General features: G+C 51.9%; 56 protein-coding genes and 9 tRNA genes (1 of these 65 running past the window's edge). 57 read left to right on the top strand and 8 right to left on the bottom strand.

Features of this window, described 5'->3' with window-relative positions; genetic code table 11:
• From I2H39_RS24800 to I2H39_RS24835, 8 genes are all read left to right on the top strand, one after another.
• Nucleotides 1-73, top strand: a tRNA-Asn gene (locus I2H39_RS24800).
• A 37-nt stretch (nt 74-110) separates the two neighbouring features.
• Nucleotides 111-182: transfer RNA gene (locus I2H39_RS24805), tRNA-Glu, on the top strand.
• Between the two features lie 18 nt (nt 183-200).
• Nucleotides 201-273 (top strand) — tRNA-Thr (locus I2H39_RS24810).
• A 42-nt stretch (nt 274-315) separates the two neighbouring features.
• Nucleotides 316-389: transfer RNA gene (locus I2H39_RS24815), tRNA-Ile, on the top strand.
• A 45-nt stretch (nt 390-434) separates the two neighbouring features.
• Nucleotides 435-508 (top strand) — tRNA-Asp (locus I2H39_RS24820).
• Nucleotides 509-545: 37 nt separating this feature from the next.
• Nucleotides 546-618, top strand: a tRNA-Val gene (locus I2H39_RS24825).
• A 41-nt stretch (nt 619-659) separates the two neighbouring features.
• A tRNA-Leu gene (locus I2H39_RS24830) sits at nt 660-743 on the top strand.
• A gap of 12 nt (nt 744-755) precedes the next feature.
• Nucleotides 756-835: transfer RNA gene (locus tag I2H39_RS24835), tRNA-Leu, on the top strand.
• Between the two features lie 186 nt (nt 836-1,021).
• Here I2H39_RS24835 and I2H39_RS24840 read toward each other — a convergent pair.
• A complete protein-coding gene (locus tag I2H39_RS24840) occupies nt 1,022-1,363 on the bottom strand; it encodes a sporulation initiation factor Spo0A C-terminal domain-containing protein (RefSeq protein WP_178332047.1) in 342 nt (113 codons plus the stop codon).
• A gap of 311 nt (nt 1,364-1,674) precedes the next feature.
• Here I2H39_RS24840 and I2H39_RS24845 point away from each other — a divergent pair, with 311 nt between their 5' ends.
• The 10 genes from I2H39_RS24845 to I2H39_RS24890 are packed head-to-tail and all read left to right on the top strand — an operon-like array spanning nt 1,675 to nt 11,161.
• Nucleotides 1,675-2,151 (top strand): Na+/H+ antiporter subunit E, encoded by a 477-nt coding sequence (locus I2H39_RS24845; protein ID WP_138311268.1) that lies wholly within the window; start codon nt 1,675-1,677, stop codon nt 2,149-2,151.
• A complete protein-coding gene (locus I2H39_RS24850) occupies nt 2,142-2,528 on the top strand; it encodes a monovalent cation/H+ antiporter complex subunit F (protein WP_138311269.1) in 387 nt (128 codons plus the stop codon). Before I2H39_RS24845 ends, I2H39_RS24850 begins: the two co-directional genes overlap by 10 nt.
• Nucleotides 2,525-2,887: a monovalent cation/H(+) antiporter subunit G gene (locus tag I2H39_RS24855; RefSeq protein ID WP_138311270.1), complete on the top strand. Its 363-nt coding sequence runs from the start codon at nt 2,525-2,527 to the stop codon at nt 2,885-2,887. Before I2H39_RS24850 ends, I2H39_RS24855 begins: the two co-directional genes overlap by 4 nt.
• Complete coding sequence (locus tag I2H39_RS24860; RefSeq protein ID WP_138311271.1) at nt 2,884-3,150, top strand: hydrogenase subunit MbhD domain-containing protein; 267 nt, start codon at nt 2,884-2,886, stop codon at nt 3,148-3,150. The genes I2H39_RS24855 and I2H39_RS24860 overlap by 4 nt, the downstream gene beginning before the upstream one ends.
• Complete coding sequence (mbhE, locus tag I2H39_RS24865) at nt 3,131-4,117, top strand: hydrogen gas-evolving membrane-bound hydrogenase subunit E (protein WP_138311272.1); 987 nt, start codon at nt 3,131-3,133, stop codon at nt 4,115-4,117. Before I2H39_RS24860 ends, mbhE begins: the two co-directional genes overlap by 20 nt.
• A 1-nt stretch (nt 4,118) precedes the next feature.
• Nucleotides 4,119-4,496, top strand: a complete 378-nt coding sequence (locus I2H39_RS24870; protein WP_138311273.1) for a cation:proton antiporter subunit C — start codon at nt 4,119-4,121, stop codon at nt 4,494-4,496.
• Entirely contained in the window at nt 4,493-5,977 is a 1,485-nt protein-coding gene (locus tag I2H39_RS24875) for a proton-conducting transporter membrane subunit (RefSeq protein ID WP_195627759.1), read from the top strand. Before I2H39_RS24870 ends, I2H39_RS24875 begins: the two co-directional genes overlap by 4 nt.
• 15 nt (nt 5,978-5,992) lie before the next feature.
• A complete protein-coding gene (locus I2H39_RS24880; protein WP_195627760.1) occupies nt 5,993-7,510 on the top strand; it encodes a proton-conducting transporter membrane subunit in 1,518 nt (505 codons plus the stop codon).
• Nucleotides 7,511-7,523: 13 nt separating this feature from the next.
• Nucleotides 7,524-9,089, top strand: a complete 1,566-nt coding sequence (locus I2H39_RS24885) for a proton-conducting transporter membrane subunit (protein WP_195627761.1) — start codon at nt 7,524-7,526, stop codon at nt 9,087-9,089.
• Complete coding sequence (locus I2H39_RS24890; RefSeq protein ID WP_138311277.1) at nt 9,086-11,161, top strand: complex I subunit 5 family protein; 2,076 nt, start codon at nt 9,086-9,088, stop codon at nt 11,159-11,161. Before I2H39_RS24885 ends, I2H39_RS24890 begins: the two co-directional genes overlap by 4 nt.
• Here the strand turns inward: I2H39_RS24890 and I2H39_RS24895 are convergent.
• Entirely contained in the window at nt 11,135-12,043 is a 909-nt protein-coding gene (locus I2H39_RS24895) for an aldose 1-epimerase family protein (RefSeq protein WP_195627762.1), read from the bottom strand. The two genes, I2H39_RS24890 and I2H39_RS24895, sit on opposite strands and share 27 nt — an antisense overlap.
• 86 nt (nt 12,044-12,129) lie before the next feature.
• Nucleotides 12,130-13,167, bottom strand: coding sequence for a LacI family DNA-binding transcriptional regulator (locus I2H39_RS24900; protein WP_138311279.1), 1,038 nt, complete (start codon nt 13,165-13,167; stop codon nt 12,130-12,132).
• 441 nt (nt 13,168-13,608) lie between these two features.
• On the opposite strand from I2H39_RS24900, the gene I2H39_RS24905 reads away from it, so the two are divergent.
• The 25 genes from I2H39_RS24905 (at nt 13,609) to I2H39_RS25025 (ending at nt 39,441) form a co-directional block, all read left to right on the top strand.
• Nucleotides 13,609-14,772 (top strand): ABC transporter substrate-binding protein, encoded by a 1,164-nt coding sequence (locus I2H39_RS24905; RefSeq protein ID WP_138311280.1) that lies wholly within the window; start codon nt 13,609-13,611, stop codon nt 14,770-14,772.
• 20 nt (nt 14,773-14,792) lie between these two features.
• Nucleotides 14,793-15,626, top strand: coding sequence for an ABC transporter permease (locus I2H39_RS24910; protein ID WP_195627763.1), 834 nt, complete (start codon nt 14,793-14,795; stop codon nt 15,624-15,626).
• A 15-nt stretch (nt 15,627-15,641) separates the two neighbouring features.
• Entirely contained in the window at nt 15,642-16,427 is a 786-nt protein-coding gene (locus I2H39_RS24915) for an ABC transporter permease (RefSeq protein ID WP_138311281.1), read from the top strand.
• Nucleotides 16,415-17,176 (top strand): ABC transporter ATP-binding protein, encoded by a 762-nt coding sequence (locus I2H39_RS24920; protein WP_195627764.1) that lies wholly within the window; start codon nt 16,415-16,417, stop codon nt 17,174-17,176. The genes I2H39_RS24915 and I2H39_RS24920 overlap by 13 nt, the downstream gene beginning before the upstream one ends.
• Before the next feature lie 18 nt (nt 17,177-17,194).
• Nucleotides 17,195-17,953 (top strand): ABC transporter ATP-binding protein, encoded by a 759-nt coding sequence (locus I2H39_RS24925; RefSeq protein ID WP_138311283.1) that lies wholly within the window; start codon nt 17,195-17,197, stop codon nt 17,951-17,953.
• Between the two features lie 4 nt (nt 17,954-17,957).
• A complete protein-coding gene (locus tag I2H39_RS24930) occupies nt 17,958-18,755 on the top strand; it encodes an SDR family oxidoreductase (protein WP_138311284.1) in 798 nt (265 codons plus the stop codon).
• Between the two features lie 4 nt (nt 18,756-18,759).
• The gene (locus I2H39_RS24935; protein WP_138311285.1) at nt 18,760-19,776 is read left to right on the top strand and encodes an alcohol dehydrogenase catalytic domain-containing protein; all 1,017 of its coding nucleotides are present in this window, start codon (nt 18,760-18,762) and stop codon (nt 19,774-19,776) included.
• A gap of 13 nt (nt 19,777-19,789) precedes the next feature.
• The gene (locus tag I2H39_RS24940; RefSeq protein ID WP_195627765.1) at nt 19,790-20,644 is read left to right on the top strand and encodes a class II fructose-bisphosphate aldolase; all 855 of its coding nucleotides are present in this window, start codon (nt 19,790-19,792) and stop codon (nt 20,642-20,644) included.
• Nucleotides 20,645-20,683: 39 nt separating this feature from the next.
• Nucleotides 20,684-21,844 (top strand): ketose-bisphosphate aldolase, encoded by a 1,161-nt coding sequence (locus tag I2H39_RS24945; protein ID WP_138311287.1) that lies wholly within the window; start codon nt 20,684-20,686, stop codon nt 21,842-21,844.
• A gap of 21 nt (nt 21,845-21,865) precedes the next feature.
• Nucleotides 21,866-23,059: a diphosphate--fructose-6-phosphate 1-phosphotransferase gene (locus I2H39_RS24950; RefSeq protein ID WP_138311288.1), complete on the top strand. Its 1,194-nt coding sequence runs from the start codon at nt 21,866-21,868 to the stop codon at nt 23,057-23,059.
• Nucleotides 23,056-23,895, top strand: coding sequence for a triose-phosphate isomerase family protein (locus I2H39_RS24955; RefSeq protein ID WP_138311289.1), 840 nt, complete (start codon nt 23,056-23,058; stop codon nt 23,893-23,895). Before I2H39_RS24950 ends, I2H39_RS24955 begins: the two co-directional genes overlap by 4 nt.
• A 21-nt stretch (nt 23,896-23,916) precedes the next feature.
• Nucleotides 23,917-25,410: a lactate racemase domain-containing protein gene (locus tag I2H39_RS24960; protein ID WP_195627766.1), complete on the top strand. Its 1,494-nt coding sequence runs from the start codon at nt 23,917-23,919 to the stop codon at nt 25,408-25,410.
• Between the two features lie 269 nt (nt 25,411-25,679).
• Nucleotides 25,680-26,756 (top strand): ABC transporter permease, encoded by a 1,077-nt coding sequence (locus I2H39_RS24965; protein WP_138311291.1) that lies wholly within the window; start codon nt 25,680-25,682, stop codon nt 26,754-26,756.
• Entirely contained in the window at nt 26,756-27,562 is an 807-nt protein-coding gene (locus tag I2H39_RS24970) for an ABC transporter ATP-binding protein (RefSeq protein WP_138311292.1), read from the top strand. Before I2H39_RS24965 ends, I2H39_RS24970 begins: the two co-directional genes overlap by 1 nt.
• 93 nt (nt 27,563-27,655) lie before the next feature.
• A complete protein-coding gene (locus I2H39_RS24975) occupies nt 27,656-28,885 on the top strand; it encodes an ABC transporter substrate-binding protein (protein ID WP_195627767.1) in 1,230 nt (409 codons plus the stop codon).
• Nucleotides 28,886-29,243: 358 nt separating this feature from the next.
• The gene (locus tag I2H39_RS24980; protein ID WP_330641072.1) at nt 29,244-30,896 is read left to right on the top strand and encodes an ABC transporter substrate-binding protein; all 1,653 of its coding nucleotides are present in this window, start codon (nt 29,244-29,246) and stop codon (nt 30,894-30,896) included.
• 40 nt (nt 30,897-30,936) lie between these two features.
• Nucleotides 30,937-31,917, top strand: coding sequence for an ABC transporter permease (locus I2H39_RS24985; protein WP_138311294.1), 981 nt, complete (start codon nt 30,937-30,939; stop codon nt 31,915-31,917).
• On the top strand, nt 31,914-32,750 hold the full coding sequence (locus tag I2H39_RS24990; protein WP_138311295.1) for an ABC transporter permease: 837 nt from the start codon (nt 31,914-31,916) through the stop codon (nt 32,748-32,750). The genes I2H39_RS24985 and I2H39_RS24990 overlap by 4 nt, the downstream gene beginning before the upstream one ends.
• A 73-nt stretch (nt 32,751-32,823) precedes the next feature.
• Entirely contained in the window at nt 32,824-33,756 is a 933-nt protein-coding gene (locus I2H39_RS24995) for an ABC transporter ATP-binding protein (RefSeq protein ID WP_138311296.1), read from the top strand.
• Nucleotides 33,753-34,376 carry an ATP-binding cassette domain-containing protein gene (locus I2H39_RS25000; protein WP_138311297.1) on the top strand — a complete coding sequence of 208 codons (624 nt, stop codon included), beginning with the start codon at nt 33,753-33,755 and terminating at the stop codon, nt 34,374-34,376. The genes I2H39_RS24995 and I2H39_RS25000 overlap by 4 nt, the downstream gene beginning before the upstream one ends.
• Nucleotides 34,367-35,110: a nickel pincer cofactor biosynthesis protein LarB gene (gene larB / locus I2H39_RS25005; RefSeq protein ID WP_138311298.1), complete on the top strand. Its 744-nt coding sequence runs from the start codon at nt 34,367-34,369 to the stop codon at nt 35,108-35,110. The genes I2H39_RS25000 and larB overlap by 10 nt, the downstream gene beginning before the upstream one ends.
• A 1-nt stretch (nt 35,111) precedes the next feature.
• Nucleotides 35,112-36,449: a nickel pincer cofactor biosynthesis protein LarC gene (larC, locus tag I2H39_RS25010; RefSeq protein ID WP_195627769.1), complete on the top strand. Its 1,338-nt coding sequence runs from the start codon at nt 35,112-35,114 to the stop codon at nt 36,447-36,449.
• Between the two features lie 29 nt (nt 36,450-36,478).
• The gene (larE, locus tag I2H39_RS25015; protein ID WP_195627770.1) at nt 36,479-37,348 is read left to right on the top strand and encodes an ATP-dependent sacrificial sulfur transferase LarE; all 870 of its coding nucleotides are present in this window, start codon (nt 36,479-36,481) and stop codon (nt 37,346-37,348) included.
• Nucleotides 37,349-37,741: 393 nt separating this feature from the next.
• A complete protein-coding gene (locus I2H39_RS25020) occupies nt 37,742-38,800 on the top strand; it encodes an inorganic phosphate transporter (RefSeq protein WP_138311301.1) in 1,059 nt (352 codons plus the stop codon).
• 17 nt (nt 38,801-38,817) lie between these two features.
• Nucleotides 38,818-39,441, top strand: a complete 624-nt coding sequence (locus I2H39_RS25025) for a DUF47 family protein (protein ID WP_138311302.1) — start codon at nt 38,818-38,820, stop codon at nt 39,439-39,441.
• A 116-nt stretch (nt 39,442-39,557) separates the two neighbouring features.
• Here I2H39_RS25025 and I2H39_RS25030 read toward each other — a convergent pair whose 3' ends face one another.
• Nucleotides 39,558-41,081 (bottom strand): serine hydrolase, encoded by a 1,524-nt coding sequence (locus I2H39_RS25030; RefSeq protein ID WP_195627771.1) that lies wholly within the window; start codon nt 41,079-41,081, stop codon nt 39,558-39,560.
• A gap of 257 nt (nt 41,082-41,338) precedes the next feature.
• On the opposite strand from I2H39_RS25030, the gene I2H39_RS25035 reads away from it, so the two are divergent.
• The 3 genes from I2H39_RS25035 to I2H39_RS25045 all read left to right on the top strand — a co-directional run bounded on the left by I2H39_RS25035 (nt 41,339) and on the right by I2H39_RS25045 (nt 43,350).
• The gene (locus tag I2H39_RS25035) at nt 41,339-42,154 is read left to right on the top strand and encodes a glucan-binding protein (RefSeq protein WP_195627772.1); all 816 of its coding nucleotides are present in this window, start codon (nt 41,339-41,341) and stop codon (nt 42,152-42,154) included.
• 378 nt (nt 42,155-42,532) lie between these two features.
• Nucleotides 42,533-42,778, top strand: coding sequence for a helix-turn-helix transcriptional regulator (locus I2H39_RS25040; RefSeq protein ID WP_138311305.1), 246 nt, complete (start codon nt 42,533-42,535; stop codon nt 42,776-42,778).
• An 8-nt stretch (nt 42,779-42,786) separates the two neighbouring features.
• Entirely contained in the window at nt 42,787-43,350 is a 564-nt protein-coding gene (locus I2H39_RS25045) for a hypothetical protein (protein WP_227147456.1), read from the top strand.
• Here I2H39_RS25045 and I2H39_RS25050 read toward each other — a convergent pair.
• From I2H39_RS25050 to I2H39_RS25065, 4 genes are all read right to left on the bottom strand, one after another.
• Nucleotides 43,323-43,721 (bottom strand): hypothetical protein, encoded by a 399-nt coding sequence (locus I2H39_RS25050; RefSeq protein ID WP_195627773.1) that lies wholly within the window; start codon nt 43,719-43,721, stop codon nt 43,323-43,325. The genes I2H39_RS25045 and I2H39_RS25050 overlap by 28 nt on opposite strands.
• Nucleotides 43,722-43,903: 182 nt before the next feature.
• On the bottom strand, nt 43,904-44,716 hold the full coding sequence (locus I2H39_RS25055; RefSeq protein WP_138311307.1) for a family 1 encapsulin nanocompartment shell protein: 813 nt from the start codon (nt 44,714-44,716) through the stop codon (nt 43,904-43,906).
• A 14-nt stretch (nt 44,717-44,730) separates the two neighbouring features.
• The gene (locus I2H39_RS25060; protein WP_138311308.1) at nt 44,731-45,114 is read right to left on the bottom strand and encodes a demethoxyubiquinone hydroxylase family protein; all 384 of its coding nucleotides are present in this window, start codon (nt 45,112-45,114) and stop codon (nt 44,731-44,733) included.
• A gap of 569 nt (nt 45,115-45,683) precedes the next feature.
• Nucleotides 45,684-45,757: transfer RNA gene (locus tag I2H39_RS25065), tRNA-Pro, on the bottom strand.
• Between the two features lie 78 nt (nt 45,758-45,835).
• Between I2H39_RS25065 and I2H39_RS25070 the strand changes: the two genes are divergently transcribed.
• The 11 genes from I2H39_RS25070 to I2H39_RS25115 all read left to right on the top strand — a co-directional run.
• Nucleotides 45,836-46,642, top strand: a complete 807-nt coding sequence (locus tag I2H39_RS25070; protein WP_138311309.1) for an HAD family hydrolase — start codon at nt 45,836-45,838, stop codon at nt 46,640-46,642.
• 54 nt (nt 46,643-46,696) lie between these two features.
• On the top strand, nt 46,697-48,121 hold the full coding sequence (lpdA, locus tag I2H39_RS25075) for a dihydrolipoyl dehydrogenase (RefSeq protein ID WP_138311310.1): 1,425 nt from the start codon (nt 46,697-46,699) through the stop codon (nt 48,119-48,121).
• A gap of 75 nt (nt 48,122-48,196) precedes the next feature.
• Nucleotides 48,197-50,026: an aminopeptidase P family protein gene (locus tag I2H39_RS25080; protein WP_138311311.1), complete on the top strand. Its 1,830-nt coding sequence runs from the start codon at nt 48,197-48,199 to the stop codon at nt 50,024-50,026.
• Between the two features lie 939 nt (nt 50,027-50,965).
• On the top strand, nt 50,966-51,136 hold the full coding sequence (locus I2H39_RS29700) for a hypothetical protein (protein WP_227147476.1): 171 nt from the start codon (nt 50,966-50,968) through the stop codon (nt 51,134-51,136).
• Nucleotides 51,137-51,171: 35 nt separating this feature from the next.
• Nucleotides 51,172-52,581, top strand: a complete 1,410-nt coding sequence (rlmD, locus tag I2H39_RS25085; RefSeq protein WP_347708606.1) for a 23S rRNA (uracil(1939)-C(5))-methyltransferase RlmD — start codon at nt 51,172-51,174, stop codon at nt 52,579-52,581.
• A 302-nt stretch (nt 52,582-52,883) separates the two neighbouring features.
• Entirely contained in the window at nt 52,884-53,597 is a 714-nt protein-coding gene (locus I2H39_RS25090; RefSeq protein WP_240305636.1) for a hypothetical protein, read from the top strand.
• Complete coding sequence (locus I2H39_RS25095) at nt 53,597-54,112, top strand: hypothetical protein (protein WP_195627776.1); 516 nt, start codon at nt 53,597-53,599, stop codon at nt 54,110-54,112. Before I2H39_RS25090 ends, I2H39_RS25095 begins: the two co-directional genes overlap by 1 nt.
• A 15-nt stretch (nt 54,113-54,127) precedes the next feature.
• The gene (locus tag I2H39_RS25100) at nt 54,128-55,813 is read left to right on the top strand and encodes an antirestriction protein ArdA (protein ID WP_227147459.1); all 1,686 of its coding nucleotides are present in this window, start codon (nt 54,128-54,130) and stop codon (nt 55,811-55,813) included.
• A 115-nt stretch (nt 55,814-55,928) separates the two neighbouring features.
• On the top strand, nt 55,929-56,891 hold the full coding sequence (locus I2H39_RS25105; protein WP_227147469.1) for a DNA adenine methylase: 963 nt from the start codon (nt 55,929-55,931) through the stop codon (nt 56,889-56,891).
• 20 nt (nt 56,892-56,911) lie between these two features.
• A complete protein-coding gene (locus I2H39_RS25110; protein WP_195627778.1) occupies nt 56,912-57,172 on the top strand; it encodes a hypothetical protein in 261 nt (86 codons plus the stop codon).
• Nucleotides 57,165-57,191: the 5' portion of an AbrB family transcriptional regulator gene (locus I2H39_RS25115; RefSeq protein ID WP_195627779.1), read on the top strand. 249 nt of this gene lie beyond the right edge of the window; 27 of the gene's 276 nt are visible here — the first part of the coding sequence; its start codon is at nt 57,165-57,167; its stop codon lies off the right edge, out of view. Before I2H39_RS25110 ends, I2H39_RS25115 begins: the two co-directional genes overlap by 8 nt.

Raw genomic sequence — 57,191 nt, forward strand, 5'->3', positions numbered from 1 at the left:
TCCTCGATAGCTCAGTCGGTAGAGCACGCGGCTGTTAACCGCGCTGTCGTAGGTTCAAGTCCTACTCGGGGAGTTTTAGTGGAAGTCCATGGCGACCACTACCTTATTCAGGCCCCATGGTCAAGCGGTTAAGACATCGCCCTTTCACGGCGGTAACACGAGTTCGAATCTCGTTGGGGTCATTTGACCAGTTTAGATACGCCGATGTGGCTCAATTGGCAGAGCAGCTGATTTGTAATCAGCAGGTTATCGGTTCGAGTCCGATCATCGGCTTTTACTGTAAAACAGTAAGCAATGTTAGTGATTATATAGTTCGGACCTTTAGCTCAGTTGGTTAGAGCAACCGGCTCATAACCGGTCGGTCCTGGGTTCGAGTCCCCGAAGGTCCACTCTTCCTAACTAAAGCAGAATGAGAACTATATCATCTAAATAATGGCCCGGTGGCTCAGCTGGTTAGAGCGCCGCCCTGTCACGGCGGAGGTCGACGGTTCGAACCCGTTCCGGGTCGTTTTTCTTTCATATATACGCTGAAAGAGATACCTATTGGGGTCTTAGCTCAGCTGGGAGAGCATCTGCCTTACAAGCAGAGGGTCACAGGTTCGAGCCCTGTAGGCCCCATTTGTTTTATATCTGCATATGGCTTTGTCATATATCAATCTGCGGGTGTGGTGGAATAGGCAGACACAAGGGACTTAAAATCCCTCGGTAGCGATACCGTGCCGGTTCAAGTCCGGCCACCCGCATTTTTTATATTTGCGGCTGTGGTGGAATTGGCAGACACGATGGGTTTAGGTCCCATTGGGAAACCGTGCAGGTTCGAGTCCTGTTAGCCGCATACGTAAGAGTCCTGTGTTTACAGGGCTTTTTTTGTTTCCGGAGGAGCTGCGCGGTTCCAGGGAAACTTATGAGTGCAGCAAACAGACCCGATGGTATCGGGCCCGGCCACTCTTCGCTTTCTGTGATTTTGTAAATTATGTCCTGGCAATAAGCAGACGTACACCCTAAACACATTTTACAAAAATCAGTCGTAGTAGTGTTCCACAACATAGTGAGAGAGCGCATCTATGAAGGCGCCATTTCGCGGCTTCTGTTCCAAATTGAAGCCAAAGACCTGATTTAAGAGGTTCCGGTCTCCATGGGCCCATATGGTGCTGATAATGGTGCGGATATTCCGTTCCACACAGCCAGTGGATGTATGGTATTCCGCAGAAATTTCCACATAAAGTCCTTTGGATATGTAGATTAGCAGTTCCGGATTGGCAATTGCGCGGATGATACCATAAACTGTATAGCGGAACCCCACATAGGAGTTGTTGACGCCGAGGCGCCGGAGCAGGTTACAGGTTTCTCTTTCGTATTTCATGATGATTCCTCCCGATATCAGTTGACTCCTGTAAAGTTAAACCGGGGATGGGGGTTTTATCAAGTAAGACAAGACGACAAAAAACGTTAAATTATGTCGCTAAATGTCGAAGGATTAGCCGGGGAAAATCAGGGGGAAGATAGTAGGGGATAAAGGGAGTAGTGGATATAACTGAGTATAGCAAAAGTAAGGGCTTAAAGCTATCTCTTATGGCAGCAGCGGCCGGCCTTTATATTCTTGTATTTGACCGGAAACAGCAGTATAATATTCTGTAATCGGTAGAAGGAGACCAGGCAAAGGGGGGTAAGCCTATGTTTCTTCTGTTTTTTTCAGTGTGGTTGATTTTAAACGGCAAGGTGACAGCAGAAATCTGCGTATTTGGCGTTGTAATTTCAGCCGCACTTTTTTATTTTATGTGCAGATTCATGGAATACAGCATGAGGAAGGAATTACTGCTCTTCAAACTGATTCCTCTGTTTGTCAGATATTTCTGGGTGCTGGTCAAGGAAATTGTCAGGGCCAATGTGTGTGTACTTAAAATTATCCTTTCGCCGGAGCTGCAGCCGGAGCCTGCCTTTGTATATTTTGAAACAGCTCTCAGAACCGGACTGGCCAAGGTTATGCTGGCTAATTCCATAACCCTGACACCTGGAACCATAACCGTATCAGTGGAGGGAAACCGTTTCTGCGTCCATTGCCTGGACCGGGAACTGGCTGAGGGAATGGAAGAGTCCGTATTTGTGGAACTGCTGGAGGAAATGGAGGCGGAGGAAGAGAGATGGAGGTAATCGAACAGGTGTATGATATTCTTCTGGCCGCGGCCGTCATTGTGCTGGCTCTGTTAATCATTGTCAGTATGGTCCGTTCTGTCCTGGGACCGGGAATTGCGGACCGGATTATTGCTGTTAATATGACAGGGACCATGATTATCATGATTATCGCAATTCTGTCCGTGTATCTGGATGAGAATTATCTGGTGGATGTCTGCCTGATTTATGCCATGCTCAGTTTTCTGGGGGTAGTGGTTCTGTGCAAGGTCTATACAGGCGTTTATCTGCAGCATAAGAAAATGAAAGCAGACTTGGATGCCATTGACGATAATTTGAAACATCAGTCTGAAGGGCAGGAGGACAGGCTGTGTAAAAAGGAGGAGGGAGATATATGACGGTGCAATGGCTAAAATTATCATTATCTGCATCCTTTCTGTTTATCGGTATCCTGTTTATGGTGCTGTCGGTTTTCGGGGTCAACCGCTTTCACAAGGCTCTGAACCGGATGCATGCAGCGGCAATGGGAGATACCCTGGGAATTCTGTTTGTGTTTATCGGTCTGATAGTCATGAGGGGAATTTCCATGGATTCCCTGAAGCTGTTTCTGGTCATCCTGTTTTTCTGGACAGCAGGACCTGTATCGGGCCATATGATTAGCCGGCTGGAGGCAATGACGGACGAGGATTTGGGGGAAATACTTGTAATCGATAAATCCCATCCAAAAGACCCAGATGAAAGCGGGGACAAAGCATGAGAATATTTGAAATTATTTTATTGGTCTGCCTTATTGTGTGTGCGGTATCTGTTGCGTTTGCAAAGGACCTTCTGACCTCCATCATCATTTTTATGTCATACAGCCTGATTATGTGCGTTATCTGGATTCTGCTCCAGTCACCGGATTTAGCCATTACAGAGGCAGCGGTGGGGGCGGGGGTAACGAGTATTCTGTTTTTCATAACCTTGAAGAAAATAAAGGCAATCCGCAGGGAGGAACGGGATGAGCAGGAGAAGGGATGATTATGAAAGAAGCCGGTGGCTGAGGTTCAGAAAATGGGTGGATAAGGGGGCGGACCTCCTTGCAGACGGGATAGAGATTCAGGTTCCGGACCAGGATGCTGTTTTGCCCATGGAGGCTTATACAGAACAGGAGTTCCGGCAGACCAGGGAAAAACAGGAAACGGCAGAGGATAAGGGAAGCCTTTCCCAGGAACGGGGAATCCGCGTCTTCCGCAGGTTTTATCAGGTGATGTCCGTGCTGCTCTGTTTCAGTATTATATTTGTCCTGCTGTGGACCATTGCCTACCTTCCCGTGTTCGGCAATGCGGGCAATCCGGATAATAATGAGGTCTCGTCACGCTATATAACGGAAGGACTCAGAGAGACAGGGGCAGTGAATATGGTGACTGGCATGATTCTGGATTACAGGGCCTTTGATACATTTGGAGAGTCCTGTGTCCTGTTTATAGCTTCCTGCTGTGTGTTTGCCCTTTTGAGGATTGATGCGGCAAACAGGGATAAGGACACAAGAAAGCGCCTGGAGGAGGCCAACGACAGGCTGTTTGAACCAAAAAACGATATCATTCTGCAGAAATGTGCCTGTGTGCTGGTGCCGCTTATCATAATATTCGGCATATATATTGTGCTGAACGGCCATCTGTCGCCGGGAGGAGGGTTCTCCGGAGGAGCGGTCCTGGGGTCCGGACTGATACTTTATCTCAATGCCTTTGGATTTCGGAAAACCGAATGTTTCTTTACGGAAAAGGTGTACCGCAGGACTACCCTTGGAGCGCTCACCTTTTACTGTCTGGCAAAGAGTTATTCGTTTTTCACCGGAGCCAACCATATGGACAGCGGCATTCCTTTGGGCACGCCGGGTACAATACTCAGCAGCGGCCTTATTCTGCCCCTTAACATCTGCGTGGGCCTGGTGGTGGCATGTACCATGTATGCGTTTTATACACTGTTCCGGAAAGGGGGAATGTAGGATGGCAGGTCATTTGCTGCTTAATATAGAGGAAACGGTTTCGGTCATCCTGTTTGGCGTGGGGTTCACCATGCTGCTGCTTCACCGGAACCTGATAAAAAAAATTATGGGAATGAATATCATGGACACGGCAGTCTATTTGTTTCTGGCCGCCAAGGGATACATAAGGGGGCGCATGGTTCCCATTGTGGCGGATGGGATTACCAATACAGAGGCATACATCAATCCGGTTCCCAGCGGACTGGTGCTTACCGGTATCGTTGTTTCTGTCAGCACCACGGCCCTGATGCTGGCCCTGACCATACGGCTGTATGAACGGTATGGGTCCCTGGACCTGGATGAAATCCTGATGCATGCAAAGCAGGAGGAAAAGACATGAGCCTGGTGCAGAATTTCCCGTTCTTTTCCATTATCATAGCCATGTTCTCCGGCATTCTGTCTCTGGCATTGTCAGGAAAACAGGCCAGGAACCTGAGTGTTGCAGCGATTCTTTCGGTAACGGTCATGTCCGGGGCTGTGATGGCATCCTGCATGGGTACGGGAGAGAGCTATACCTATATGATGGGACATTTTCCTGCGCCCTGGGGAAATGAAATCAGGGCAGGGGTGCTGGAGGGGCTTACGGCCATGATGTTCGGCGTAGTGATGCTGCTGTCCGTTATGGGGGGATTGGACCACACCTATGAGGATGTGGAAGGTACAAAGCTGAACCTGTTTTTCATTATGATTGATTTGATGCTCAGTTCCCTGCTGGCTCTTATTTATACGAATGATTTGTTTACAGCGTATGTATTTGTGGAAATTAACACCATTGCCGGGTGCGGACTTATCATGATACGGCAGAAGGGCCGGAGCCTGTCGGCTGCCATCCGCTATATGATTATGAGCCAGCTGGGTTCAGGACTGTTCCTCATAGGTTTAAGCCTGCTCTACGACGTCACGGGCCATCTTCTTATGAGTCCTGCAAAGGAGGCTGTGGCACAGATTGAGGCAGCGGGAGTCTATGGGATTCCCATGCTGGTCATACTGGCTGTTATCAGCGTGGGCCTGGCCATTAAAAGCGGCCTGTATCCGTTTCACTACTGGATTCCGGATACATACGGGTATGCAACGCCTACTGCCAGCGCTGTCCTGTCCGGTCTGGTGTCAAAGGGATATATATTTTTGCTGATTAAGATTTTTTACCGGGTTCTTGGACGGGAAAATGTGATTGCCAGCCAGATTGTGAATGTGCTCTATGTATTCGGTCTGGCGGGGATGATAATGGGGTCTGTCCATGCCATCGCGGAGTCAGATACCAGAAGGATGATAGCCTACTCTTCGGTGGCGCAGATTGGCTATATCTATATGGGAATCGGCCTGGGAACCCAGGCCGGTATGGTGGCGGCCATATTCCATATGTTTACCCACTCAGCCACCAAGGCCCTGCTGTTTATCAGCGCCGTGGGGCTTTATGAGGTGTCAGGCGGCAGGAAGGATTACAGGAGCCTGAGGGGAGCGGGCTACAGGGCGCCTCTGGCGGGCATGGGCTTTGCCGTGGGTTCCCTGTCCATGGTAGGATTTCCCATGCTGGCGGGATTTATTTCCAAGCTGCTGTTTGCCACATCGGCTCTTCAGAGCCCTCATAAGATGATTCCCACATTGATTGCCCTGGCTGTGAGCACTACGCTCAACGCAATATATTTCCTTCGTCTGGTTATCACCTTATATTCCAGAGGAGAGAGAAGCAGCCGGAGGGCGGGAAGCTCATGGAAGCTGCGGGCAGCTGTTTTATGCTTTATACTGCTCAATCTGGCACTGGGGCTCAAGTCCCAGCCAGTGGTCCTGGCCATTGAGAACGGACTTGCCATGTTTGATTAAAAGGAGACGGACTATATGGAAGGAAATGTGATGTTATTGCTGCCAATACTGGTCCCCGTGGTTGTGGGCGCGCTGGTATTGTCCGTGAAAGGACTGAGAAGGGACCGGAGGATTCTCATGGGGATTGTGACCGGTACTTTGGCCGCAGGATGTATCCTTACATTCTGGGCCCTGTATAAGGGAGGACAGCTGGCGGTATGGCGGCTGTCCCAATCCATTACCATTGGTCTGTCCGTGGATGGGGTTAGCAGGATTTTTGCCGCCCTTACCTGTGTGGTCTGGCTGCTGGCCGGAATATATTCTGTCTCCTATATGGTCCATGAAAAGGACGAGTTCCGTTTTTTCGGATTTTATCTGATTGTGCTGGGAGTTCTCATAGGGCTGGACTTTTCCGCAAACCTGGTGACTCTGTATGTGTTTTTTGAGATGATGACACTGACCTCCCTTCCTCTGGTGCTTCATGAGATGACAAGGGAGGCAGTGATGGCAGGGCTTAAGTATTTGTTTTATTCAGTGGCAGGTGCGTTTCTTGCCCTGTTCGGTATTTTTTTCCTGGCGGGGACAGCCGTTACCCTTACCTTTATCCCGGGGGGCGTGGCATTTAAGGATTCCCTGGCGGGGAATGAGGGGATGCTTCTGGTTTCAGTCTGCTGTGTCCTCATTGGTTTTGGAACAAAGGCCGGCATGTTCCCCATGCACGGCTGGCTTCCAACCGCCCATCCAGTGGCCCCGGCGCCGGCCAGCGCCGTGCTGTCCGGCCTGATAACCAAGGCCGGGGTGCTGGCCATCCTGCGGGTGGTGTATTTTATCGTGGGACCGGACCGGCTTAGGGGAACCTGGGTCCAGGATGTGTGGATGTTCCTTTCCCTGGCAACCGTATTCATGGGGTCCATGCTGGCCTACATGGAACCTGTGCTTAAAAAACGTCTGGCGTATTCAACGGTGAGCCAGGTATCCTATATTCTGTTTGGTCTGGGCCTCATGGTTCCTGCGGGCTTTGTGGGAGCCCTGGCACATGTGGTATTTCATTCCCTTATTAAGAATGCCCTGTTCCTGGCAGCAGGCGCAATCATTGTTCAGACCGGATATACCAGGGTTAAGGATATGGGGGGATTGGGCAGGAGGATGCCTGTCATGATGGGGTGCTACACCGTGGTATCCCTGGCTCTGATAGGCATTCCGCCAGCCAGCGGCTTTGTGAGCAAATGGTATCTGGCCTCCGGCGCATTGTCCTCAGGGCTGGCAGGATGGTCCGTGGCAGGTCCTGCGGTTTTGCTGGTAAGCGCTCTGCTGACAGCGGGATATCTGCTGCCTCTTACCATTAACGGTTTTTTTCCGGCAGTGGAACCAGCGGCGGAAGCAAGGAGGGAATCTGTGGAGGGTGAGCCATATACGGAGACAGCCATGGGCGCAGAGCCTTCCCGGCTCATGCTGGTTCCCATGCTGGCGCTGACAGCAGGAGCCCTTCTTTTCGGATGTTTCCCAGGTCCTCTTCTGTCTGCGCTGGAATCCATAGCGGCAGAGGTTCTTTAAGGGAGGAAAGGATATGAACAGTATGGTATTGGCAGTTCCTGCCCTTCTTCCCATAGGAGGGGGAATACTGCTTCTGATAGTCAGACATTTTCCCATGAAGGCTGAAAGCAGTAAGGATGGCGCCTACCGCAGGCTGGAGTTCCTGACAGGAGGCATTACCCTGGCAAACAGTTTGATGGTAGGGTGGCTTATTGCTGCAAAGTCAGGCACAGGGGAGCAGGCAGTGCTGTTCCGTCTTTACGGGGATTTGAAGGTCATGTTCTGCCTGGACGGCCTGGGGAGTGTCTTTGCAGGGCTGATTGCCCTTCTGTGGCCTCTTGCGGTGCTGTATTCTTTTGAGTATATGAGGCATGAGGAGCGCAGGACCTCTTTTTTTGCATACTATCTCATGACATACGGCGTGACCGTGGGAATCGCTTTTTCCGGTAATCTGATGACGCTGTACCTGTTTTATGAGCTGCTGACCCTTGTAACCTTTCCGCTGGTGCTTCATCCCATGACCAGGGAGGCTGCCAGGGCCAGCAGGAAATATCTGTACTATGCCATTGGAGGAGCTGCCTTTGCATTTATTGGAATCATTTTCGTGCTGAGCTATTCTGCATCCGGTAATACGCAGTTCATGCCCGGGGGCGTGCTGGACCTGACAGCGGTCCGGGAGAGAAGAGGTACGCTGCTTTTGGTGTATGTGCTGGCCTTTTTCGGGTTTGGTGTGAAGGCAGCCCTGTTTCCCTGCCACGGATGGCTTCCCGAGGCAACCGTCGCCCCCACGCCGGTGACAGCGCTGCTTCATGCGGTGGCAGTGGTGAAGTCCGGTGCATTTGCTGTTATACGGCTTACTTATTTTAGCTTTGGAACGCAATTTTTAAGGGGTACCTGGGCCCATATGGCGGTCATGGCCGCAGTGATGGTGACCATTGTGTTCGGCTCTACCATGGCTGTAAAGGAAATACACTGGAAGCGGCGGCTGGCCTATTCCACAATCAGCAATCTGTCCTACATCCTTCTGGGAACCGTAATGATGAGCCCGCTGGGACTGGCCGCGGCCCTGAGCCACATGGTGTTCCATGCTTTCATGAAGATATGCTCCTTTTTCTGCGCCGGCTGTGTGATGCATCAGTCCGGCAGGACCTATGTATATGAGCTGGACGGGCTGGGACGGTACATGCCTGTGACATTCGGATGTCTGGCTGTGGCCAGCTTTTCACTGGCTGGAATACCTCCGTTTGCGGGATTCGTCAGCAAATGGAACATAGCCCAGGCAGCCTTTGGCTGCGGGGCGGACCTGGCAACTGCCGGCAGCAGCGGGAAATGGCTTGCTTATGCAGGGGCGGGTGTGCTTCTGTATTCTGCGTTCATGACAGCGGTGTATATGTTTACGGTGTTGGTCAGGGCCTATTTTCCTAAGGCGGACGGGCCGGAACAGACCCCAAAGTTTGAAAGCGCATTACAGGAAATACGGGACCCTGGCTGGATGATGCTGGCGCCTCTGGTCATATTTGCTGCGGCAATCATCGGGCTGGGCCTGTACTCAGGGCCGGTGATGGAGATATTTACAGAGATAGGGAGGATGGCGGGATGATTGAGACAATGGACCTGGTGCTCCCGGGAATCTGCGGCCTGGGAATCCATTTTCGGCTGGATGGGTTCCGTCTGGTCTATGTACTGATTGCGGTTATCATGTGGACCTGCTGCGGGCTGTTTTCTAAGGAGTATATGGAGCATTACAGGAACCGGAGAACGTACTATGCTTTTTTCTGGATTACATTCCTGGCCACGGCGGGCGTGTTTTTGTCTGCGGATTTATACTCTGTCTTTATATTCTTTGAAATCATGTCCTTTACCTCCTATGTGTGGGTGGCGTTTGACGGCAGGAGGGAGAGCCTGAGGGCTGCGAACACGTATCTGGCGGTTGCGGTAATAGGCGGTCTGGTGATGCTGATGGGATTATTCCTGCTCCATGACCTGTTAGGGACACTGGAAATGGATGCTCTGGAACAGGCTGTTAAAATAGCCGGGGACACAGGGAATCAATGGAGGCTGTATGGGGCCGGAGGAATGCTTTTGTTTGGGTTTGGAGCAAAGGCAGGATGTTTCCCGCTTCATATCTGGCTTCCCAAGGCCCATCCGGTGGCCCCTGCTCCGGCCAGTGCCCTGCTCTCCGGTATACTGACAAAGGCAGGGGTATTTGGCGTCATTGCTGTCTCCTGCGGTATCTTTGGTTCGGACGGGGCCTGGGGGCTTCTGGTTACTGCTCTGGGGCTGGCGACCATGTTCCTGGGAGCGTTGCTGGCGCTTTTTTCCGTTAACCTGAAACGGACGCTGGCCTGTTCCTCTGTGTCCCAGATTGGTTTTATCTTTACCGGGATTGGGATGTCCTGCCTGCTGAGGGCAGCTGGGCGGGATGATTTCCTGGCTGTCAGGGGCGCATTCCTGCACATGGTAAACCATTCCCTTTTAAAGCTGGTACTGTTTTTGAGCGCAGGCGCTGTATTCATGAACCTGCATCAGCTGAATCTCAATGATATCAGGGGATTCGGAAGGAAAAAGCCCTGTCTGTGCTTCTGTTTTCTGATGGGAGCCCTGGGAATCAGCGGAATCCCTTTTGGAAATGGATATGTGAGCAAGACCCTGCTGCATGAGGGAATCCTGGAATATATAGAGGCTGTAAGGGAAGGGGCAGCGGTCCCGATGACATCAGCAGGCCCATGGGAATGGCCCGCGGTACGGTATATACTGACTGAACCGGGAATATGGAAGGCAGCTGAGTGGCTGTTCCTTATCACGGGAGGCATGACCCTGGCCTATATGGCCAAGCTGTTTGTGGCGCTGTTCGTGGAGCGGCATCCCACCAGGCAGAAAGAATTTGATGATATGAAGGGAAGCTATATGGGCCGCATAAGCCGGCTGGCGCTGGTGGTTCCGTCTGCTGCCCTGCCGGTCTTGGGGCTGGTCCCCCATATTTTTATGGATTACCTGGCGGACCTGGGACAGGGATTTTTCCATGCAGACATACCGGTGCATCTGGTGTCCTATTTTTCCAGGGGGAATCTGAAGGGAGCAATGATATCCATTGGCATCGGTCTGGCGCTGTACGGTGCGGGGGTCAGGGGATTTCTTATGAAGCGTGAAAATGGAGTGAACGCAACCAGGGATTATGTGGACCGCTGGCCGGCATGGCTGGATTTGGAAGAGCTGGTGTACCGCCCTGTGATTCAGACTTTGCTTCCTGCTGTGTGCGGCGCTGTATGCAGGGCCGCGGACCGATATCTGCTGTCCACAATGGTTGCGGTGCTGCTGGCCGTGTCTGCGGTGGTCTGCCGGGCAATGGACTGTCTGGGGGACAGCCTTATCCGGCTGGCCAGAAAAACCACTCACAGGCAGAGGGATGGAAGCAGGAGAGAGCAGGGCGGGGACAGGATTGCCGTTGTGCTGGGAAGGACCATAGACAGGCTGGGGTCCCTGGAACGGCTGGCTCCCGGAAGGAGCCAGCGGCGCAGGGAATCTGTGATACCAGGGCTGATGAAGGCCGAGGAAGAAGTTAAACGCACCGGACGGCTGGTGGAGGAGAGCTTTTCCTTTGGACTGATGCTTTTCTGTATTGGGCTGTGCCTGACACTGGGGTATTTACTGGTTGTGTTTTTTAGGGGATGAACACCCCAGTATCCGTATGGTCATAACATAACTGCGGCTGTCTCCCGGGCAGAGGTGCTGTATGTGGTGTCTGTGGGAGAGCTGGTCGTCCTCATTCTCATAGATGCCGGAGCCGTTCCAGGGTTCCACGCAGAGATAGGGGGCCGGTTTCGGATACAGGGTCCAGAAGGCAACGGTTTCAAAGCCTGGGAATCCCACCTCCACGCCGCGGCCGGTGGCGGGATTGAGGATGGATACCTTCCGTGAATTTAGTTTGTCAAAGAACAGGGCATCATGTTTAAACATTTCCCGGTTTAAGGGGAGGCTGCTGCCCTTCAGCGGAATGCCTGGTTTGGAAGGCGCAAAGTGCAGCTGCTCCAAATCATAGGGAATACTGACCGTATCTTCTTCTTGTTCAAATTCCAGCCGGTAATCCTCAAATGCAAATCCTTCCTCCATGGGGCAGTTAAATCCCGGATGAGCCCCAATAGCATACCACATGGCGCGCCGGTCTTTATTTTTTACCTGATATTCCATGGAAAGCATGCCGTCCTTCAGTTCATATGTCAGGGAAAGACAGAAGGCGTAGGGGTATACACGGTGTGTGTCAGGAGTGTCCTCCATGGTGAAAACTGCTTTTGCCGGAGAGACTTGTGACACATCAAAGTCATGTTCACGGCAGAAGCCGTGTTTCTCAATGGCGTATATGCGGTCTTCCAGGATAGTCCTGTCGTTCCGGCAGTTGCCTACCACGGGAAACAGGAGGGGGGAGCATTTGCCCCAGTATTCCGGGTGGCGCTGCCAGATATATTCATGGCCGGAAACATCCTTCAGGGAAATGAGCTGGGCTCCTGTGGAGTCTATGACAGCCGCTGTCTTGGAATCCTTGATTGTAATCAGCATGGTGTATTCCTCTTTTCTTTTTGTTATTTATGGCAGAACTGTTTTGCACCGGAGTATGTTTGAAAATCCTAGAGCCCGTGTTCGTGTCAGGCGTCTTCCTGCTTTGGGCTGTAGGGGGCGCAGCTTTCCCTGTTAGCCAGATAGAAGGGAAGGTTCATTTTGATGGGCAGCTTATGGCCTTCCTCAATCCGGTCAATGAGGATTTTTGCTGTCATCTGTCCCATTTCTTCCACCGGTATATGGATGGTGGTAAGCATGGGCGAGAGATACTGGGCCGTGTCTATGTCGTCGATGCTGATGACGGACAGGTCGTCAGGAATCACCAGCCCGGCTTCCTTGATGGCTCTCATGGCTCCGATGGCCGTATTGTCATTGCAGCAGAATACGGCAGTTATATCTGTCCTGCGGGACAGAAGTTCCTTGGCCCCCTTGTATCCTCCCTCGGAGGAAAGGGGAACATTGACGATGTGGGATTTTGCCGGGCGCAGATTGTGGGCGCTCAGGGCCGCGCAGTAGCCGGTGTACCTGTCCTCAAACTGTGTTTCTCCGATAAAGGCAATTCTTGTATGGCCCAGGCCGATGAGGGTATTCATGGCAGCAAGGCTGGCCTGGTATCCGTCGCAGATTATCTGGTCGTATTTGGCCTCCAGCAGATTGAGCCCGGTGTAGGCCACGCAGTTAAAGTATTTCTTTAAAAAGCTCAGGGTCTGTTTGTCGCACCGCCCCAGGACCACCACGCCGTCCACATGATTATCTGTGATGAGCCGGAATGTATTGGGATGGTGTATGTCGATGGCAGTGAAGGAGTATTTTAACACGTAGTTGTGCTTGAACGCTTCCTTCTCAATGCTGCGGGCCAGCGTGGAGAAAAACAGGTCTGAGTTGGAGTCCTCAGCTCTTGCATACAGGCAGGCAATGGACCGGGTGGGAGAGTCGGCCGCTTTTGCAGCCCCTGTTTTCAGACTGCGGGCCGTGGCATTTGGGGTATAGCCGGTGCGCCGGACTATTTCCCAGATGCGGTCCTGGACTTCCTTGCTGGCAACATTGGTGCTGTTTTTGTTTATGACCCGGGAGACGGTGGAGATGGATACCCCTGCTTCCCGGGCGATTTCTTTTAATGTCATGGCAACCCTCCTTTTCTGGGGTTTTTCAAGCAAATTTCTGAATCTGTTTACTTTAAGTATACAAAAAAAGGCCTGGGATTACTATAAAATAATACACAAACGTTTGCGTAAAAAACTGTGGACGAAAGTGGAGGAAAACCGTGGATAAAGGCTGGCGTATCAACGGTTTTTTGAGATTCTCCGGTACGCAAACGTTTGGTTTGAATTGCCTTGCCTTGGCATAGTCATATTGCTATAATGACTTTGCAAGTTGGGTGATAAATAGTCAAAAATAGACGTAACACGGTTGCTCCGTATTATTTTAGCGGTATAAATGTTAATCATTTAACAAAAACAAGGAAAAAAATATGCAACTTTCATAAGAGGGTAAAGGCGGCTGTTTATTACGCAAAGCATGTAGCAAAAATAAGAGAACCATTTGGGGACAGGAGGTCAAACGTTATGAGAAAATCATTAGTAAAGACATTGGCAGTGACAATGGCAGCAGTTATGTGTGCCGGGATGGCAGCAGGCTGCGGAGCAGGTTCCGAAACCAAGAAGGCGGATACACAGACACAGGCATCGGGAGCAGGAGACAGTAAGGCAGCGGACAAGAGCTATGAGCTGACCGTGTCGGGTATAGGAGGCAGCCTTAATTATCTGCCCATCTATATTGCGGAGCAGGAAGGCTGGTTTAAGGAAAAGGGACTGGATATTGAGGAAGTGCTGTTTACCAACGGGCCGGTACAGATGGAATCCCTTTCATCCGACGGCTGGGATATTGGCTGCACCGGAGTGGGCGGCGTGTTTGCAGGTGTTCTGGGATACGATGCGCTGGTTCTTGGCTCCAGCAATACGGACGACGGAACACAGTATGTATTTGCCAGAAATGATTCGGATATTGTAAAGGCGGGCAAGGGACACAGCAGCCTGAGCGATGAGATTTACGGGGATGCGGACAGCTGGAAGGGAAAATCCATCCTGTGCAATACCGGCAGTGTTACACAGTATGTGCTGATTAAAGTACTGGAAGGCTTCGGGCTTACGGTTGACGACGTAAACTTTATCGCCATGGACCCGGCCACAGCTTACAGCGCATTTCTGGCAGGCGAGGGAGACGTGTGTGTGCTGACCGGGTCGGGCGGTACCTTTAAGATGCTGGCTGAGTCTGATAAGTATACGCCTGTCGCCAGCGGCCCCATGGCTGATTCCGGACTGATGTGCAGCTTTGTGGCTAATAAGAACAGTTATGCTGACCCGGATAAGTACGAGGCTATGAAGGTGTTCATGGAAGTATACTTTAATACCCTGGACTGGATGAAGGAAAACAAGGAAAAGGCCATTGACTACTGCGTGGACATGAACGATGAAAACGGAAGCTCCATGGACAGGGAAACCACTGCCAAGTATCTGGAGGCTGATACATATTACACCCTGCAGGAGGCATGCGATATGCTGAATAACAAGGCAGAGGGTTCCGACAATACAGTTATGGACCAGAGACTTCTGGACGTGCTTGATTTCTTTATCAGCGTGGGCAATTACAAGGAAGGCGACCAGGAGAGATTCGTGGGACATACGGATGGAAAGCTGTTAAATGAGGTACTGACTGAAACCGCAAATTAAAAAGGAGCTGAGATACCGATATGGCAACTGGAAATGAGAAATTAGAGGCTGGCCTTTTGGAGTGGAAAAAGCAGAAATCAAAGGAAGGCCTGAATTACGCCCTGTTAAGCGCGGCAGGAATCATCACTCTGCTGGCCGTGTGGCAGCTGGTAGTAAGCGTGGGTCTTGTGAATGAGAGGATGCTTCCGGCACCCACCCAGATTTTTGAGACCCTGATGTATAAGTTTGCGAATAAGGCCCCGGACGGCAACGTCCTGTGGGTGAATATACTGGCCAGCCTCCAGGTTGCCTTATCCGGTTTCCTGGCAGCCATCATAATCGGCGTTCCGCTGGGACTGGTCATGGGCGGGTGGACCTATGCGGACCGTTTTATCCGCCCCATCTTTGAGCTGGTGAGGCCGGTTCCCCCCATTGCCTGGATACCCTTGGTAGTGGTGTGGATGGGAATCGGCCTGAAGGCAAAGGCGCTCATCATCTTTTTTACCGCCTTTGTGCCCTGTGTCATCAATTCCTACACAGGCATAAAGCTGACCAACAAGACTCTGATTAATGTATCCAGGACCTTTGGGGCCTCCAACGCGGAGATATTCTGGAAAGTGGGTGTACCTTCCTCCCTTCCCATGGTATTTGCCGGAATCCGCGTGGCATTGGGAAATTCCTGGTCCACCCTGGTGGCGGCAGAGATGCTGGCAGCCAGCGCCGGACTGGGATACATGATTCAGATTGGCCGTACAGTGGCCCGCCCGGATATTGTAATCGTGGGTATGGTGGTGATTGGCGCCATCGGAGCCATTCTTTCAGGATTTTTGTCCAGGGCAGAAAAATATTTCCTGCGCTGGAAGGTAAACAGGTAGGAGGGAGTAAGGAATATGGATGTAGCAAGCAAACAGCAGAAAACATTGAGAAACGTCCTGTACTACGGCCTGCCTGTATTGGCAATCCTGATGATTGCCGTGGGATGGGTCCTGTTCTCGGACAGCCACCCGGAGCTGATGCCTGCCCCGGCTGATGTGTGGGCGCGTTTTGTGAAGACTTTTACCAAACCCATCGCAAAGACTTCCCTGGCAGGCCATGCATGGGCCAGCTTAAGGCGTGTGCTGATGGCGCTTCTTATTGCATGGGCTTTTGGTATTTCCTTTGGCATTCTCATTGGATGGAACAGGAAATGCAAGGCGTTTTTCGGCAGTATATTTGAGGTTATCCGTCCCATACCGCCCATTGCCTGGATTCCCATTGTAATCATGTGGTTCGGCATCGGTGAATTCCCAAAGGTGCTGCTGGTATTTATCGGAACCTTTGTGCCTCTGGTCATCAACACTTCCACGGGAATTGAGATGGTGGATAAAATCAATTTGGATGTAGGCCATGTATTTGGCGGAAACAACAGGCAGATACTGACGGATATCGTTATCCCCACTGCCCTGCCCTCCATCTTTGCGGGAATCCGCACCTCGGTCAGCTCAGGCTGGACAACGGTACTGGCAGCCGAGATGTTAGGCGCCCAGAAAGGACTGGGAGCACTGGTGACCAGAGGCTGGCAGGGAAGCGATATGGCCCTGGTACTTGTCTCTGTCATAACCATTGCAATCATTGGCGCCCTTTTGTCACTGGGGCTTCAAAAACTTGAGAAGGTGGTGTGCCCGTGGAACAACTAAACAAACGAATGGAAATAAATGGAATATCCAAGACGTTTTTCAGTGAGAAGGGATATTTTACAGCCATAGAAGATGTGAGCTTTGATGTGAACGACGGCGAATTTCTGGTAATCCTGGGGCCGGGGCGTTGCGGCAAGACCGTGTTGCTCAATATCATCGCGGGGCTGGAGCAGCAGACCGGGGGAAAGGTTGTGTACAATGGCAGGGAGTGGAAGGGCGTAAACCCGGAAATCAGCATGGTGTTCCAGAAGCTGGCCCTGATGCCCTTTAAGACGGTTATGGAAAATGTGGAGCTGGGCCTTAAATTCCGGGGAATGTCCAGGGGACAGCGCAGAGAGATTGCACAGCATTACATAGAGCTGGTGGGCCTTAAGGGATTTGAGAAATCCTATCCCACCCAGCTGTCAGGCGGCATGAAACAGAGGGTGGGGATTGCCAGGGCTTATGCGGCGGACCCCAAGCTGTTAATCATGGACGAACCCTTTGGGCAGCTGGACGCCCAGACACGGTATCAGATGCAGGAGGAAATCCTTAGAATCTGGGAAAAGGAAAAGCGCACCGTCATATTTGTCACCAACAATATAGAGGAAGCCTGCTATCTGGGAGACAGAATCATCCTGCTCAGCGACTGCCCGGCCACTGTGAAGGAAGTATATCCCATCAGCATTCCCAGGCCAAGGGATATGGTAAGCGAGGAGTTCTTAAAACTGCGTACGGTTATTTCCGACAACACTGATTTAGCAATTTAATGGTATAGGAGGACAAAAATGCCTGAAAGAGAGGACACCCGGCCCGTTAAAGTTGAGGTCAGGAATCTTACAAAGCGCTTCGGCGACCTGCTGGTGCTGGACAATATGTCATTTAACATCCGTAAAGGCGAGTTCGTGTGTGTCGTAGGGCCCACAGGCTGCGGAAAGACCACATTTTTAAACTGTCTTACCAGGATTCACATGCCCAGTGAGGGCGACTTGTATATAGACGGGGTCCCTGCGGACCCGCGCAAGCATAACATTTCCTTTGTGTTCCAGGAGCCCAGCGCCCTTCCGTGGCTGACCGTGGAGGAGAACCTGGCCTATGGGCTTAAGATTAAGAGAATCCCCAAGGCTGAAATCGACCGCAGGGTGGACCAGATACTGGACCTGATGGGACTTCAGGAGTTCAGGAAGGCGTATCCGGGGGAGCTGTCCGTGTCAGCGGAGCAGAGAATCATCATCGGACGTTCCTTTGCCATGCAGCCGGACCTGCTGCTGATGGATGAGCCTTACGGACAGATGGATGTTAAGATGCGTTTTTATCTGGAGGATGAGGTCATACGCCTGTGGAAGGAGCTGGGGAGCACGGTGGTGTTCATCACCCACAACATAGAGGAAGCCGTGTATCTGGCGGAGCGTGTGCTGATTCTCAGCAACAAACCGGCCAAAATCAAGGAGGAAGTGAGAATTGACCTGCCAAGGCCCAGAGATATCACATCCTCCAGGTTTATCGAGTACCGCAACTATATAACAGACAAGATTAAATGGTGGTAGAAATATGGAATCAGGACGATTAAATGGAAAGACAGCCATTGTTACAGGCGGGGCCAGAGGCATTGGATTTGGGATTGCTTCCAGATATGCCCGCGAGGGAGCCAGGGTGGTCATAGCGGATGTGCTGGAGGAAGAGGGTAGGAAGGCTGCCATGGACATAGGCCATATGGCGGAGTTTTATCAGATTAATCTGCGGGACAGAGCGCAGATATTTTCCATGGCGGATTATGTACATGAAAAATACGGACATATTGATGTGCTGGTAAACTGCGCCGGCGTGGCCCGTCCATGTCCCACGCTCAAACTGTCGGAGGAAGTGCTGGATGAGGTAATCGACATCAATATGAAGGCGCCGCTGTTCTGCTGTCAGGCAGTGGGGGCTTATATGAGACGGGACGGGGGAGGAAGCATTGTCAATATCTCCTCCGGCAATACCAGAATGATTAACGTGGGCCGGGTGCCCTATGGCATTACAAAGGGAGCGGTGAATCTGCTGACAGAGCAGCTGGGCGCAGAATGGGCCATGTACAACATTAAGGTGAATGCCATTGCACCGGGCTGGATTCGGACAGAGATGGTTGAAAGACCCCTTAAATCCGGAATATTGGATGAGAAGGCCATATTGTCTGTGTCGCCCATCGGGCGTTTCGGAAAGGCCGAGGAGATTGCCGGCCTGGCCTGTTTTCTGGCCAGTAAAGAATCAGATTACATTGTGGGGCAGGTGATATTTGCTGACGGAGGCTGGTCTCTGGGCATCATGCCCAATGCGCTTGATTATATCAGAGAAAATGAGGAGGATTGAAATCATGAAGGTATTATGTCTGCCGGAGCCAGGAAACCTGGTGTTAAAGGATATGCCCATGCCCGAACTCAGGGAGGGGCAGGCAATCATAAAGATGGAAATGTGCGGAATCTGCGGTTCGGATGTGACTGCTTACAGGGGAGTAAATCCCACCATGCGCTATCCCATTAACGGACTGGGCCATGAGGGAGTGGGCGTTATCCAGGAAATCGGGGAAAATGACAAGGGCTTAAAGCCGGGTGACCGTGTGGCCCTGGAACCCTATGTCCCCTGCAATAAGTGCCACATGTGCGCGGCAGGGCGTTTTAACAACTGCGCGGACCTCCATGTGTGCGGCGTTCATAAGGACGGTATGATGTCCCAGTATTTCCTTCACCCGGTACAGCTTTTATATAAGCTTCCCGATGAACTGACCTTCACCCATGCAGCCCTGGTGGAACCCCTGACCATCGGTCTTCACGGGGCAACCAGGGCCAGGGTGTCAAAGGGAGAGCACTGCGTTGTGTTCGGCGCAGGAATCATCGGCCTTATGGCTGCATTTGCCTGCATCAACTACGGAGCAACCCCTATTCTGGTGGATGTGCTGCAAAAGCGCCTGGATTATGCAAAGGAGCTGGGAGTACCCTGCACCTTCAATTCCACGGACAAACATGTGGAGGAGTATCTGCGGGAGGTGACCGGCGGCAAGCTGCCTGAGGCCATGATTGATTGTACGGGTGCTCCTGTGATTCTGGAGAACATGCACAATTACGTGTGCCACGGGGGGAGGATTGCCCTGGTGGGATGGCCTCATGACCCGGTGCGGATTAACACGGTACGCCTGATGCAGAAGGAAATTGATGTGTGCCCGTCCAGAAATTCCAATGCAAAATTCCCGGAGGCCATTGGTCTGGTCAACCAGGGAAAGGTGCCTACGGACGCCATTATCACAAAAATCATTGAGCTGGACCAGGTGGAGGATACCATCAAGGATATGATTCAGTCTCCGTCCGATTATCTGAAAGTTATCGTGAACATCTGAAAAGGAGAATAACATGCTGACAACCACTTATGAAATGCTTCAAAAGGCATATGAAGGCCACTATGCAGTTCCCGCCATCAATACCCAGGGAGGAACCTATGACATCATACGGGCCGTGTGCATGGCTGCAGAGGAGCTTCGTTCCCCGGTCATACTGGCCCACTATGTGAATACAGGAGCCTATTCAGGCCATGACTGGTTTTACGAGACAGCAAAATGGATGGCCCGGAAGGTTTCAGTGCCGGTTGCAATCCATCTGGACCACGGGGACAGCTTTGAGCGCTGCATGGAGATGCTGAAGCTGGGATTTACCTCCATTATGTTTGACGGTTCCTCCCTGCCTGTGGAGGAAAATGCAGCAGCCACAGAGGAAGTGGCCAGGGTGTGCAGGACCTTCGGGGTACCGCTGGAGGCGGAAATCGGAGAGCTGTGCCGCCTGGATGACAAGGGAAATAAAATGGGCGCATCCAACATTGCGGACCCGGATGTGGTGAAGCAGTATCTCAGGCTGTGCCGCCCGGATTCACTGGCCATCGGCATTGGAAACGCCCACGGGTTTTACAACGGACCTGTGGATATCCGGGTAGAGGTGCTGGAGGAATGCAGGAAGTTTACGGATATTCCCTTTGTTCTTCACGGCTGTACCGGCATGGACGAGGAATTGGTCAAGCGTTCCATTGACAGCGGAGTGGCAAAAATCAATTTCGGCACCCAGGTGCGCTGCCGGTATGTGGAATATCTGAAGGAAGGGCTGGCTGAGGGAAAAGACCAGGGCCATGCATGGAAATTATCGCAGTATGCGGAGCTGCGGCTGCGCGAAGACATAAAAGACATCATCCGGCTGGCAGGCTCCCAGGATAAGGCGTGACACGGTACGGAATGAAACCTTGGAAAAGGAAGGTATGCTATGACATTGATTCCATTAAGACCTCTTATGGAGGCTTCTGTTAAACATGGGTTTGCCCAGGGGGCATTTAATGTGAACGCGGTAGCCCAGGCAAAGGCTGCCATCGAAGTACACAGTATGTTCCGCTCCGCGGCCATCCTGCAGGGAGCGGACCTGGCAAACGGCTTCATGGGGGGAAGATGCGACTTTATGAATGCCACCCTGGAGGATAAGAAAGCCGGCGCCGGGAATATTGCCAGGGCCGTTAAGAAATATGGGGAGGACAGCCCCATCCCCATTGTCCTTCACCTGGACCATGGACGTGATTTTGACTCCTGTGCAGCCGCCATACAGGGGGGATATACTTCGGTGATGATTGACGGGTCGTCCCTGGCCTTTGATGAGAATGTGGAACTGACCCGCGAGGTGGTAAAATACGCACATGCAAGGGGCGTCAGTGTGGAAGGGGAGCTGGGTGTGCTGGCCGGAGTGGAGGACCAGGTGTTTTCACAGGGCTCCACGTATACCAACCCTTTAAAGGCAGTGGAGTTTTTCCGGAAGACCGGCGTGGATGCACTGGCTATATCCTACGGCACTATGCACGGTGCTTCCAAGGGAAAGGATGTAAAGCTGCGCAAGGAGATTGCGGTGGCAATCCGGGAATGCCTGAACCATGAGGGAATCTTTGGGGCCCTGGTGTCTCATGGCTCATCCACGGTTCCCCAGTATATTGTGGATGAAATCAATGAGCTGGGAGGCACATTGACCGGTACCTATGGAATCGCCATAGAGGAACTTAAGGCAGCGGCCAGATGCGGCATCAACAAGATTAATGTGGATACGGATATCCGGCTGGCGGTTACCCGCAATATGAAAGAATTTTTTGCCTGCAACCCGGATAAGAGAAACAGCAGCTCCATCGGAGGCATCTATGAGCTGCTGGAATCCAAGCGGGAGCAGTTCGACCCCAGGGTTTTCCTGACGCCCATCATGGAAACCGTGATGACCGGCGCCATACCGGATGAGGATACGGCGGCCATTACAGACTGCATTGAGCGGGGCGTGAAGGAAGTGGTGGGCACCCTTATCGTACAGTTTGGCTCTTACGGCAAAGCGCCTTTGGTGGAACAGGTTTCCCTGGAGGAAATGGCTGACCGGTATAGGAAAATGCAGGTATTATAAATGGGAAAGGTGGTAGAGGCAATGTCTGCAAATGTTCTGGTGGTCCATGGAGGCGGCCCCACGGCTGTCATCAATGCTTCCCTGTATGGTGTTGTGGAGGAAGCCAGGAATTCCGGCAGCATAGGCAAGGTGTACGGCGCAATCGGCGGAAGTGAGGGGATTCTGAAGGAGCAGTTTCTGGATTTGATGCAGTATCCGGAGGAAAAGCTAAGGCTTCTGCTCCAGACGCCGGCCACGGCAATCGGTTCATCCAGGTATGCCCTGGAACAGAAAGACTATGACGCCATGGCAGGAATCTTCAAAAAGTACGGAATCCGTTATGTGCTTCTGAACGGGGGGAACGGGACCATGGATACCTGCGGCCGCATCTTTGAGGCGTGCAGGGGAGAGGACATCTATGTGGTTGGAATCCCCAAGACCATTGACAACGATATTGCCATAACAGACCATACGCCGGGATATGGAAGCGCGGCCAGGTTCATCGCTGCTTCCGCGGCAGAGGTTGGGGCGGATGTCAGGGCCCTGCCCATCCATGTGTGTGTCATGGAGGCCATGGGGCGCAATGCCGGATGGATTACGGCTGCATCTGCCCTGGCCAGAAAGAAGCCGGGGGATGCGCCCCATCTGATTTATCTGCCGGAGCGCCCCTTCCATGAAGAGGAATTCCTGGAGGATGTAAAACGCCTTTACGAAGAAAAGGGAGGCGTGGTGGTGGTTGCCAGCGAAGGACTGAAGAATGACAGCGGAGAACCTATTGTGCCTCCTATTTTCAAGGTTGGGAGGGCTACCTATTATGGGGATGTCAGCGCTTATCTGGCGAATCTGGTCATACAGAAGCTGGGAATCAAGGCCAGAAGCGAAAAGCCCGGCCTTTGCGGAAGGGCATCCATAGCCTGGCAGTCGCCGGTGGACCGTGACGAAGCAGTCCTGGCCGGAAGGGAGGCGCTGCGGGCGGCCATGGAGGGCATGAGCGGCGTCATGATTGGCCTTATACGGGATGAAAATGAGGATGGAGAGTACGGCGTCCGCACCGCGGCCATTCCCATCAAAGAGGTGATGCTGCATGAACGGGTGCTGCCGGATGATTACATAAATGACAGGGGAAATGATGTGACGGACGCATTCCTGAAATGGTGCAGGCCCCTCATCGGACCTGAATTAAGGGAGTTTGTGGACTTTAAAGAAGAGTATGAAAAGATGGGAGTGGGAGAATGAAACACATATTTCTGAACCTGAAACGGTTCGATATACCCAGGGAATACGGAGGGGTCAACAGTGTTGCGCCCATGGAGGAATGGGGGAGCTACATTGTGCAGAAGACCCAGGAAAAACTAAAGGCGTACAGCCCGGAGGATGTGGAGTTCGTCATGTATTTCCCGGAAGCCCATCTGATACCGGCAGTGAAGGCCCTGTGCGGGGACAGTCCGGTTAAAATCGGCTGCCAGGGGGTGTACAGGGATGATACGGCTGAAAACGGCAATTTCGGCGCATTTACCACCAACCGCACAGCCAATGCGGCAAAGGCAATGGGATGCAGTTCCGTCATCATCGGCCACTGCGAGGAGCGCAGGGATAAGGCCGGAATCCTGGAGGAAGCCGGAATCACGGATGGGGATGCAGTGGGAAGGCTGCTGAACCAGGAAGTCAGGGCGGCAATCCAGGCCGGGCTTACAGTGCTTTACTGTATCGGGGAATCTGCCGGGGAGCAGGAACGCTGGCAGGAGGTGCTTAAGGAGCAGCTGGAGACAGGGCTTAAGGACGTGGACAGGGAAAAGGTGGTCATTGCCTATGAGCCGGTATGGGCCATCGGACCGGGAAGGATACCGCCGGATGAAGCCTATATCACAAAAGTCGGTTCTTACATTAAGGAGATTACCGGCGGCATGGATGTTGTCTACGGAGGCGGACTCAAGGCGGACAACGCCCGTATGCTGGCTTCGGTCCCTGTCATGGACGGCGGACTGATTGCCCTTACCAGGTTCCAGGGTCAGATTGGATTTTATCCGGAGGAATATCTGGAAATCGTGGACGCCTATCTGGCACGCAACTGATTATAACAGGAGGATTATCATATGAAATTATCATTTGAATATGGTGCAGGGCTAATGGCGGCAGAGCTTCCTGACAGCACCGATGTGTTCATACCCGGCGAAACCGTGGCAGACCCGCCCTGCATTCCGGAGGACCGGCTGGTGGAAAAGACCCTGGAATCCATACGCAATCCCATGGGAATGGAACCACTGTCCCGTCTGGCCCGCAAGGGTTCCAAGGTGACCATCATTTTCCCGGACAGGGTAAAAGGCGGGGAACAGCCCACTTCCCACAGGAAAATATCCATCAGACTGATACTTAAGGAGCTGTATGACGCGGGAGTGGAGAAAAAGGACATTCTTTTAATCTGTTCCAACGGGCTTCACCGGAAGAATACAGAAACAGAAATCCACAACATACTTGGGGATGAGCTGTTCCTTGAGTTCTGGCACACACACCAAATCATCAACCATGACAGCGAGGATTATGAGCATCTGGTGGATTTGGGCACCACGGACCGGGGCGACCCTGTGCTCATGAATAAATATGTGTATGACAGCGATGTGGCCATCCTTATCGGCCACACCCAGGGAAATCCTTACGGCGGCTATTCCGGGGGCTATAAGCACTGCGCCACGGGAATCACCCATTGGCGCTCCATTGCCTCCCACCATGTGCCTGAGGTGATGCACCGCAAGGATTTTACCCCGGTCAGCGGAACGTCACTGATGAGGACAAAGTTTGATGAGATTGGCCAGCACATGGAGAAATGCATGGGAAAGAAGTTTTTCTGCTGCGACGCCGTGCTGGACACAAAATCCCGCCAGATAGAGATTAACAGCGGCTACGCAAAGGTCATGCAGCCCCATTCCTGGATTATGGCGGATAAGAGGACCTATGTGCCGTGGGCAGAAAAGAAGTATGATGTGATGATATTCGGAATGCCCCAGTTCTTCCACTACGGCGAGGGCATGGGAACCAATCCCATCATGCTGATGCAGGCCATCTCAGCCCAGGTCATCCGTCATAAGCGCATCATGAGCGACAACTGCGTGATTATATGCTCCTCCCTGTGCAACGGCTATTTCCACGATGAGCTGTGGCCTTATACCAGGGAAATGTATGATATGTTCCAGCATGATTACATGAACACCCTGCCGGACATGAACCGGTACGGCGAATACTTTGCCACCAATGAGGAATATATCAGAAAATACCGTTACTGTAACGCATTCCACCCCTTCCACGGCTTTTCCATGATTAGCTGCGGCCATATTGCGGAAATGAACACCTCAGCCATCTATCTGTGCGGCGCCCAGGAACCGGGATTTGCCAGGGGGATGGGCCTTAAGACCAGGGCCACCATTGAGGAAGCCCTGGCTGACGCCAGGAAAAAGTTCGTGGGTCCCAACCCCAATATACTGGCTCTTCCCCAGACCTTTAAGCTGGGTGCCGTCCATCTGATGATGAAGGATGAGGTATATGAAGGAAAGGGGCAGGAGGACTGCGGGTGTGCCTGCCATATGCATGGATAGGTGATGCGGACAGCGCAGGATAACTAAATATAGAGGCATTGCTTTATGAATCCCCTCCTTTTTATGGAGCCGCGTTAATTTTGCGCATTCTTCCATAAAACGGGAGGGGATTTTTGCCTGATTTTAACAGCCGGCAGGAGCTGTTATAGAATTAAGCTATAAACCCGCCCCCCATCCCAGTTATTTTAAATTGTACACTCCGGCCGATTTCGATTAAAATAGAAAAGCAATAAATGTAAAAAATCCACCACATTCAGAGGAGAAGGATTATGTCAACAAACATGGAGGAAAAACCTGTCTCTGAGAGCGGGCAGATTAACCCACTGGGCCAACTGACGAGACAGCAGCTAAAAGAACTGGAGCAAAAGGAAAGAACACGGGGCCAGAAAATCCTGGATTTTATTATTATGGTGCTTCCGGTTATCTGCGGTTTCATTGCGATTATCGAGTACTGGGAGGTTCCCAACGGAAGTCCCAACAGCCATCCGTATACCTATGTATGGGCGGTGTCGGCCTTTATGGCTGCGTATGCTGTCTATGCCGTTACAGCCTGGATTAAGAACCGGAAGGGAGACAAAAGAACCGTGGAGGACCTGCGCTACCGCGCTCCCTTGTTTTCCGCCTTTTTTCTCCTGCTTACCTGTTATGATTATCTGACCTTAAAGACAGGCATCCTGTCCCAGCCCTTTGTCCCGTGCATGAACAGCATATTGAATATTGCCTGGGAGGACAGGGCGTATCTGCTTGAATGTACGCTCCACACGCTGCGCCTGCTGTTTTTGGGATATTTTATCGGGATTGCCCTGGGGCTGGTTACGGGTATTACCTGCGGCTATTCCGAGAGGGCGCGTTACTGGATTAATCCTGTCATTAAATTCCTGGGGCCTATTCCCACCGCAACATGGATTCCCATTATCATGGTTGTGGCCGCCTCCCTGTTCAGGGGAGCTGTGTTTATTATTGCCCTTGGCTCCTGGTTTGCGGTTACCGTGGCCTCCATGTCCGGCATCCAGAATGTGGACAAGGATTTCTTTGAGGCAGCAAGGACCCTGGGGGCAAACGAACGGCAGCTTGTTTTCAGGGTGGCGATTCCCCATGCCATGCCGTCTATTCTGCAGGGCTGCACCCAGGCCATGAGTTCGTCCTGTGTTGCAATCATGATTGCCGAGATGATGGGGGTAAAGGCCGGACTTGGCTGGTACATGAACTGGGCGAAATCCTGGGCAGCCTACGACAAAATGTTTGCAGCGCTGTTTGTCATCTGTTTTATCTTCACCATTGTGACAAAGGTGCTGGATTTGATTAAACGCCGTGTTCTCAGATGGCAGAACGGAGTGGTGAAATAATGGCAGAGAATACAATTATCCTTCGGTTGGACAACATATCAAAGAGTTTTGCAAAGGTGGAGCAGGATGAGGTTACCCATGCGTTAAATGAAGTAAATCTGTCCATGAAAAGCGGCGAGTTTATCAGCCTTGTGGGGCCGTCGGGATGCGGGAAGTCCACCATCCTCCGCCTTGTGGCAGGACTGATTCCGCCCACCACCGGCCATCTGACGGTAAACGGAGCAGAGATTACAGGGCCGTCGCCGGAGCGCGGAATGATGTTTCAAAAGCCCACCCTTTTTCCCTGGCTGACAGTGGAAAAAAATATTTCCTTCAGCTTAAAGCTCCAGGGGAAACTGAAGGGAAATGAGGAGAAGGTGGAGCGGATGCTAAAGGTTATTGGCCTGGAATCCTTCCGGAATGACTATCCTGGCCAGCTTTCCGGGGGGATGGCGCAGCGCGTTTCCCTGGTGCGCTCCCTGATTAATGAGCCGGATATACTGCTGTTAGACGAGCCTCTGGGAGCCCTGGACGCATTTACGCGCATGAATATGCAGGATGAGATTCTGAAGGTGTGGCAGGAGAAAAAACAGCTTGCAATCATGGTAACCCATGATGTGGATGAGGCCATTTACATGGGAACCAGGGTTATTGTCATGGACGCGCACCCGGGCCGGGTTGTCTCTGACATTAAAATAGATGAGCCCTATCCCAGAGAGCGCTCTTCCGGGACTTTTGTGGCCTGCCGGAATGAGATACTCAACCGTCTGCACTTCGGAGGAAGGAGCAGCGGACGTCAGCCGGAGACACAGACCCCTGTACAATAAAAAGCGCAGGCCATAAGAAAGAGGGAAACCTGCTTTTCCCCACGCCTCTGGCTGTGTACATAAAAAATGATTAAAATCAAAAAGGAGAACAGTATGATGAAAAAAACAAATGCGAAACGCGTTCTGGCAGCAGCGCTTGCGGGAATGATGGCTCTGTCACTGGCCGCCTGCGGCGAACAGGGCGGAGGAAACCCAACAGAAAGCGCAGCCACAGCAGCCGCCACGGCAGCGGAGACTGAATCAGCAGCACAAGCCCAGGATTCCGGCAAAGCCGGGGAGGAGGAAGCCGGCGCTGTAAGCCGTCCGGAGGCTGTTTCCGAGGAAGACTGGGCGGCCATGCAGAAGGAACCTGCCTTTGGCACAGCCTTGAATTACCTGTTTAACGGAGGCGCCTGTGTGTCTGCCGTGTACCTTGCCGAGGCATTGGGCTACTACCAGGATTACGGTATTAATGCGGAATATATAGAGGGAGAGTCGGTTGTCATCACGGTTGGTACAGGTAAGTGTATGTGGGGAACCGACCATATTGCCACCATGCTTGTGCCGGTGACAAACGGCGTGGAGATGACCTTTGTGGCCGGAGCGCATATGGGCTGCAAATCCATCTATGTATTCAATGACAGCGATATTAAGACAGCCGAAGATTTAAAGGGAAAGACCATTGCTATCCATGACGGCATCGGAAACTCCGACCAGAATATTATCTACCGTATGCTTGACGGCGAGGGTGTAGACCCCACTGCTGAGGTGGAGTATCTGGATATTGCAGACAGTGCGGCCAGCGTGGCTGCCATGGAGAGCGGTGAGATTGATGCTTCCATTTTCTCAGACTACTTTGTAATCGCCAATTACAGCGACAAGATGCGCAAGGTATGCTCCATTACTCCCAGCGATGAGTTTGAGGGAGAGGTGTGCTGCGTAACCGCCATGAACAATGACTTCCTTGCAAGGAATCCGGTTCACGCAAAATATATTGTTATGGCCATTAAACGTGCCGGACAATATGCACGTCTCCACTCAGAGGACGCGGTACAGTTGATGTTCGACACAAATAAGATGACCGGCGAGTTTGAGAATCAGCTTGAGTTCTGGGATTCCCTGGACTTCGGCCTGTCTGATGCAATCACAGAGGAAGCCCTTAAAAATATCGCAGCTGATTACATCCGCCTTGGGGTCATCCAAAAGAAGGAGCTGACAGCAGACGATGTCATGAAGCTTGCATGGACAAACGCGTGCCCGGATGAGGAGGTAGAGGGCCTGACCGTGGGCGACCCAAAGGATGTGGCAGGGCGTACCGTGGAGGTTCAGCATAAGGGTGAGTAAATAAGGGACCGTATAATTCAGGCTGGCCGTTCAATATATGGGCAAACGTTTGGCAAGAAAAGCGTTGACCTTTTGCGGACTTTTGCGTATAATTTTTCTAACGGCTGACAGAAGTCAGCATTCAGGAAGAACCAGACGAATTGGATGAAGTAACATTAATAATCTAAGAAGCAAAAATACCAGGAAGGTAGTATGTATTCTCAAGGAATACGCTTATTCTGGTATTTTTTTATGCGTTTGCGCCTGGATACGGATTGTGTTTAAGGAATCTGTGCTGATAGGATGTAAGCCTATGGAGTGCAGGTTGATGGAAACCAGGTATACGGGCACGGCATGAAAAAAGGAAATGGAGAGGGAAATGAGACGAGGAATGAAATATGCTGTGGCGGCCATGCTGGCCGTGTCCATGGCCGTGACGGGCTGCGCCAACAGCGGTGCTAAGGACAGTACAGGCCAAAGCGCGGAAAACAGCGGTGGAAATGACGCCCGGGAGACAGGCGATAATGGAACCAGGGAGGACGTAATCGTGGTTATGGGGCCAACCTCAGAGCCAGAGGCCGGATTTGACCCTGCCTATGGCTGGGGGGCGGGCGAACATGTCCATGAGCCGCTGATTCAGAGTACGCTGACCGTGACAACCGCGGACCTGAAAATAGGATATGACCTGGCAACTGATATGGAGGTCAGCCAGGACGGGCTTACCTGGACCGTGAAGATACGGGATGATGCGTATTTTACAGACGGAGAGAAGCTGACTGCCAGGGATGTGGCGTTTACGTACAATACCCTGCGGGACACCAGTTCTGTCAACGACTTTACCATGTTGGAGAGTGCGGAGGCGCCGGATGGCACTACGGCGGTATTTCATATGAACCGCCCTTATTCCATCTGGCCCTATACCATGGCAATTGTGGGAATTGTACCGGAACATGCTTATGGGGCTGATTACGGGTCCCATCCCATTGGTTCCGGAAGATATATTATGAAGCAGTGGGATAAAGGGCAGCAGGTCATATTTGAGGCCAACCCGGATTATTACGGGCCAGCGCCGAATATGAAAAAGGTGACCATACTTTTCATGGAGGAGGACGCAGCTTATGCGGCTGTCATGTCCGGGCAGGCGGACCTGGCCTATACGGCTGCGTCCTATTCAGACCAGACCCTTCCGGGATATGAGCTGCTTTCCTTTGAGACAGTGGATAACCGTGGATTTAACCTGCCGGCTGTGAAGGCCGGGACCATATCTGGCGGCAATACCGGGGTTGGAAATGATTTTACGTCGGACGTACAGGTGAGAAGGGCTGTCAATATTGCCATTAACAGGGATGAGATGATTGAACATGTGCTGAACGGCTATGGAAGTCCGGCCTACAGTGTGTGTGATAAGATGCCATGGTATAATGAATCTGCAAAGACAGAATATAACCCTGAAAAGGCAGCAGAACTTTTGGAGGAAGCCGGATGGAAGGCTGGTTCTGACGGAATCAGGGAAAAGAATGGCGTCAAGGCAGGATTTACGCTGATGTACCCGGCCAGCGATTCCGTACGCCAGGCCCTGGCGGCAGACACGGCCAACCAGCTTAGGAATGTGGGGATAGATGTGAAGATAGAGGGAGTGGGCTGGGATGACGCCTACGACCGCGCCCAGACAGAGCCGCTTATGTGGGGCTGGGGCGCCCATACGCCTATGGAGCTGTACAATATTTACCATACCATGAAGGATACAGGGCTGGCGGAGTACTCGCCTTATGCCAATGACAGTGTGGACCGTTATATGGACCAGGCCCTGGCCAGCGGGAATCTGGAGGATTCCTACGAGCTGTGGAAGAAGGCCCAGTGGGACGGGACCACGGGCGTGACACAGAACGGGGATATACCGTGGATTTGGCTGGTGAATATAGACCATCTGTACTGGTCCAGAGACGGACTTAAGGTGGCGGAGCAGAAAATCCATCCCCACGGACACGGATGGTCTATTGTGAACAATGTGGACCAGTGGAGCTGGGAATAACAGAGGACAGGAACAGTATGAATGCAGGAAGGATAAAATCATGAGTTGGAAACGGGCGGGAGTTAATTTTATACGGATGGCAATCCTGCTGGTGCTGGTGAGCATGGCTGCTTTTTTCCTGGTGTCTGTCTCTCCTCTGGACCCGCTTGCCACCAATGTGGGGCAGGCGGCTCTTGGCAGTATGAGCAGCGGGCAGATTGCCAGGCTCCAGGAATACTGGGGCGTCAATACACCGCCTGTTACCCGGTATCTGGCCTGGGCCGGCGATTTTCTTAAGGGAGACATGGGTATCTCTCTTTTGTACCGCAGGCCGGTAGCCCAGGTAATCGGGGAGAAGCTGGCCAATTCTCTCTGGATTATGGCAGCGGCATGGATTCTGTCCGGATTCATTGGATTCCTTATGGGAATAATAGCCGGGGCCAAAAAGGGAAAGGCTGCTGACCGGATTATCTCTTCTTATGCACTGGTAACTGCCAGTACGCCGGCCTTCTGGCTGGCCCTGGTGCTTTTGGTGGTGTTTGCAGTCTGGCTGAAGCTGCTTCCCATAGGACTTTCCGTGCCCATCGGCGTGGAGGCGTCGGCTGTGACCATGAAGGACCGCCTGGTCCATGGCATACTGCCTGCGGCGGCCTTGTCCATTACAGGTATTTCCAATATCGCCCTTCATACAAGGGAGAAGATGGCAGAGGTCATGGAAAGTGATTATGTATTGTTTGCCAGGGCCAGAGGCGAATCGGAATGGTCCATTATCCGCAGGCATGGAATCCGCAACATTCTCCTTCCTGCCTTGACGCTTCAGTTTGCCTCTGTCAGCGAGATATTCGGCGGCTCCGTGCTGGTGGAGCAGGTATTCTCCTATCCGGGCCTGGGACAGGCGGCTGTGACAGCCGGATTGGGCGGGGATGTGCCGCTGCTCATGGGTATTACAATCATCAGCGCGGCCATTGTATTTTTAGGGAACTTCACTGCCAACCTTTTGTACGGAACAGTGGACCCCAGAATCAGGAGGAGCAAGGGATGAGCGCACAAAGACACAGGTGGAACCGCCGCAAGGCCATGGCGGTGCTGCTGGCGGTATCGGTCATCCTGCTGGCGGCCATTGCCGTTGCAGGCCAGGTGCTGAAGGAACAGGCTCTGGCCACGGATTTTACCAGAAAAAACCTGCCGCCCAGCCTGGCCTGCCCCTTTGGTACGGACTGGATGGGACGCGACATGTTTATACGCAGCCTTACAGGACTTTCCATCAGCATACGCATCGGGCTGCTGACAGCCTGTATCAGCGCGGTGGTGGCATTTATCATGGGTACCATGGCCGCTTGTCTGGGCAGGGTTACGGATGCTGTCATAGGGGGAATCATTGACCTGGTCATGGGAATACCCCATATCCTGCTGCTGATTCTTATTTCCTTTGCCATGGGAAAGGGATTCTGGGGCGTACTGATTGGCATTTCCCTGACTCACTGGACCTCACTGGCCAGGCTCCTGCGGGGGGAGGTCATGCAGCTTCGTGAAAGCCAGTACATACAGATTGCAAAGAAGCTGGGAAAGGGCAGGTTTTACATTGCCTTCAAACATATGACGCCCCATTTGCTGCCCCAGCTCTTTGTGGGCATGGTTCTTTTGTTTCCACATGCAATTCTGCATGAAGCCAGTATTACCTTCCTGGGATTCGGACTGGCGCCGGAACAGCCTGCCGTGGGAGTTATTTTGTCAGAGAGCATGAAATACCTGGTCATGGGAAAATGGTGGCTGGCCCTGTTTCCGGGGCTTTTGCTGGTATTCGTGGTGGTACTGTTCCATTTTATCGGGGATACCCTGAGCCGTCTGCTGGACCCGGCCCAGGCCCATCTGTAGAACCTTGGCAGTCCGTTGCAGGAAACATTCCGGAAACATTTAAGGGCAGAGTTTTGTTTGGCAGGAGGTTGACATGGAGGAAAAACAAGTCATATTATCAGTGGAGCATCTTATGATTTCATTTACCCAGTATGTAGGGGGGTGGCGCCAGAGGGAGCTTCCTGTGATTCGTGACCTGAACATAAAGGTGCGGGAGAATGAGGTGGTGGCTGTGGCTGGTTCCAGCGGTTCGGGAAAGAGCCTTCTGGCCCATGCGGTCATGGGGCTTCTCCCGCAGAATGCCGCCTGCCAGGGAACGGTTTCCTTTGAGGGGGAAATTCTGACCCAGAAGCGGAAGGAACAGCTTAGGGGGAGCCGGATGGTGCTGGTGCCCCAGAGTGTGTCGTATCTGGACCCGCTCATGAAGGTGGGAGAACAGGTCCGGAGGGGACGAAAGGATAAGGAGAGCGTGGAGCGCTGCAGCGAAGCCCTTGGGCGCTACGGGCTGGGAGAGGATACAGAGGGCCTGTATCCTTTTGAGCTGTCCGGGGGAATGACCAGGCGTGTGCTGATTTCCACGGCAGTGATGGAGCATCCCAGACTGGTCATTGCAGATGAGCCAACGCCCGGACTTCATATCAGTGCTGCCAGGCGCGTGCTGTCCCATTTCCGGGAAATAGCGGATGAGGGCGCAGGCGTTCTGCTCATTACCCATGATTTGGAGCTGGCCCTGGAGGTGGCTGACAGGATTGTGGTATTTTATGCAGGCACCAATGTGGAGGAGGCCCTGGCAGCGGATTTTGGGGATGAGCAGAGACTCAGGCATCCCTACACCAGGGCTTTGTACCGGGCCATGCCCAGCCACGGGTTTAAAGCAGCTTCCGGGACCCAGCCCTATGCGGGGGATATGCCCATGGGATGTCCCTACGGGCCCCGGTGTTCGGATAGGGATGAGGGCTGCCTGCAGGAAATTTCCTATCGCAGTTTTCGTGACGGCATGGTAAAATGCAGGAAGGCGGGAGTATGAAGCTGGAAGCAATCAATATTTCATTCCAATACGACAATGGGAACAGGAGAATCCTGAACAATGTCAGCCTGAGTCTGGAAAGCGGGGAACGTGTGGGGCTGACGGCTCCCAGCGGCTTTGGCAAGACTACTTTTTGCAAAATACTGGCTGGTTATGAAAAACCGGACCATGGGACTGTGACTCTGGACGGAAAACCCCCTGTCTCTTACGGAAGCTACAATCCGGTGCAGATGATATGGCAGCATCCGGAACTGTCGGTAAATCCCCGTCTTAAGATGGGGGAGGTGCTGAGGGAGGGGGACTCGGTGGAGGAGCGGGTGGTCCGCGGACTGGGAATTGAACCGGACTGGCTGAACCGGTATCCGGGAGAATTGTCCGGCGGGGAGTTGCAGCGGTTCTGCATAGCCAGGGCCTTGGGAAAGAGGACCCGGTTCATTCTGGCAGATGAGATAAGCACCATGCTGGACCTGATTACCCAGAGCCAGATTTGGGGTTTTCTTCTGGAGGAAGTGAAGAGGCGGGATTTGGGGCTGCTGATGGTCAGCCATTCGGAGGAACTAACGGAACGGGTCTGCAGCAGGGTGATTGATTTGAGAGAGGAGAACGAAAGATGGACGTAAGGGAATTGCTGGAACAGGTAAAGGCCGGCAGTATTAAGATAGACGATGCAGAGAAGCAGCTTAAGGACCTGCCCTATGAGGATTTGGGGTATGCTAAGCTGGACCACCACAGAAAGCTGCGTTCCGGTTTTGGGGAAACCGTGTTCTGCCAGGGAAAGCCGGATGCATACCTTTTGGAGATTTTCAGGAAATTTTATGAAAGGGACGGAGAGGTCCTGGGAACCAGGGCATCTGCAGAGCAGGCGGAGCTGGTCAGAGCGGCAGTGCCAGAGGCAGTGTATGACCCCATATCCCGGATTCTGAAGGTGGAGAAGCCGGGAAAGGAACGAAGGGGCTATGTGGCGGTGTGTACCGGAGGTACGGCGGACATACCGGTTGCCGAGGAAGCGGCCCAGACTGCTGAATACTTCGGCTGCAGGGTAGAGAGGATATTTGATGTGGGAGTTGCCGGAATCCACAGGCTCCTGGCCCAAAGGGAGCGCTTTGATAAGGCCAACTGTATCGTGGCAGCGGCGGGGATGGAGGGGGCGCTGGGCACGGTGATTGCCGGCCTGGTGGAGTGCCCTGTGGTGGCAGTTCCCACCTCTGTGGGATATGGAGCCAGTTTCCACGGATTATCCGCATTGCTTACAATGCTTAATTCCTGTGCCAACGGGATTTCAGTGGTTAATATTGACAATGGATACGGGGCCGGCTATCTGGCGACCCAAATAAACAGAATGGCGGTGAGATAAGATGGGAAAGATTTTATATTTGGAGTGTAATTCCGGTATCAGCGGGGATATGACAGTGGGGGCCCTGCTTGATTTGGGGGCGGACAGGCAGGTTCTGGAGCATGCGCTGGAAAGCCTGGGCGTGAATGGATATCATCTTCACTTTGGCCGGAAGGTTGTGTGCGGTCTGGATGCCTTTGATTTTGATGTGCATTTGGAGGAGGATGGGCATGAGCATGTTCACGGCGGGGAGCATGAGCACAGCCATGAGCATGTTCACGATGGGGGGCATGAGCACAGCCATGAGCATGTTCACGATGGGGGGCATGAGCACAGCCATGAGCATGTTCACGATGGGGAGCATGAGCACAGCCATCACCATCCGCACATACACCGGAACCTTCACGATATTTACCATATCATAGACCATCTGGATTCCAATGAGAGGGTGAAGGAGATGGCCAGGAATATGTTCCGCATTGTGGCGGAGGCGGAATCCAAGGCTCATGGGCTTCCCATTGAGCAGGTTCATTTCCACGAAGTGGGCGCCATTGATTCCATTGTGGATATCATCAGCGTGGCAGTCTGCATTGACAATCTGGGCGTGGAGGATGTGGTGGTTTCTGCATTGTCGGAAGGTCATGGCCATGTCCATTGCCAGCACGGCGTGCTGCCGGTTCCTGTTCCGGCTACAGCCAATATTGCATCATCCTATGGACTGGAGCTGCATTTTACAGACAATGACGGGGAGATGGTCACCCCTACCGGGGCAGCGGTTGCCGCAGCACTGCGGACAAAGGACCTGCTTCCTGCTTCCTGCCGTCTGCTTAAGATAGGAATGGGCGCCGGGAACAAGGTGTTTAAACAGGCAAATGTACTTCGGGCCATGCTGCTTGAGACTTCACAGGATGAGAACCGTACCATGTGGGTACTGGAGACAAACCTGGATGACTGTACAGGGGAGATACTGGGACTTGCCATGGAGATGCTTCTTGATGCAGGGGCTGCGGATGTGTGGTATACCCCCATCTATATGAAGAAAAACCGTCCTGCCTATATGCTGTCCGTGCTCTGCGGGGAATCGTCCGTAGAGGCCATGGAAGAAATCATTCTGACCCAGACCACTACCATTGGAATACGCCGGTATCAGGTGGAAAGAACCATCCTTGGGCGAAATGAAATCCAGGTGGAAACCGGTTACGGGCCGGCGGATGTGAAGGTGTGTACTTATAAAGGCAGAACATTCTTTTATCCGGAATATGAAAGCATCCGGCGGATTTGCAGGGAACAGGGCGTGGATTTTCAAACCGCATACCATGAAGTCCGTATGAAGGCAGAGGAAAGCCGGCAGGAAAAATGATAAGGATGATATCAGATTAGGAGATTCGTATGAATATGGTAAACAACACTGACAGCGATGCAGCCTTATTCCCGCACCATTTGAGAAAGCAGCTGGAGGCCAGAATGGAACAGCTGGCCAGGGAGGATATCTGCCTGGCATTTTCCGGCGGCGTGGATTCCAGCCTGCTTTTAAAGGCAGCTGCAGACGCAGCAGCCCATACAGGAAGCAGGGTGTATGCCGTGACCTTTGACAGCCGGCTGCATCCTTCCTGCGACCTGGAGATTGCCAGGCGTGTGGCCGGAGAGCTGGGAGGAATCCATGAAGTCATAACCGTGGATGAGCTGGAGCAGGAAGCAATTAAAAATAATCCGGTGAACCGCTGTTACCTGTGCAAGCGCCATCTTTTCCTGAAACTGACAGAGCTGGCAGAGACAAGGGGTATCCGCCATATCCTGGACGGCACCAATGAGGACGATATGCATGTATACCGTCCCGGAATCCGGGCATTGAAGGAACTGGGGATTTTAAGCCCGCTGGCAGAGCTGCACATAACCAAGGCCCAGGTAAAGGCCATGGCATCGGAGTACGGCATATCGGTGGCGTCCCGGCCGTCCACTCCCTGCATGGCCACCCGCCTGCCCTACGGCGCTTTGCTGGATTATGAGGTGCTGGAACGAATCGGAGAGGGGGAGTCCTATGTCAGGACCATTATTCCCGGCAATGTACGGCTCAGGCTTCACGGAGATATTGTGCGCCTGGAACTGGACACAGAGGCCTTTGGAGTATTCATGGAACGGCGGGAGGAAATCGTCAGCCGTCTGAAGGAGATGGGCTTTGTATATATTACCCTGGATGCAGAAGGGTTCCGCTCCGGGAGCATGGACACGGGGGTGAATGAGGGACGGATGAAGGACTGATGGAGGGCTGTGTGAGGCCGGGAAAAGTGAGGCCGGGAAAAAAACCAGAAAATGTGTGCCTGGGAAGAACCCGCAGGAAATCCGGGCATTTAAAATCCGGCCAGAACTAAAACATTATCAGTAATTGGGATATATTTTGCCTGAAAAACTCCAAAAGGATTATAAACATTTTCATTCTTTCTGTTTCGCCTGTATTATCTATATATAGATAATACAGGCGTTTTCCACTTTATCCCATATTGTTTCTATTATCCAAAAACGAATATTTTCCTCTGTTTCTTAACGAAATTGAACTTTACTACCATAAAAAACCGTGTTAGAATTAAAATCGTGAGTTTGTAAATTTTACGTAAAGATAAAGTAAATAATTAAGAGAGTAGGTAAAAAAGAATTATGGACATGTCGTTTTCCTTTTTCCTGCGGCAGCTGGTGACAAATCCGGCCCTGTTGATCACAGTCCTTCTGACCCTTGGGGTTATCTGTGTCAATGGCATCACGGACGCGCCAAATGCCATTGCCACCTGCGTGTCAACCAGGTCACTGGATGTGAACCTGGCCATTGTCATGGCGGCAGTCTGCAACTGCGCAGGAGTGGTTGTGATGACCATGGTAAATTCCACAGTCGCCATGACCATTACCAATATGGTCAACTTCGGAGATGATACCTCCATTGCACTGGTGGCACTGTGCGCCGCACTGTTTTCCATTGTGGTGTGGTCGTCCTTTGCCGTATCCATTGGCTGTCCTACCAGTGAGAGCCATGCGCTGATAGCAGGACTTACAGGTGCTGCCGTGGCCATCCGGGGCGGATTTTCAGCCATCAATACCGCAGAGTGGATGAAGGTAGTTTACGGCCTGGTTTTTTCTGTTGTACTGGGATTTTTAAGCGGTTACCTTTCCTGTAAGCTGGTGGCCTGGACCTGCCGGGACATGGACCGCAGGAAGACCACCGGATTTTTCCGGTACGCCCAGATTGGCGGGGCCGCTGCCATGGCATTTATGCACGGCGCCCAGGACGGACAGAAATTTATGGGCGTTATGCTGTTAGGCATCTGTATGGTCAACGGGTCCAGCAATACCCAGGGAGTACAGTTCCCGCTGTGGATGCTGCTGCTTGGGTCGGCGGCCATGGCGCTGGGAACATCTATCGGAGGAAAGAAAATCATCAAATCCGTGGGCATGGACATGGTACGCCTGGAAAAATACCAGGGCTTTTCCGCGGATATGGCGGGAGCTGCCTGTCTTCTCGGTTTTTCCATTTTCGGCATTCCTGTCAGTACCACACATACTAAAACCACGGCCATCATGGGCGTGGGAGCTGTGAAACGCCTGTCGGCCATTAACTTCAGTGTGGTCAAGGATATGGTGATGACCTGGGTCATGACCTTTCCCGGCTGCGGTATTATTGGATTTCTGATAGCGAAGCTGTTTATGATGTTGTTCCATGGATAAGTAAAGGAGAAGATAAGATGTCTAAGAAAAGTGATAGTTACTATTTTCAGAATTTCATCGAGTGTGTGGAGTGCGGATGTCAGGCAGCTAAAATGCTGGAGGACAATCTGAACCATTTTGATACAGGACTTTTGCAGGACAAGCTGGACGAGCTGCATCGGATTGAGCATGATGCGGATAAGAAAAAGCATGAGATGATGGCTGTGCTGGTCAAGGCATTCATTACTCCCATTGAGCGGGAGGATATCATCCTTTTGAGCCAGAGTATTGATGAGGTGACGGATAAGATTGAGGATGTGCTGATTCGTATCTACATCAACAATGTCCAGAAAATCCGCCCGGAGGCCCTTGCCTTTATCAAGGTCATCATCCGTTGCTGCCAGGCCCTTAAGGAGGTTATGGAGGAGTTTGCGGACTTCAGAAAATCCAAAACCCTTCACGGCCTGATTATTGAGATTAATGCCCTGGAAGAAGAGGGCGACCGGTTATTCATTGACTCCATGCGCAGGCTTCACGCCGAGGTGACAGACCCTATTGAAATCATTGCCTGGAGGGAGATTTACGCCTACCTGGAGAAATGCTGCGATGCCTGTGAGCATGTGGCCGATGTGGTGGAAAGCGTTATTATGAAGAATACCTGATGTCCGGCAGAGCCTGAACAGCCTGTAGGCGGATATGGAAGAATACATAAAAAAGAGAGAAGGCATCGTTCCCGGGTGATGGGAAACGATGCCTTATTTATTGGACGGTTTTCAGATTAATAGATGCTGCCTCCTATATGTACCAGCTGTTCCAGAAGGGCCTGCATCCTGGGAACCGCCGGATGGTTTTCCAGGCCATATTCCCCAAAGACCGAGTCCAGGCGGGGGAAGGCCAGCCATGTGCTGCCGGCTTCATCCTCCCAAACGGAAATGCGCAGGGGCAGTTCCAGGGATACGCTCTGGTCTGCTGCCATGAGTCCGGTGCCTACCTGGGGAGAACCGAATATAAGTACGGTGGTCGGGCGGAGAGAAAGTCCGGCATCAGCAGCATTCTGTCCATGGTCAAATTTGGCGAATACCGGGATGTTCCGTTCCTTAAGGGCTGTTTCCAGGCGGGATACTGTTTCCGCCGCAGAGAACTGGCCTTCCAGGAGGAAGAGACGGTTGTCGTCGTATCCGGTGGACAGAAGGTCGCCGTAGGCGCCTGCTATCCGGCGGCCCAGATTGGTGAAATCCACACCTTCCTTATTGCACATAAGGGTGACGCAGACCAGCTCGGCGGCATCGGTAAAGCGGCTCAGGAAGGATGAGTAGCCATTGACAGATCCTTTTATATCCATGAGTCCCCGGTGATGGTAAAACTGCCATCCGGCTGCGGCCGGAACTGTTTTTCCGTCAGGAAGATTCCATGGTGCGTAGATGAGGGCGCGGTTTCCCGGCTTATGAATCAGGACAGAGCCTGCCAGGCCGATGTCCCAGAAGGAGATATCCTGGGCAGAGGCCCATATGTCGGAAAAGCCCCGCAGCGCCGTGGATTCCGCTGCCGGTATGGGAGAGCCGCTGCTGTCATAGGATACGGCAGGTTCCGTGGGATTGATATAGAGCCTGTCCTTTTTAAATAATTGATGGATGTTGTCTGTCTGGGAAATGTCCTCATAATGGAAACAGCCCAAATCCTCTTTAAAACCCGTGTGTGCAAGGCCCAGGAACTCAATCTGACGGCTGGTCACGAAATCATGGTAGCTCTGACCGCTGACCCGTTCCACGATTTCCGTCAGCAGCAGGAAGTTGGTCGCACTCTGTTCCACATCTGTGCCCGGGATAAAATGCAGGGATTCTCCGGCAGCCAGCCGGGTCAGGGCCTCAAAGGTCCATGGGGTGTCTGGTCTGAACCCTGGAGCGCGGCGGTAGTCCGGCAGTCCCGATGCATGGCGAAGGAGATGAAGAAGGGTGACATTCCTCCAGGTCTCCGGCAGCTCCGGTATGTAGGCAGAAGCTTCACTGTTTACATCCAGTCCGCCGTCCTCATGAAGCTGCATGATTGCCACGGCTGCAAATGCCTGGGATATAGGGCCGGCCGGCCACATGGTGTTGGGGGAAGCCAGACGCCTCCTCCGGCTGTCTGAATAGCCATACCCGGCTACCCTTGGTATGTAGGGGGCCTGTACAATGGCTAAGGTAAGCCCGTCAATTTTTTCCTTCTCCATAAAGCTCCATATCATCTGGTCAACGGTATGACCCAGATAGGAGATATCAGGGTTACCTCTCATTTTCATGGATGTGTGTTCGCGGGTTTTCATAATTTGGCTCCTTTCCTGATTCTGCTGACAATCCGGCGTTAACTGTAATCGCAAAAAATACATTTCATACTGTAACTATAATACTTACAGATTGATTTGTCAAGGTATTATCCGGAAGTATTTAATCTTTACAGTTTAATTACGGTTTGAACACACAGTTGCATAAAAATAGAGAATGAATTATAATGTAACAAGTGCAGGATGAATCATATCTGTCTGTGATAAGGCAGCTAAGGGAGAATGAAAGGAGATTCAGTATGAAGAAACGTTTGGCAGTTACATTAGCGGCATTGGCCCTGAGTGTGGTTATGTCAGTTCCGGCTTATGCAGGTACATGGAAATATGTGAACGACCAGTGGAAATATCAGAGAGGCGCCAATAAGTTTGCCTACAAGGAGTGGATTCAGGATAACGGTAACTGGTACTATATGGACAATAACGGCGTCATGACCACGGGCTGGCAGCAGATTGAGGGACAGTGGTATTACATGGACCAGGCCGGAGTTATGCAGAAGGGATGGTTTAAGGATAATGATAAATGGTATTTCCTCCTTCCCAACGGAGCCATGTCCACGAGCACAGTGATTGACGGACGCCAGATTGGCCCGGACGGTGTATGGATTGCAGCGGAGGGAGAGGCGGAACCAGCCAACATAACAGACCTGTCCACGCCATATCTGGTCCAGAACCTGTTGGACGGACTTTCCACCAAGGGATACAATATTATTACCTCGGGCAAGACATCCACAGGGGAGCGCTGGAACAATGCCATCCGTCTGAAGGGAAAAGGAAGTTACGTGAAGTATGCTGCCAATGGACAGTACCGGCTCTTATCCGGTGTCATAGCCCCTTCTTCCCAATTCAGCAGCGGAATCATGGCTAAGGTGACTGTATATGGTGACAATGATACCGTACTTTATACATCACAGGATATCCATTACAATGAAAAGCTGATGTATTTCGGCGTGGATGTGACCGGACAGAATGAGGTCCGCGTGGAGGTTTCCCTGGTTACGGACAATGAGTGGGATGAACCCATCATACTGATGGATGGACTGTCGCTGTATAAGTAGGCAGGATAAAGATGTCCGGGAAACGGAAAACGGACGAAGCAAATATAAATGAATCATAAGATAACAGGCTGAGGGCCCCGCCTTTTTTTGCGCAGGGTGACTCAGCCTGTTTATTGGTTCAGGGAACATACCGGGATGTTGGCAGGGGGCGGCAGCAAAGGCAGCATTTGCTGATTCCTTTCTGAGATTCTGGTCCGGAAGAAATTTCCGGTTATCATCATTACAATATAGGACAGACTTGCCATCACAGGTAAAAAGCATGCCGATATAGCAGATTGAGCTGCGATTGGACTGATTTTGGTCCCATTATATCTTTAAAAATGAATAAGATTAAGGATAAAAAGGACTGGAACCAGTCCAGATATATGGGGTGGCAGGATGGACGTAATTAAGAATGACGGAACTACCAATATAGGGGCTAATATCCGCAGAATCCGGAAGGAAAAAGGGATTGGGCAGACAGAGCTGATTCAGAAGATTGACCTGGTGGAGTGGGATTTTGATGTGAATCTCACCAGGGAGGCCCTGGTGAAAATAGAGCGGGGCATCCAGCATATCAAGGTGTCGCAGCTAAAGGCCATCAGGGCCATTCTGGAAACAACTTATGAGGAGCTGTTAAAGTAGGAGGTTATATGGAGTTAGGACATACTATTCCGCTGCAGAAATACCTGAGGATGCAGCCGCCTCCGTATGGCGCGGGCTGTCCTCTCTTTTTCTGCTGGGAGCTTCACAGAATCATCCTGCAGTCCGGGGATACGCTGGTGGCTGTCAATGCCGGAAACCGCTTTGCAGTGGTATTGTGGGGGATGGACGCCGGTGCCTGGAACCACTACCAGGAGCATTTCCGGGAAGGGCTGGAAATGGCCATGGAGTCAGAGGGATATACCAGGGAGGAAATCCGTATATATTTGAAGCGGGCAGGGAAGTTCCAGGTCACAAAGACCCATGGAAGGCGTTCTGTGGCCGGGCTTAACCAGATGGACAACTGTCTGTGGAAAATCCCGGCCCTGGTGAAAAAAGGGCAGCTGTTCCAGCCTGTGCACTGCCATGAGGTAAATCGGGAACGCTGCCGGATGGCAGGGTACGAGGGCTGTCAGTATCCTGTGCAGTGCTTTGGCATGGATATGGAACAAATGCTTTCAGAACAGCAGGATGCACAGGAACCATGTCATGATACAATCCTGCAGCAGTCATAGGTCAGAGCCAAAATAGCATCACCGCCGTCCGAATCTATGAATATATGTACGGCCATCATGAACGCCATATACATTCCCTTGCAGTTTTCCGTAATATCCAGGCCGCTGCTGTTGCGAAAGAGGACATCGATGGTCCCGCTGTCCCGTTCTACCTGCAGCAGGGAAGAGGTCATCTGGGCGTATTCCTTGAAGATGGGAAGAAGTGTGTGGTCGAACCATATATTGTACCGCTCATATTGGGCCAGCAGGGCAGTCTCGCGGATGTTTCTGACTGCCTCCCTGGCCATCTCCAGTTCCTTTTCTGACATGCAATCCAGCAATCCATAGATATCTTTGGCATTGCCGGCGTCTGTGAAGTCGTATTGTTCCATAATCTCACCTCATTGAATTCTTTGAATGCTGGACTGGTTCTGGTCCCATTATATCATAAAACCTGCGCAATATGAAGGAGGAAATGGACTGAATTGGGTTCATATAACGGGGCACAAGAGAAGGGCCGTACACGGTATGCGCAGTGTACGGCCCTTTAAGGGTACATGTATAACGGGATTGTCTATTCAAACACAACGATTGCTTCCGGATTTTTAATCCGCAGCGCAGCTGTCTCCATCAGGCGGAAGACATGATTAAAATCTTTCATTTCCGAGTAACCGATAGAGAAGTCCATGCCCAGGGCCAGGTCCATGTATTCCGGTTCCGCACACACCAGGACCGCCTTGCCTGTGCCAAAATCGCCAAGTGGGAGGATGTGGCCGTCAATCAGCTTTTTGATGCGGTCTGATTCCAGCATTCCGGCAGACTGCTGCAGGCGCTGCAGCGCCAGATATAAATCCGGGCTCACAACCAGGGCCTTGCGTCCCTGGCAGCCGGCTGAGAATAGGTGTGAAATGCCTTCTGCCACATTAATAAATGCATTCTCTCCCTGGTTCCAGTCCTTCATCTTAATATGATAGGAACCGGAGGCATTCATCAGACCCTGTAGGCTGAGGGAATCATTGCCATAGAGAATCAGCTCATCCTCGCGTTTGGCAGCCCGCTTTGCAGCAGCCCGCACAGAGCTTAAATCAAGAGGATAGCCATTCTTTTCAGCTTCCTCAATATCCCTCCATGAGAGAAGGAAATCCTCATAAAACAGGGGAAGCTCCACCTGGCGTCTGCCGGACATACGGCCGATGCCATTGTCTAGTATCTCTTCCTTATCAGGACCGTCCACCGGTACCATGGAAGCGCCGGCGCCCAGGGGCCCGAACAGATTTAAAAAGCGGCGGCACACCAGATGTTTTTTTAGTGCTCCGATTGCTGCGTCATCAATTTGTGCCCAGAATTCTGATGAAAATGGTGCACTCTCTCTTGCTAAATAGTCCATAGGTTCCCTCCTTATTATGATTCGTCCAGCAGACTGCCTACCGACAGCGGCCTGGAGGCAGTCTCCTCACCGGCAGCGTCAGAAGGAGCAGCGGCTGCTATGCCAAGTTCCTCCAGCATTTCCTTTACCTCTGACTCCCCGGAGAGGAAGAAATCCGTCTCCCTGGGGTCCAGGTAGCGCATCAATGTAATTAATTCTCCCATATGTGCCTTCTCTTCGTCACGAATGTCAGCCAGAACAGCCTTGGCTGCCGGGTCGTCCGTGGCCAGGTAGTGGGATTCATAGAGATAGATGGCTTCCAGCTCACCGGCTATATCCAGCCGGATGGCCTGCATCAGCTCTGCATTGCTCAGTTTCCGTTCAACATTTCCCTGAAAGGGGTTTGCAAAATTTGGCATGTGTTTCCTCCTTTGGTCTGCTTTATTGTGTTTGATTATAATAATGATAATAATTACTATTTCTGTTTTTATAATAGCATACGCCAGGATGAATTGCAAGGATTATTTTTCAAAGATTTTGCAGAAATATAAGATTATGGCAGATGAATGGCAAAGGCAGCTGAGATAAAGGGTATAGGAATTATATGATTGAGGCAAAGGGTATGGGGACCAAATGACGTCCACATGACATCAACAGGGAATTAACAGGATATCCACAAAGTTATCCACATTATCCACCGAAAACACTAGATATTTCATGTGAATCGTCTGAAAATACCAGATTTGGTACTGTGTATAACTGAATTGAGGGGATGAAGGATTGTGGATAAGTATTGGAGGGGAACTTTGTTTATGGCGGAGGGATTATGCCGGGGGGATGTAAGAAAAAGAATGGAATAAAATAGAAGAACGTGGTATAATCAATCAAGTGCCTGTTAAAGGCGGATGTGGAAGAACATGATATTTGGTATGTATGAAATGCAAATAAAAAATGCCAGAAGCCTTTAAAAGGATTCTGGCATAAAAAATCGGAGTAACAGGATTTGAACCTGCGACCTCTCGGCCCCCAGCCGAGCGCGCTACCAAGCTACGCCATACTCCGTTCTTGAACCTTGATTATTATATCAGATATTTTCCATTTTGAAAAGACCTAATTTTAATTTATTCGGAGAATTTAAAAATGACACAGATACCAGGTAAGAAAAAGCGGATTGTCAGTTTTGATTTGGATATGACGCTGCTGGACCATAAGACATGGAAGATTCCGGAAAGCGCTATGAAGGCCCTGGAGCTGCTGCGGAAGGATTCAGTCATCGTTATAGGAAGCGGCAGGAACATGGACCATGAGATGAGCGCTGTGTACAGGGATATGGTTATGCCGGATGCAGTGATTCACATGAACGGCACGCGGGTGGTGGCAGAGGGAAATGTCCTGTTTGAGCATCTGATGGACAAGGACAGGCTCAGGGCGCTGCTGGAATACGGCGAGGCCCATGGGATTTCCCTGGGGGTCAGCCAGGAGGGCGATGATTATTATATCCACCCCGAGGGCGTAGTGCGCATGGACCAGCTTCGCTGGGGCGTTTCGGAGCGCAATTTTAAGGATGGCTGGAAGCTGATGGATATGCCGGTCAGGACCCTGGTGTACATAGGCGGTCCGGAGGGAGCCAGGGAGCTGGAAGCCCATTTTCCTGAATTCAAGTTTCCCATGTTCTCGGGGAACATGGGAGCGGATGTGGTGGAACAGGAGGCGTCCAAGGCAGAGGGGCTGAAGCGGCTGTGCCAGTATTATGGCATTGGCCTGGGACAGACCATTGCCTTTGGAGACAGCATGAATGACTATGAGATAGTCCGGGAGGCCGGCATCGGCATAGCCATGGGCAATTCCGTGGAGGAGCTGAAGGCTGTGGCGGATTATGTCACAGATGATATTGACCGTGACGGGGTATGGAAGGCCTGCAGGCAGCTGGGCCTGATTCAGATTTGACAGTTTAAAGAAATTATAAAGAGATAATTTATAAGAACATAAGGGAGAACGGGTATGGCAAGAGAATTTGATGTAGTGATTATAGGAGCCGGGCCAGGGGGCTATACGGCAGCGCTTAAAGCAGCGGAGTTTGGCCTCAAGGTGGTGGTGATAGAGGCAAAAAAGATTGGCGGCACATGTGTGAACAGGGGATGCATTCCCACCAAGGCATTGCTGCATGCATCCGATATGTTTCATATGATGCAGAGCTGTGATGAATTTGGCGTGTCCACGGATTTCATTTCCTTTGATTTTGGAAAAATGCAGAAGTATAAGAAAAAAGCAGTGGTCAAATACCGGGAGGGCATCCAATACGGCTTTGAGAAGCTGGATGTGGAAATTGTATACGGAACAGCGGTCCTTCGCAGGGACAGGACCGTGGAGGTGGAGCTTAAGGAGGGCGGCCGGGAATTCTACCGGGGAAAAGCAGTCATCATAGCCACTGGTGCCGTACCCTACATGAGCCGGATTCCCGGCTCCAACCTTTCCGGCGTGTGGAACAGCGACAGGCTGCTGGCAGCGGAGAGCTGGAACTTTGACAGGCTGACAATCATGGGCGGAGGCGTTATTGCGGTGGAATTTGCCACCATGTTCAATAACCTGTGTTCCCATGTGACCATTGTGGAAAAACAGAAGCATCTGATGGCACCTATGGATGATGTGATGTCCGCTGAGCTGGAAAAGGAGCTGCGCCAAAAAGGAATTGATGTATACTGTGACGCCACAGTCACTGAGATATTGGAGGAAGAGGGCGGACTCAGCTGCGTCATTACTCCCAACGGGGAGGGCGAGCCCGTTAAAATGCGGGCAGGGCAGATACTGATGGCCATTGGACGCCGTCCTAATGTGGAGAAGCTTTTGGGCAAGGATATTTCCCTTGAAATGGAAGGCGGGAAGATAGCTGTAAACAGCGACTTCCAGACCAGCGAGCCGGGAATTTACGCCATTGGGGATGTGTCCGCCAGGACCCAGCTGGCCCATGTGGCAGCGGCACAGGGAACCTATGTGGTGGAGAAGATTGCCGGAAGGCCCCACAGCATCAAGCTGGAGGTAGTGCCGAACGGTATGTATGTGTCCCTTCCAATCGTACCAAACTGTATCTATACAGACCCTGAGATTGCCACGGTTGGCATTACGGAGGAAATCGCCAGGGAAAAGGGGCTGAAGGTGCGCTGCGGTCATTTTTCCATGAGGGAAAATGGAAAGTCCATCATAACAGGCGGGGAAAATGGATTTATCCGTCTGGTTTTTGAGGCGTACTCCAATACAATCGTGGGAGCCCAGATGATGTGTCCCAGGGCAACTGACATGATTGGGGAAATCGCTACTGCCATTGCCAATGGGCTGAGCGCAGAGGAAATGTCCTTTGCCATGCGGGCCCAGCCTACTTACAATGAGGGAATCGGAGCTGCTATCGAGGATGCCATGAGGAAGAGATAGCGGGAGCAGGAGATGGAAGGATATGCAGACAGCTATGGCTGACAGATAGTAAGAAATGGAAGGATGGATAATAGTATGAATGTAATTCAGGGCAGGTTGGATGCGCTGCGGGAATTGATGAAAGAGCGGGGAATGGATGCGTATATGATACCCACAGCTGATTTCCACGAATCTGAATATGTGGGAGAGCATTTCAAATGCAGGAAATATATGACTGGATTCACCGGCTCGGCCGGTACGGCCCTGGTGACCATGGACGAAGCCTGCCTTTGGGTGGACGGCCGGTACTATGTGCAGGCAGCGGCCCAATTAAAGGATACCACGGTGACCATGATGAGGATGGGACAGGAGGGCGTACCGTCTCTGGGAGAATACCTGGATGAAAAGATGCCTGAGGGAGGCTGTCTGGGATTTGACGGCCGGGTCGTCAATGCGGCCGAAGGACTTGATTTGGAGGAACTGCTGGAGGAACGGGGCGCACACATTTCTTATGGGGAAGACCTGACAGGCATGATATGGAAAGACCGGCCTGAGCTGTCAGCAGAACCTGCATGGGTCCTGGATGAGCGGTATGCAGGAAAGAGCGCATCCGATAAGATAGCGGATGTGAGGGAGGCCATGAAAAAGGCCCATGCATCTGTCCATGTGCTTACCTCTCTGGATGATATTGCATGGCTGTTAAATATCAGAGGCAATGACATCCTGTACAATCCGGTGGTATTATCATATGCCCTGGTGACCATGGACCAGTTGTATCTCTTTGTCAACAGCAGTGTGCTGGAAGGAAAAGCTTATCCGTATCTGGAGGATGCAGAGGACATAAGCGTGAAGGAATACCTGGAACGAGCAGGCGTCACCGTGATGCCTTATGATGGTATATACCGCATGGCGGAGGAACTTAGGGGAGAGAGGGTACTGCTGGAGAAATGCCGTGTCAACTATGCTGTGTACCGCCTGATTGACGGTTCCAATAAAGTGATTGACAGAATGAACCCGACGGCAGCCATGAAAGCGGTTAAGAATAAGGTTGAAATAGAAAATGAAAAGCGGGCCCATATCAAGGACGGCGTGGCCATGACCAAGTTTATCTATTGGCTGAAAACAAATATGGGCCGGATTCCAATGGATGAAATCAGTGTGTCGGACTATCTTGAGAAACTGCGCAAGGACCAGGAGGGATGCATTGGACTGAGCTTTGCAACCATATCCGCATACGGAGCACATGCAGCTATGTGCCACTACTCAGCCACGCCTGAGAGCAATCTGCCTCTGGAGCCCAGGGGACTGTATCTCATTGATTCCGGGGGCCAGTATTACGAGGGAACAACGGACATTACCAGGACCATTGCCCTGGGACCGGTGACAGATGAGGAAAGGGAGCATTTTACCTTGGTGCTTATGAGCATGCTGCGTCTGGGGGATGTAAAGTTTCTTCACGGCTGCCGCGGACTCAGTATTGACTATGCAGCCAGGGAGCCATTGTGGAGGAGAGGGCTTAACTATGAACATGGCACCGGCCATGGAGTCAGCTACTTGTCCAGTGTGCATGAGCGCCCCAACGGCATCCGCTTCAAGATGGTTCCGGAGCGCCAGGACAATGCGGTGATGGAAGCCGGCATGATTACATCGGATGAACCGGGAGTGTATATTGAAGGAAGCCATGGAATCAGGACGGAGAATCTGGTTCTGTGTGTTGAGGATGAGAAGAATGAATACGGACAGTTCCTGCGGTTTGAATATCTGACATATGTTCCCATTGATTTAGAGGTAATTGACCGGGAGATTATGTCTGACCGGGATGTGGAACTGCTGAACCGGTATCATAAGCAGGTGTATGAGAAGATTAGTCCGTATCTGGACGAGGATGAGAGAGCGTGGCTGTCTGAGGCTACGGAGGCGGTTTGAGGCTACGAAGGCGGTTTGAGATATGGGGAAGGGGAATAGGTGTTTTTTGGGGGTGTGCAGGGTGTAGTTATGGTTTGGGCAGGTTTGGGGATGAGGGTGAAGCTGGCAGCAGGGGTGTACGGATTGAGAAATAGTGGAAGGGATGGGGCTGGAGCTGGTTTTCAGTCTTGCCCCGGTGCAGATAGCGGGTGTTGGGGGTTGGGTTAAACGTTGGTGACGCGACGTGGGATTAGCAGGTTAAAGGTGGCTGGGCAGTCCGGCGGCATTGCAGAATGCAGAGCAGTGCTGCAGGAGGTGTCCGGCCTTTTTTGGGGGATGGTGAGGCTGCTATGGGGACGGCAGATATGTTGTGAAGGAATCAGAAGCACATAAGGGAAGGGGAAGAACACAGGAGGAGGATAGTGAGATGCGTGCTTTGGTCAATTGATATGGTTATACATCAGGGAAAATATATGGTAGAATGGCCATAGGGATTTTAAGTGAGAGGATGTTTGAGAACATTTGACGGGGAGATTGGGAGCCATAGAAGTGGGATGTTTGGAAACCCAGAGATATTAGAAAGTGAAAGTGGGATTTGACAGGCGGGTAGAGTGGCAGTGGGAGGAAGTCAGGGGAATAGGAAGGAAATTCGGATGGCAGGTGAACTGTGTCTGAATATGAATAGCAATCAGAATGAATTCAAACAGGGAAGTGTCAGATGGAGTTGGACTGGGGATTGTTGCAGGTATAGGAAATTAATGTGAATATTAGGAGACGGAAAAATGGATAGAGCGATGGATGGAAGAGTGAATAAAAAGAAAGATAAAAGTGCGGGTACAGGAATCAGGAACGGAGGAAGCGGGACTAAAGTTAAAGGAATGGACAGCAGACATAAGGTGAGGACCGGTGAGAGTAAGACTGGTATTGGCAAAAGCGGGAAGATAACAGGTAAAATACAGGATGGGGAGAGGGATAGGAATAGAAACAGAGGAAAAGAGGGGGAATGGAGTGGAGAACGGTTTGGAGATAATGCTTGGGAACGGAAGAGAGATGGGGGTGGAGTGCGGAAGGATAATGGGGGTGGAGTGCGGAAGGACAATAGGGCTGGAGTGCAGAAGGATAATAGTGTAGGAGTGCGGAAGGATAATGGAGCAGGCGTACGGAAGGTGAATAGAAGAGGAGCTCAGAAGGACAATAGGGCTGGTGAGCGGATTAAAGGTCAGTTTGTGAAGGATGAGGATGTTTTTGCAAAGCGGAATAGCCGGGAGAAAGGCAAGGAAGGCGGTTTATTAAGTGAACATAAAAGCGGTGATGGTTTGCCGTTACAAATAAAGCGGAACAGCAGGGCATTTGCTGGGGAAGCTGGGAGAGGGGATTATAAAAAGGGCGGCTCATATGCAGGGCGTAGTGCTAAAAAGGGTAAGAGTATCTGCCCTGTGATGAATCAGTGCGGGGGCTGCCAATTGTTGGATATGGAGTATGCAGAACAGCTTAAGTTTAAGCAGAAACAAGTGGAAGAGCTGCTAAAAGGGCTCTGTCCTGTAAAGCCTATCATAGGCATGAAAAATCCTTTCCATTATCGTAATAAAGTGCATGCTGTATTTGACAGGGACAAAAGAGGTAATATCATATCTGGCATATATGAAGAAAATACCCATCATGTAGTTCCCGTGGAAAAATGTCTTTTAGAGGACCAGAAGGCGGACGAGATTATCGGTACCATACGCGGAATGCTTAAATCATTTAAAATTAGGACGTATGACGAAGATACTGGTTTTGGACTTCTGAGGCATGTCCTAATCCGCCGGGGATTTTCCACAGGGGAAATCATGGTGGTTTTGGTTACTGCTTCTCCTGTGTTTCCGTCTAAGAATAACTTCGTTAAAGCTTTGCGGGAGAAACATCCGGAGATTACCACCATTGTCCAGAATATCAATGGCAGAGGGACCAGTATGGTTCTGGGAGATAAGGAGCATATACTGTATGGAAAGGGTTATATTGTGGATGAGCTGTGCGGATGCAGGTTCCGTATATCGTCAAAGTCGTTCTATCAGGTGAACTCGGTGCAGACTGAGGTTCTCTATGAAAAGGCGCTGTCTCTGGCCGGCCTGACCGGACAGGAACTGGTGGTGGATGCATACTGCGGTATTGGGACCATTGGCATCATTGCAAGCAAGACAGCAGGGAAAGTTATTGGAGTGGAGCTGAATCAGGATGCAGTTAGGGATGCGGTTAGTAATGCAAAGATGAACGGAATCGAAAATATTCGTTTTTATTGCAATGATGCCGGCCGTTTCCTGGTAAATATGGCTGAACAGGGTGAAAAGGCCGATGTAGTTATTATGGACCCTCCCAGAAGCGGAAGTACGGAGGAATTCATGGATGCAGTCGGAAGGCTTGGAGCTGGGAAGGTTGTGTATGTGTCGTGTAATCCGGAAACACTGGCCAGGGATGTGAGGTATATGAAGAAGCTGGGGTATCGGGCGGTGGAGGCTTGGCCGGTGGATATGTTTGGTGGGACGGTGCACGTTGAAGCAGTGATAATGATGACGTTTTGTGGTAGAAAGGAAAAATAGAGCGGTTATACCACAAGATGTTGTGGTTTTGGAGCAAAAAACAGGCGAAAAATGAGGCCAAAAACGGACGTTTTTGACCTCGTTTTTTTGCCCTTTCCACAGATGACATCGGGTATCTGGCAGATGAAACACGATATTTCAGGGGATGGACAGCGTCAGAACTGGCCATCCCCTTTTCCATATAGACGGCGCTTCTGAAAGCAGAACAGAACAAGGATGAGCGGTTACGTTTTTCGTTTTTACGAGAACATGACCGCTCTTTTTTCATTTCTGCAAGTAGGAGGATTGGCTGAAAAAACATAATGAAAGGACTGAGAACCATGAATGCAAGATTTATGAGCAACACCCCTTATGCAAATACGGAATTTGAGATGCAGAGGATTCCTGGTTTTACGCCCCGCAGGAGCGGGATAAGCATAAGCCGGATTTCCTATACCGCCCGTGACTGTGACTGTGACTGCGGCTGCTGTATCTATCAGGGCAGAAAAGGAAGCTGTCAAAACCCGTCCGGCTGCGTCTGCCTGCAGGAACGGCTTGCAGCGGGCTGTGTCCCCTTTTCCGCCCTGCTGGGCGTACTTACCGCAGAGGTGCGGGAACGCCCCTTTGTGAGCCGCGTGTCCCATCTGTCGGCCAGGCCGCGGGCAGTCTTCACTGACGGCGGGCACCGGAACCGTTTTGAGAAGTCCTGGCAGGAGCAGGGACAGATGCCGGACAGGAATGGCTGGTGTGCGGCGCTATACCTGTTAACTGCTGACACGTTTCTGTGGAGCAGATCCATTTCGTCGATTCAGCCGGATTTTATTGACTTTGGGACCATCCGCATCCACGGCGTCGATTTGGATGGCTATGTTTTGTTTCACACAGCAAAGGATCTATACAAGGGAACCAGTCATATCAGCCTGTCGGAGCTGACTGACCCGGAGCTGGTAAGCGATGAGGCATTCCGGCTGGTGGTGACGGCGTTCCTGATTTGCCGCTATGGTGTGGCTGTACTGGCCACAGAAAGGATGGACTAATGAGTGAGCATGAAAAACTGGTTTCCCTGCGGCTGTTCAGTCCGCTGGCTGCAAGCATTTATCCCCGCACCGAATGGGGAGATCTTTCATACTGTCCGGAGGATGTCAGCCCTTATGAGCTGTGCGCCCATGAGGATGAAATCCTGGGGATGCTCCAGAAAGAACGGCTGGAGGACGAAGGACAGCGGGGGCTTGCCGTCTATCTGGATGAGCCGCTGGAACGCAAAGTTTACAGCATGAACCCCACCGTGGAGGTCTGGCAGGACGAGCTGTGGGGTGTGCTGGAGGTGCAGACTTACGGGGAGCTTTCCGCCGATGAACTGCAGGCCCTTGTCTCTGAATGGGAGGGGCAATGCAGTGACGGCTGGGGCGAGGGCTTTGAGCAGCGTCCCATCAGGACGGAGGACGGCGAGCTTTACGTCAGCTTCTGGAATTCCGGCAGGGATTTTTCCATACAGACAGAGCAGGAACTGAAAGATTCCCAGTCCCAGGGTTTCAGACTGGGGATGCGGTAGAGGGGAGGAAACAGGATGGAACAGGGACAAAAGCCACGCTCATTTTTTCGGCTGTTCACTCCCTTAGAGGGGGAACTGTACGAAAAAGATGAGAATGGGGTAAGAAAAGAGGACAGTAGATTTCTCACTTCCTACGAAACGGCAGAGTATGCAAGCCTTGTCCAGAGGGAAATTGAGAGGATGAACCGGGAGCATATGGGTTCCGGCGGGTTGGCGGAATTTCTGGAGGAGGAAGGCTTAAAGGCACGGGTAATCCGTATGCTCCCTACGGCGGAAGCATATGGCGGGCGTTTGTGGGGCGTTCTGGAGGTGCAGACAGACGGCCCGCTGTCCTCAGAAGAAATGAGAGCGGTGCGGAGGGAATGGAGCAGACAGGCAAAGGACGGATGGGGAAGGTCTTTTGCGAAGCAGGCCATTGCCGTCAATGGGGGAGAACTGTATGTTTCCTTTTATAATGATGGCCCTGATGCGGCGATGCTGATGGAACAGGAGCTAAAAAGCTGCCGCCCCATGGAGGTCTGCATCACGGCACAAAAATACAGGCGCAGATCCGGATATCAGCCCGCATTGCTGCGCTTGCCGGCCGGCAGATATGAGCTGTCGGATGCCCTGCAGCGGGCTCTGGCGCAGGAAGGCGATGAATATAACGTGCAGATGTCCAGAGGCTGTCCGGGATTCCTTAAAAATGCGCTGTCGGATGCGGCGCCGTTTACCCTTCAGGAATTAAACCTGCTGGCAGAAAAAGTGTGCCGGATGAATGACAGCCAGTGGGGCATTTATGAGGGCATTTTGAAACTGAGGCAGGATGGGGATATCGACCATCCCATGACCATGAAGGAGCTGATCAATGCGGCTTACAGGCTGGAACATTTTGCGTTTTATCTAGGCGTGGTCAATGACCGCGTTCTGGGAGAACTCTGCATCGAGAATGAAATGCTGGACTGGCTGGAAGGTCTGCCGGATGAAGTCATGGAGCTTTTGGATGAGGAAAAGATTGGCTCTGCCCTCCGGCGCAGCGAGCAGGGGACGTTTATATCGAGGGGATATGTATCCCGCAGTACCCCGGACGGGTCGGAGCTTTACGATGGCATCCATCCGCCGGAACAGATGGATGCCCATGACGGAGTGATTTCCCTGCGGCTAGAGGCCGCCGACAGCGATGAGGGGCAGAATACCGGCGTGTGGCTGGAGCTGCCGGCCGATGAAGCGGCTATGAGGGAGGCGCTGTATTCCCTGAAAGAAACAACCTTTGATGACTGCAGAATTGCCGAGACAAAGAGCATGGTTCCTGCGCTGCGCTATCCGTTTGCCGGGGATGAGGACATGGAAAAGCTGAACACACTGGCGTGGAGGATTAAAAAATTCTCCGATGACAGGACACTGATGAAGTATAAGGCCGTGCTGGAGTTGGAACTGTGCAATGAGCTGGATATGGCGCTGGACATTGCGGGGAACCTGGACTGCTATGACTTCGACCCAAAGATTGTCTCTCCGGAAGACTATGCGGAATATGTGCTGCGGGAAGCGGGGCTGGATACAGACGACCCGGCGTTTTTCAATTTCGATTTTAGCGGTTATGGGAAACGGCAGCTTGAGGGAAGCGCTTTTGTGTCCACCGCCTATGGCATGATTGCCCGGAACGACCGGTCGTTCCGGCAGGAATACACCGCCATACCCCGGCAGGGCATGACAATGCAGTAAAACAGAGAAAGGAAAATGCGAGGGCAGTATTTGACGCGACAAAGGAAGGATATCTGTTGGCGGATGTGTTTGCCATGCGTTAAGCGGACGGCGGTGCGAATGGAGGTGATGTGATATCAATAGTTTTATTAGCTGGGTGGGCGGCAAGAAAGCCCTCCGCAAGCTGATCTATACCATGTTCCCGGCAAAGTTTGACCGTTACATCGAGGTGTTCGGAGGCGGAGGCTGGGTGCTGTTTGGCAAGCAGCCCGACCAGAAATGCATGGAGGTCTATAACGACTACAATTCCAACCTGGCCAACCTGTTCTACTGCGTGAAGAACCGGACGGGAGCTTTTTTGCGGGAGCTGGGATTCCTGCCCCTGAACAGCCGGGATGAGTTTACGGTGCTTCGGGATTTTATCGACAAGCAGGTATTTGATACCCGGTTTCTGGATGAGGAACTGGAGCTGGCGGAACACCTCCTTGCTCAACCGGAGTTTGAGGAACTGAAGGCCATCCTGCTCGAAAATGCCGAGGTGACGGACGTAAAGCGGGCGGCGGCATTTTTCAAGCTGATCCGTTACAGCTACGGGAGTGGCTGTACCTCCTATGGCTGCCAGCCCTTTGATGTGCGGAAATGCTTTGCCGCCATCTGGCAGGCGTCCCGCAGGCTGGCGGATACGGTGGTGGAAAATAAAGATTTTGAGGCGTTGATCCGGCAGTACGACCGGGACAGCGCCTTTTTCTATTGCGACCCGCCTTATTACGAAACCGAAGGCCACTATGCGGTGGTGTTCCGCAGGGAGGATCACGCAAGGCTCCGGGACGCGCTGGCCCAGAGCAGGGGGAAATGGATGGTCAGCTACAACGACTGTGAATTTATCCGGGAACTGTACGCCGGGTACACCATTACCGCCGTTACCCGCATCAATAACCTGGCGCAGCGGTATGAGGGCGGCTGCGAGTTCCCGGAGGTCATCATTACCAACTATGATCCGGGCGAGCTGGAGAGGACAAAGCCCCAGCAGCTCCACCTGTTCGCATTGTGCGGCGAGAATGAAGATGAGGATATCCACTATGAAGTTTCAGGGGCGTAAAGCCCGGAAAGAGAGGAAACATGGAACAGGCAGAAAAGAAAAAATATGAGGATGGGGTGGAGCTGGGCGTCCTTTCCATCCCCAATGTGATGCTGGAAGCGGCGGGCATCCCGCCGGACAGTGACCTGACGGTGGAAACCCTGCCAGGTGTGCTGCTGATTGGGGCGGAGCAGCCCCTGCAGCGGGCAAACCAGCCGCTGTTTGATTTGCTGGAGGCGCTGGGGATTGAACCGGAGGAAGTGATGTCTGCGTTAGAGAAGGGAGGATATTTCGATGAATAAACCCATTTACAAGTTGGTG

This window comes from Clostridium sp. 1001283B150225_161107_B6, assembly GCF_015556325.1.
GTDB lineage: Bacteria > Bacillota > Clostridia > Lachnospirales > Lachnospiraceae > Enterocloster.

Coding starts and splice junctions, on each gene's coding strand:
- I2H39_RS24845 (WP_138311268.1), top strand. CDS start 1,675: ATGTTTCTTCTGTTTTTTTCAGTGTGGTTGATTTTAAACGGCAAGGTG.
- I2H39_RS25050 (WP_195627773.1), bottom strand. CDS start 43,721: ATGGAACAATACGACTTCACAGACGCCGGCAATGCCAAAGATATCTAT.
- I2H39_RS24840 (WP_178332047.1), bottom strand. CDS start 1,363: ATGAAATACGAAAGAGAAACCTGTAACCTGCTCCGGCGCCTCGGCGTC.
- I2H39_RS25095 (WP_195627776.1), top strand. CDS start 53,597: ATGAGTGAGCATGAAAAACTGGTTTCCCTGCGGCTGTTCAGTCCGCTG.
- I2H39_RS25100 (WP_227147459.1), top strand. CDS start 54,128: ATGGAACAGGGACAAAAGCCACGCTCATTTTTTCGGCTGTTCACTCCC.
- I2H39_RS24990 (WP_138311295.1), top strand. CDS start 31,914: ATGAGCGCACAAAGACACAGGTGGAACCGCCGCAAGGCCATGGCGGTG.
- I2H39_RS25030 (WP_195627771.1), bottom strand. CDS start 41,081: ATGAAAACCCGCGAACACACATCCATGAAAATGAGAGGTAACCCTGAT.
- I2H39_RS24940 (WP_195627765.1), top strand. CDS start 19,790: ATGCTGACAACCACTTATGAAATGCTTCAAAAGGCATATGAAGGCCAC.
- I2H39_RS25060 (WP_138311308.1), bottom strand. CDS start 45,114: ATGCCAAATTTTGCAAACCCCTTTCAGGGAAATGTTGAACGGAAACTG.
- I2H39_RS25110 (WP_195627778.1), top strand. CDS start 56,912: ATGGAACAGGCAGAAAAGAAAAAATATGAGGATGGGGTGGAGCTGGGC.
- I2H39_RS24950 (WP_138311288.1), top strand. CDS start 21,866: ATGTCTGCAAATGTTCTGGTGGTCCATGGAGGCGGCCCCACGGCTGTC.
- I2H39_RS24900 (WP_138311279.1), bottom strand. CDS start 13,167: ATGACATTAAAAGAAATCGCCCGGGAAGCAGGGGTATCCATCTCCACC.
- I2H39_RS24855 (WP_138311270.1), top strand. CDS start 2,525: ATGACGGTGCAATGGCTAAAATTATCATTATCTGCATCCTTTCTGTTT.
- larB (WP_138311298.1), top strand. CDS start 34,367: ATGGACGTAAGGGAATTGCTGGAACAGGTAAAGGCCGGCAGTATTAAG.
- I2H39_RS24910 (WP_195627763.1), top strand. CDS start 14,793: ATGGCAACTGGAAATGAGAAATTAGAGGCTGGCCTTTTGGAGTGGAAA.
- I2H39_RS24890 (WP_138311277.1), top strand. CDS start 9,086: ATGATTGAGACAATGGACCTGGTGCTCCCGGGAATCTGCGGCCTGGGA.
- I2H39_RS24995 (WP_138311296.1), top strand. CDS start 32,824: ATGGAGGAAAAACAAGTCATATTATCAGTGGAGCATCTTATGATTTCA.
- I2H39_RS29700 (WP_227147476.1), top strand. CDS start 50,966: ATGGGGAGAGGGATAGGAATAGAAACAGAGGAAAAGAGGGGGAATGGA.
- I2H39_RS24905 (WP_138311280.1), top strand. CDS start 13,609: ATGAGAAAATCATTAGTAAAGACATTGGCAGTGACAATGGCAGCAGTT.
- I2H39_RS24935 (WP_138311285.1), top strand. CDS start 18,760: ATGAAGGTATTATGTCTGCCGGAGCCAGGAAACCTGGTGTTAAAGGAT.
- mbhE (WP_138311272.1), top strand. CDS start 3,131: ATGAGCAGGAGAAGGGATGATTATGAAAGAAGCCGGTGGCTGAGGTTC.
- I2H39_RS24980 (WP_330641072.1), top strand. CDS start 29,244: ATGAGACGAGGAATGAAATATGCTGTGGCGGCCATGCTGGCCGTGTCC.
- I2H39_RS24930 (WP_138311284.1), top strand. CDS start 17,958: ATGGAATCAGGACGATTAAATGGAAAGACAGCCATTGTTACAGGCGGG.
- I2H39_RS24860 (WP_138311271.1), top strand. CDS start 2,884: ATGAGAATATTTGAAATTATTTTATTGGTCTGCCTTATTGTGTGTGCG.
- I2H39_RS25070 (WP_138311309.1), top strand. CDS start 45,836: ATGACACAGATACCAGGTAAGAAAAAGCGGATTGTCAGTTTTGATTTG.
- I2H39_RS24875 (WP_195627759.1), top strand. CDS start 4,493: ATGAGCCTGGTGCAGAATTTCCCGTTCTTTTCCATTATCATAGCCATG.
- I2H39_RS24915 (WP_138311281.1), top strand. CDS start 15,642: ATGGATGTAGCAAGCAAACAGCAGAAAACATTGAGAAACGTCCTGTAC.
- larC (WP_195627769.1), top strand. CDS start 35,112: ATGGGAAAGATTTTATATTTGGAGTGTAATTCCGGTATCAGCGGGGAT.
- I2H39_RS24880 (WP_195627760.1), top strand. CDS start 5,993: ATGGAAGGAAATGTGATGTTATTGCTGCCAATACTGGTCCCCGTGGTT.
- I2H39_RS25025 (WP_138311302.1), top strand. CDS start 38,818: ATGTCTAAGAAAAGTGATAGTTACTATTTTCAGAATTTCATCGAGTGT.
- I2H39_RS24960 (WP_195627766.1), top strand. CDS start 23,917: ATGAAATTATCATTTGAATATGGTGCAGGGCTAATGGCGGCAGAGCTT.
- I2H39_RS24985 (WP_138311294.1), top strand. CDS start 30,937: ATGAGTTGGAAACGGGCGGGAGTTAATTTTATACGGATGGCAATCCTG.
- I2H39_RS24975 (WP_195627767.1), top strand. CDS start 27,656: ATGATGAAAAAAACAAATGCGAAACGCGTTCTGGCAGCAGCGCTTGCG.
- I2H39_RS24945 (WP_138311287.1), top strand. CDS start 20,684: ATGACATTGATTCCATTAAGACCTCTTATGGAGGCTTCTGTTAAACAT.
- I2H39_RS25090 (WP_240305636.1), top strand. CDS start 52,884: ATGAAAGGACTGAGAACCATGAATGCAAGATTTATGAGCAACACCCCT.
- I2H39_RS25080 (WP_138311311.1), top strand. CDS start 48,197: ATGAATGTAATTCAGGGCAGGTTGGATGCGCTGCGGGAATTGATGAAA.
- I2H39_RS25035 (WP_195627772.1), top strand. CDS start 41,339: ATGAAGAAACGTTTGGCAGTTACATTAGCGGCATTGGCCCTGAGTGTG.
- I2H39_RS24850 (WP_138311269.1), top strand. CDS start 2,142: ATGGAGGTAATCGAACAGGTGTATGATATTCTTCTGGCCGCGGCCGTC.
- I2H39_RS24885 (WP_195627761.1), top strand. CDS start 7,524: ATGAACAGTATGGTATTGGCAGTTCCTGCCCTTCTTCCCATAGGAGGG.
- larE (WP_195627770.1), top strand. CDS start 36,479: ATGAATATGGTAAACAACACTGACAGCGATGCAGCCTTATTCCCGCAC.
- lpdA (WP_138311310.1), top strand. CDS start 46,697: ATGGCAAGAGAATTTGATGTAGTGATTATAGGAGCCGGGCCAGGGGGC.
- I2H39_RS25020 (WP_138311301.1), top strand. CDS start 37,742: ATGGACATGTCGTTTTCCTTTTTCCTGCGGCAGCTGGTGACAAATCCG.
- I2H39_RS25040 (WP_138311305.1), top strand. CDS start 42,533: ATGGACGTAATTAAGAATGACGGAACTACCAATATAGGGGCTAATATC.
- I2H39_RS24965 (WP_138311291.1), top strand. CDS start 25,680: ATGTCAACAAACATGGAGGAAAAACCTGTCTCTGAGAGCGGGCAGATT.
- I2H39_RS25045 (WP_227147456.1), top strand. CDS start 42,787: ATGGAGTTAGGACATACTATTCCGCTGCAGAAATACCTGAGGATGCAG.
- I2H39_RS24955 (WP_138311289.1), top strand. CDS start 23,056: ATGAAACACATATTTCTGAACCTGAAACGGTTCGATATACCCAGGGAA.
- I2H39_RS24895 (WP_195627762.1), bottom strand. CDS start 12,043: ATGCTGATTACAATCAAGGATTCCAAGACAGCGGCTGTCATAGACTCC.
- I2H39_RS24925 (WP_138311283.1), top strand. CDS start 17,195: ATGCCTGAAAGAGAGGACACCCGGCCCGTTAAAGTTGAGGTCAGGAAT.
- I2H39_RS24870 (WP_138311273.1), top strand. CDS start 4,119: ATGGCAGGTCATTTGCTGCTTAATATAGAGGAAACGGTTTCGGTCATC.
- I2H39_RS24970 (WP_138311292.1), top strand. CDS start 26,756: ATGGCAGAGAATACAATTATCCTTCGGTTGGACAACATATCAAAGAGT.
- I2H39_RS25055 (WP_138311307.1), bottom strand. CDS start 44,716: ATGGACTATTTAGCAAGAGAGAGTGCACCATTTTCATCAGAATTCTGG.
- I2H39_RS25000 (WP_138311297.1), top strand. CDS start 33,753: ATGAAGCTGGAAGCAATCAATATTTCATTCCAATACGACAATGGGAAC.